This is a genomic window from Pseudolactococcus chungangensis CAU 28 = DSM 22330 (assembly GCF_002441885.1).
Classification (GTDB): domain Bacteria; phylum Bacillota; class Bacilli; order Lactobacillales; family Streptococcaceae; genus Pseudolactococcus; species Pseudolactococcus chungangensis.
On the sequence record NZ_JXJT01000020.1, the window covers coordinates 1 to 41310 of the forward strand.

Genomic DNA, 41310 nt, shown 5'->3' on the forward strand with positions numbered 1-41310 from the left:
TTAATTGGTAGTTATTAGAGGTGCCCTAAAGTCTATCAGTAAGAAAAAACTGGTAGACTTTATTTTGTATTCAATATATTACTACGTGCATTCTTAATAAATTTAGTGCAGAAACAATTTCATAATCTAAACGTCTCTTTGTTTGAATGTTCCCCCTTAGACGATGTTCATTCAATAAATTTAATGGTATCGGACTAGAAAACTCCGAGATTAGCTTTAACTTCAACCAAGGGGCAGTAAATCTATTATTCCCGATTGAATAACTGTTTACATCAATATCAAAACCATATTCATTTTTACTAACAACTTCAGTTTTCATAATTATACCTTTTGTAGGTTTGGACTCATAAATAATAGCAATGTCTCCTATATTAATAGATACAACTCTTCCTTGTTGCTAATGGACAGTATTTAAATCTCTAAATGCATTACGAGTATCAAATAAATCAGGTTCGACAGGGAAAATCCAATATTCCATAAAAAAAACTTCCGTACTTTTAGTTTCTATTTTTTATTATAGTATAGCATTTTATTTTTCAAAAAGATGTAGATATATTTTTGGGTTTTCTTTTATTTAATATTTGTTGAAACTAAGAAAGCAACCAAAAAGCAGTAGTTAAATACAAAATAATGTTGTTAAATTCATCAATTAGAATACCAGCTAAATGATAAGAAGATTTTAGTTATTTATGATTTTCAGGTAATTTGTAATTGGCTTAAATCATAAAGTGTTTTGAAATATTGATATGAAAGAGACACTAACGCTATAAAAATCTCTTTTTGGAAAACTATAAATATTCAATACTTATAAATTCTTTTAGATTGAGATTTTACAAGATGAAACTTCTACGAAAATAAACCAAATCTCATAAATTGGGATAAACTAGACACTAGTTAACATCATAAAATAGATTAGTCAACCACCTTTACTCGAAGATAGTTTTATTTCGATGTTATTGTGGAGAATAGCATCTTTAATTCATAAATATCACTAAATCTTTGATTTAATTGAGGATTAGTTCCTTTTTCCATAAATTGTTCTAAATTACTATAGTTAAATTTATTAAAATTTCTATATCTCCCTGTTAGAACAAAGTACAGTAGCTTAGATAAAGCGAAACCTTCAAATCTAAAATCATAATTACTAAATCCTATGCGTTGTAGTCCCGAAATATCATTGAATGAACCTCTAACTTCTGTATTGATAGAAGTTAGCAAATTATCACTTAATTTTACATTCCCAAAATCAGCAATTTTGACAATTTTTGTATCTTCATATTCTTTAATCAAAATGTTATTAGGTGCAATATCTCTATGTAATATCCCCTTTTCGGTTAGATATTCAAATCCTCTAATAATCTGATAGCATAGCGATTTTCTTTCCTCGAAAGTCAGTTTTTGATTTTGAGCTGTGATATATGTTAGAAGTGTCATATCTGCATATTCCATAACATATTCGTTTTTTGATTTGTCAATAGAATATACTTCCAGTAAATAAGGAGAACTTAATTTTTTCATCGTTTCAAATTCTAAATAAAAACGCTTTAAATCTTTTTGGGAAATATTGTCTTTGGCACGTTTTACAGCAAAAGTTTTATTATAACTGCTATCTAAATAGCTATAGACTGAAGCATAGGAACCACTACCAATTGGTTTCAATTGAAAGTTATATGATGATTTGTTTGGTAATTGGATTGTATCTGTGACTTCAAAAATTGGAAGGACGTAATATATATCAACTTCTTTCATATCCCTTGGGACTGTGCTTCCACCAGACATCGACAAAAAATCTCTACATTCTTTCATCACTTTGTTATAGTATTCAGCAATCACCACATTTTCTCCTGAATTTTTAAGATTACTGATAAATCTATTTGATAATGAAATTGCTTTTATCAAATCTCTACTGGGATTAGCCCAGTAGTGACCGCCTCCATTTATACTACTGTTTAATATTATTAAATTCTCTATTAACTGATGATGCAAACTGGAACATAATCGAGACAATCTAGTATCAAACTGTTTCTTATACAGATGTTCATAGTCAATAGCAAATTCATTTCCAAAATAATCTTGATAGTCTCTCTCAATGCTGACTATACCATTTAATAGCTTTGTATTATTATTTACAGAAATCAAATTTTGTTAGCTCCATTCTTTGAAAAATCAAAATAATTAATGTTAAGTGTATTTATCAAGCTAATTTTTTCAAATGAGAACTTGACAAAAGTGAATTTTCTTTATTCATATAAATAATCTAGCTATTGATAAGGAGTCATACCAAACTTATCAGATATAATATCGTTAAATTCATCAACGATAACACCATCAAGATGATATGGCAGGTTCAAGCTATCAATTATTTGTTGATAGTTCGTATCTGGAGTGAAGTCGTATTTTTCATCTAGCATTCTCATGACTTTGCTTATCATGTATTTATTTGCTTCAAACTCTAAATTATCATTTTGGAAATGATTAGTGATATATTTTTTACAATCTCCATTTAGGAAATGTGCTGTTTCATGCAATAAAGTAAGTGATGTTTCTATTTCGTCTAAACTTTCATTTATAAAGATAATGGCGGTGTTATTTTCGATACCAAAATATCCATTACCACTAAAATCCATATATTGAATTTCTATTCCAATTTCTTTTATTAGTCGCTTAATCTTTGATAGCATATATTAGTTATCTTTGAGTCTATCTTCCATTCTTTTGCGTAAAAATTCACGTATTTTTTCACGGTCATCATCATACATTGGTTTTCCGTCAAATGATTTAAATGTGTCTAGGGATTTTTCTAAATCTTCGTCAAACTGATTTTGATTTTTTATGTCAGTATTTCCTAAAAGATAATCTGTGGATACATTAAAAAAATTTGCTAATAAGATAGCTCTTTCTGTTGACGGAGTCTGTCCCTTTTTGTAGTTAGCTAATGTATTTCTAGATAGCTTCAGATTTTTTTCAACTTGATTTAAAGATAAATTTTTTTCTAAAGCTAGTGATTTCAAGCGTTCGTAGAACATTTTTTTCTCCTTGAAAAATAAATAAATTTTTTTAAGATATCCCTTGACTTATTGTAGTCAATAGATTACAATAATAATGTAGTTAATAAATTACACAACTCTTGAAACAAAAGGCTACTTATTATAATATAAATAGCCGAATACTTCAAGAACACTATTCAAAGTTAACTTGCGGGTCTTGATTAATTATCCTAATAGGAATCAAAACATAAATCAAGTCATACAAAAAAGAAAATTTTGAATAATTGAACTTTGAAAAGTAAATCAGATCGTTAAGACAATGACTTACAAATCATTTTAAATAATTGTTCGCACTTTTATTATAACTGATTGTAAAGCCATTGTCAAAATGATAATGGCGGTGGATCCGTAAAAAGCCCATAGGGGATTGTAGAGTCCTCAGAACATTGCATAGATTTAGTGAGCGATGACCTTTTAATAAGTGAGCCACAATCAAATCTCGGTCTATGTAGTGAACCTGTCTAACAAAGGAACGCATGGCGCTCGAAAAATGACTAAAAGTTTTTCGTATGGGTAAGATGTTAGTTGACTTATGAAAATATTTCAACCTTGTTTTATACAAGTACAACTGGTGGTAGGTTCAATTTTTCTATGTCTTGAAAATGAAAGACTAGAGATTATAATGATTATAAATGTAACACAATATATACAGTATCAGTTTAATCTGATACTTTTTAATTTTCCGATAGAAAGCATTTGCTGAATATCATACTAGATGAATATGCTTGTTTCTATTAAGTCAGGAAAACAATTATCAATGAGTGCCAACTTCGGTATGTTTGTTTCTTTAGCAATAAAGAAAATAATTGTCAATGAGTATCAACTTAGATATGCTTGTTCCCTGTGAAAATGACAATAGACAATGTTTGTCTGTTGTAAACTGCTTATAAGTATTTTACCAACTTTCCTTATAAGTAGTTTAGAACAGATGAATTTAAAAACAAATAAACACGTTTACTCACAAAAAGCACTCATTTGTGATATAATAGTGTTAATTAAGGAGGGTATATCATGACTACGATACAAATTTCTACAAGAGTTGACGACCAAATAAAAGATATGGCTCAAAAAGTTTTCGAACGTCAAGGTCTGGATATTTCAACTGCTCTCAAAATGTTTATTACTAAAACAGCTTACGAACAAGAAGTACCACTATCTCTTAAAAATAGTGAAACAACTACTCCTTATCCTAGTGATTGGTTTAATGACGAAAGGATAAGTAATAGAAAAAAGATTACTGATCTGGCTTTCAAAAATTCTCAAGTTCAAAAACTAGACTTATCCAAAAAAGAAGATATAAAGGAGTTTTTCAATGACTAGAGATGTCAGAGAGCATAGCATTATGATTGCTAATTTAGCATATGACGAGGGCAGGGAATTTGGTTCAAAAACCAGACCTGCTTTTGTTTTGAAATACGATAACGAGATTATTAGTTATTACAATATTACAAGTCAATTTAGTTCAAAGTCTGATTACTATCAATCTAAGTATTTTGAGATAAAAGATTGGGCTTATTCTGGCTTGAATAAACCGTCTTGGATTGATACATTTAAAATTAGGCAAGTTGAGGAAGAATATGTTGTGATAAATTTTGTAGGCTACCTATCTTCACAAGATGAAGCAAGGTTTATAGATTTTTTGGCAGGTATTGAATAAGCTGTTTTGACTAGAGAAATCTAGTCTTTTTTTGTTTGACCTGAGCAAGTCTTAAAACTGTATTAACTTATGGAGGTATAGAAAATGTCAAACTGTTTTGGTTGGTTACAAAATATTATTTTTTCGATTTTGACCTGAACATGTCATAAACTGTTTAGCCATATATAGACGAGATTAATGACTGAATATATCAGTCAAGACTAGGACAGGGTCTTATGTACTGTCTGATAATTGAATTAACTGAGATTGAAAACAAGGTATTGAATGTCTTGTTTTTTTAGTGGCTTTTCTTAATGGTAAGACTATGCGTTTAAAATATCTAGTGTGTTTTTGGTTCAACGTGTAACAGGTTCAATCCCTGAAAGCTACATAAAATAAAAAATATAAGGAATAGTGGTATAGAAAAATGGTTGCTGATGAAGAATAAAAAAATTGAAAACATGACTAGAAAAGAGATTGAAGCACTTAGTGTTGAGGAACTAAAAGACGGTATGAGGTCTGTTTTTCGTGAAGCTGAGAAAAAAAGACGCTGGCAAGAAATAGATAATTTGGTTAAAAAAATAAATGGCTTTAAACCTGAGCCTATCAAAGAAGATGAGTTTTCATTTATATTCAATCATATTTTTAGTTCTTGGGTAAAACAATGGGAGGACGAGAATAAGTAAAATTTTGACGATATTGACCTAAGCAAGTCATTAAACTGCGTGTCGTGAAGTTAAACTAATCAAAATGCTGTACTTCCAGCTCTTTAATTTTTGATTACAATGATTTTTTAGGAGAAAAATATGTCTGCATTAAAAACACTTTCAGTAAAACTGGAAGAAATTATCGAGGATAAAAAAATTTGGGTCAATCCTAACCCGACTAAAGTCAAAAAAACTATGACACAACCTGACTTGTTAGTTTACAGTGCTAGTGGTTTAAATGAGCCTAATTTCCGTGTGGTTGTACCTGCTAATAAAGGTTTTGTGCCTAACAGTCGAGTACAGGTAAAAATCATTAAGCCTAAACTTGGTGGCTTTATGTTTGATGAGGGTATTGCTGGTTTGAAAGATTCCGCTGTGATTTTTGCGGATAGTGTAGAGGAGATGAAATAATGGCAAAAGCAAAGAAAAAATATGGTCTTGATACCTTTAATAAAGGGTATTCTGTTGATGTTAAAGAAACTTATGGCGATTTGATTTATCTTGATACGATTGCTTCTGAACGGTTTAATTATGAAGATACTGAAACAGGTGCAATCTATGACAGTCAAGCCGAACTGGATAAAGAACAACCTGATAAAAACTTACAAAAAGTTGAAAACACACATGAAATTGAACATTTGTATGTGCAGGTTTATTCAGAAGTCCAAAAAGACAATATGGATATTCGTGTACCAGTAGACTTTGACGACAGTAAATTCAATATTAATGATAATGTACGTCTGACTGGTAAAGTTGTTGCTCGATTACAAACTGGCACAAAACGTGTTGATGTAACTACCGCAAATGGTCGAACTCGCCAAGAAACAGTAGCTGACTACTTTTTCACGGTTTCAGCTGAGGGGTTAGAAAAAGTATCTAATCAGTCTGCTACTCCTGCACCACAACCACCACAACCAAAAGAAGAAAATCAAAAGAAATAAGTTTTGATTTTTAGAAAGTGGTGTTAAATGAAGTTGTTAAAACAGATTTTCTACTTTAGAGGTATAAAAATAGGTAAAAAAGAAAAAATAGTATCAAGAATGACAGTTACTATTTTACTTTTGCCTTTTTTACTTTTATTTGGTCTTTTGACTTATCTTTTATTTTCACAACTGAGTTCAAATTTATATTTCTTACTTGTTTACTTTCTTTTTGTAGTTCTGGTAAGTTCTATCGGTATTTTTATTTTGTATCGGTTGCTTCATATCAAATTTTGGTTTTTTAAAAAACTAGGAAATAGAAGATTATTATATCGTCATTTGTTAGAAAATAAAATTTATTATCCTATAAAACGTAAAGATAAACCCGATAAAATCAAACTACCTAATGTTTACCTCAAACAAAATAAGTACACCATTGTGGTCACTTTTCAGTTAGAGGGTCGACAATTTCAGGATAAGTTTTTAAACATTGGCGGTGCTTTAGAAGTGATGTACTCTGCAGATATGATGGGTAGAATAGATGAAAAAGGCTATATTAGCTATGTTTATTCTGCGGACACTATCTTAGGTCGCATCTCAGCTAAAGATGTACGTGTGGTTGACAAAGGACTTATCCTTATGGAAGATGTCTTTTGGGACTTTGTGCATAACCCTCATCTGTTAATTGCTGGTGGTACTGGTGGTGGTAAAACGGTTCTCTTACGCTCTATTTTAAATGGACTGCTTAGAGAGGGTCTTGTCGAGATACTAGACCCTAAACAAGCTGATTTTGTTTCTTTAGCTGAATTACCAGTCCTACAGGATAGGGTGGTTTTTGAAGTAGCTGATATGATTAATAAAATTATTGAGTTTAAAGAAAACATGGAAATTCGTTATGCGACAATGCGTCAACTTCAAAAAGAAAAAAATCAAAAAGAGCTAGGCAATTTTCAAGAATATGAATTGAAACCTGCTTTTTTGATCATTGATGAGTTTCCCTCTTTACGTGCTATGATGTCGGAAGATAGAGAAATGATGTTAGAAGCTGAGCGGGCTATGGGAGCTTTAAAACAGATTATCTTGAAAGGTCGTCAAGCGGGCTTCTTTGCGATTATCGCAACTCAGAATGTAAAAGCTGATGATTTACCGTCCACCTTTAAAGATAATATCATGACACGTATTTCAGTTGGTCGTTTGTCTCAATTCTCATATGAGGTTATTTTTGGGGAAGAAAACAAAAATAAATACTTTAAGTATATTGAACAAATTAATGGCGAACGTGTTTATGGTCGTGGTTATTATGGTGTATTTGGTAGTCCTGCTAGAGAGTTTTTCTCTCCTGAATTGCCTGATGTTAAAGAATTTTCATTTTATGATGAGTTTGAAACTTTAGAAAGGCTTGATTTAGAATTTGATAAACAAGATGTTGTGATTAAAACTTATACGGCTAAAGAACTATCAGATGAATTGAAACTTGATTATCGAGTTTTCAAAAAGTATAAGTCTGAGTTTGAAACGGCTGGTCAAGAATTTGATAAAACATTTAGTATGTCTGATTTAATTATGTTTGAAAGGGCAATTAGCTATAAGTCGAGTGGTAAAACTTACCAAGTAGCTATTAGTGAAGCTATATTATGAGGAAAGAATCAAAAACAAAAACCTTTGAGCGGTGGACTTGTCTGTGGAACGAGACCGTAAAAGACGTGGCGAAAAGCGGAGCCGTAAGGCGGAAGNTTGAGTGCGGTTTTTACGGTCTTGTTACGCAGTTACAAGACCTTTGCCTATGCCCGCAAGGGCATAGGCAAAACAGCTTACACCCCGAATTGTAATACGGGGTGTAACATCGCAACCAACTAACTAAACTCAATTATATCAAGGTTTAGGACATTCAGTATAGGTTGCTTGAACATACAGAAAAGAGACTAAGATATGAAATATTATGCGGTTGTTGTAAAAGGCGAGATGAGTGTTTTTGATGAAGCATACGTGATTAGCGCTAATAGCTTAATGGAAGTCGAAAGTGATATTAGTACACACTATTGTGGTAATAATTTTTCTTTAGCACACTATCAGATAAAAGAAATTACAGAACAGGAATATTGGAAACATGACGATAGACGAAAATTTTGATTTAAAAGGTATCATGAAAAACTACCTTTTATCTCAAAAAGACGTTGGTAAAATCGTTGGTGTTTCTCGTCAATTCATAGGTAGTGTTTTATCTGGTAAAAAATCATTAAGTCCTGACAAAAAGAAAGTTCTACTTGACTACCTGAGTTATAACTCAAAATATGAACTAGAAACAAGTGTTGACTATCTGAGAATTAGACTTAAAACTTTAAAATGGTTTGAAGTGATTGAAGATTTACTCCTCATGGATAGTAACTTATTCAATATTGATGTATCAAGTATGCACAACTACAACATGAGCATGTCTTACGGTAGTATACGTATTTTACGACATAGTGAAAATATTGATATGGGTACACTTGTTGAATTCAATGGTGGCGGTTGTCGTGAGTTTGAACAGGAACTCAAAGACCAAAATAGAACATGGAAACAGTTTTTTCAAGATTGTTTCCATTTTTCTATGAATCAAAAAAAGGTAACCAATTTTGAAGATTTAGATGATTACTTAAAATTCACTCGTCTTGATTTAGCGACTGATGAAATGTACTCTAAAAAAGGTAACTATGACTTACGTAAACTTTATGACAAAATGTTGGCAGGTCAAATTCAAACACCTTTCAGGCAGTTTTCTTCAAATGAAAGTTTCTTATATCAAGACGGCGAGTTTATCTCTACTGGCTTATCGTTATATTTTGGTTCACGTAAAAGTAAATCAATCTATATCAATTTCTATGAAAAAGATAAAGAACAATCTATGGCTCGAAATCTATTTGTTGATGAAATTCATGAGCTGTACGGTTATAAAAATCGTTATGAAATTAGGTTATTTGGCGATAAAGCGACACAAGTCATTTTTGATTTCTGGTATAACGATATTCCACTACAAAATTTAGCAGGTCAAATTATCTCTCATTACTTGGATATTAAGGATGATACAGGTAATTGGGATATTGAATGGTTAGATGTTTTTGGTTCGGATAAAAGTTATGGCTTTGTCAATAAACCTAGGGAAGTCAGTTATGACCGAACACTAAAATGGCTTGATTCATCTGTTTTTGCTTCTTTGAAAAGAAACATGGAGATTGATAGATTAACTGGTTCACGGAAAACAATGGAGCTGTTTGATGAAAAAGAACTTGATGAAAAAAATCAACATTTAGTAGATTCTATTGTTAAACAGAAAAAGGAAAGGGCATTTTATGACAACTTCCATGAAATGATAGAACTTGAATATGACTGATTTAACATTATCTGATATTGAAAAAATCAATGAAGCACGTGAAAGACGATTGATTGAAGCTGCTTTAAAAAGCAGCACTCAAAAATTTCGTGGCACTTATGAAGCAAAAAGAAAAATCATGTTAAAGAATATTGATAGTGAAGCGTGTCAAATCATGCGTATCAAAATTGATATTCTATGTGATTATAACTATTTGCGACATGACAGAAGAAAATTTGATTACAGACATCTCTATTATGGTTGGACTAATGCGCAAAAACTGCAAGAACTCAAAAGGTTAAACATTGAATATGACAAATTACTCTATCGGGAGTAAGTGATTAAAATAATGATTGGGCGGGTATTGAACTTTTAAAAAAAACTAACTTTTAAGAAAATGAAGGAGGTATAACCTATGGCAAATGCAACACAAGAATATCCAAAAATTGACCCTAAAAAAACTAAACAGTTGATTAGTACTTTAGGGGAGCTGGTAGAAAAACACAATTTTGATGAAGCGTGGACGATTGCAGGACAGCTAAATAGTATTTTGAAAGAACAAGCTGAGAATTTAAATGGGGCTGAATACAGCGTTTTGGAGGGTGTTATCAAGTCCTATTATTCTCTTAATGAACAACACAAAAAATTCAGTCAACGTACCTATGCTTTTGCACGTAAGGCAAATGATGTAGCGAGTTAATCTGAATGTGGGTGGTATTATTTTAATCAATAGAAAGAGGACAAAATGCAAATTAATGTTTATGAAATGATTGAAGATGATAAATTCTTCATCGGTAGTTATCCTGACAATTTTTCAAAAGGTCGGTGGTTTACTGTTGAGGAGCTTATTTATTCTAGTTATGAAAAAATTGAGGATGAGTATTTAGATAAATACAATCCTAACGGACAGCCTGAGTTAGACCTTGGTGTATTTGATATAGAGAATGTTTCTGGTCTATGGAGTGGGGAGTATGATGTTTCATCTTTAATTGATAAATTACGTGAAATTGAGTCAACTGGATATTATGAAATTGACTTAGAGATTTACGAATTTACAGAAGAATTTTTTGAAGAAACTGGTATGTCAATTTATGATGTCGCACGTGCAGTTTATTTTGGTAATATCAAAGGCTGGAATGATGATTATATCGGTTTCAATGGTTACGGTAACTTTGAGACTTATTCTGAAACAGATTACCAGTCACAAATTGATATGTATGTAAAAGACTTAGGTCTTTTTTAAATTAAGGGGCGCAAATGTCAAAGTTCGCGTTCTTATAATAGCAAAACAGAAAGGTTTGTTATGAGTATTTTTTCCGAACGATTAAGAGAATTACGTAAAGAAAAAGGTTTGACACAAAAAGAGTTAGCTAATAAGGTTAACATTTACTTAAATCTTTAAATGTTATCATGTTTAGATTATAACAAAAATTATTATTTAAGCTAAACCACAACTAGTTATGTGTGTGCAAATGGGGTGCGAAGCCCATTAGAAAAGGAGTGAAAAATTTGAGTGAACAAGAAGAACTCTATTATGAATTAAGTGATATTGCGCATGAAATGAAAATCAGAGTAAGTGATTTAATTATAGTTGCTAAAGAGTTAGAGTTTGGCGAGGTCAAACCTGATGATTTATTTACTTTATCAGAAGCTAAACAACTCATTGCACGGTATGATGAAAAACAAAACGAGCCTGAAAAAGTGCCTGAGAAAAAAGACAAAGGTTTACTGAAAAAACTCAGAACTAAGAAAGATGAATTGTTTGCGCCTAAAGATGATAAGAAAAACAAGAAAACTGTTACTTTCATCAATAAGCCCAAGAAAAAATTCACACTTAAAGGTTCTGGTACTTTCAAAAGTAAAGTCCTTGTCTATGGCACAATTGGCTTATTATTGAGCTTGTCAGTTGGCGCAACAACTTTATCCATTCTGTCACGGTCAAAAGCATTGTCTAAACCAACTGTCTCAGTTGTTGCTGATAAGCGCTTGTTAAGCGAAACAGACAATAAAGTCAATGTCTATATGACTAGCTTTATTAATAGTTATTTTAACTACTCGTCACAAAATACTGGCGATTATTCAAAAAAATTAACTGAGTATTTTGGCGATAATGTCAATATGACTTATCTACCTGAAAATAAAAGTGATATGAAATTAGTATCAAGTACTTTACTTAAAATTGAAAACAATTTAGCTACATATGTTGTCAATTATCAAGTAAAAGAAAAACCAACTGATAAAAATAGTAAATGGCTTGATAAATCAGTAGAATTTAATATTCCGTTTGCTAGTAAAGCTGACAGATTTTATGTGTCAGATACACCTTTTGTGACTGCCCTAAGCGAGTTACAGGGTAATAATGTTAAAAAACAAGGTCTGACAAAACAAACACAAGACTATACAGAAAGTGAAGTTAAAAAGTTTGGCACGTTCTTAGAAGCCTTTTTCACGGCTTATACAACTGATGATAAAACACTTGCCACTATGAGTGCTGATATTGTCGGTATTAAAGGCTATAAGTTTGATAAGTTACTTTACACTTATTATGCTAAAGGTGCTTCTGGTACAACAACTGCTGTTGTGACAGTCTCTTTCAAAGACAGTCTCAATTCAATTCATAAAGAAAATTTTGAGTTGTCAATTAAGAAAAATGGGGATACTTGGTTTGTCAAAACATTAAATCACGGTGTCTCACAAGATTATTTTAAAGAAGAAAAGGAAAAATAAAATGACAAATATTTTAAACGCTGTCGCATTACTTATTCTAATCGGTGCTGGTATCGGTGCTTTGAAAGCCTTTGCGAAAGGCGATAAGACAAACGCATTAATGACTGGCTTAATAGGCCTTACGGTATCTAGTATTCTAAGTCCAACAACATTTGAAGCATGGAAAGTAGTGATTAGTTCTGTGATTTCTGGAGTTGGTAAAGTAATTAACGGTATTTCTGGTTCTTTGTAATATGGAAGATAAAGAGAGATACCCTGATAGGGATACATTTTCATACCAATTATCATTAGAAGCACCTTCATATTTACCACCAATACCTTTGGTTGGCGAAAAGAAATTATCATGGGCTTTCTATTTGATTTTAGAGTTTACTTTATCAATGCTATTCTTTTGGAAAGTATTATTTTTCTTTTCAGTGTATTGGGCATTTATATTTTCGGCTTTAATTGCTTGGAACTTTGCTGACCCTGTGGCTGATTTAAAGATTGACGGTAAATTCTTTCATAGATATTTGTTTGATAAAATCATGTATTGGTTGATTTACGGTAGAAGAAAAAACACACATTACCTATCACAAGGTAATCTTATAAAGAAAATAAGGAGTTAGAAATTTGAATAAAAGAAATGGGATTGTTGCTTTTCACGGTAATTTGATGTTACGGTCAAATCTTGATGTCTATGCAATGTACGAAATTCCTGAAACGATTGTTAATACAGTAGATATTACACTGAAAAATGAATTTAAGGAATTGGTATCTGATACTTTATCTGATCTAGAAATTTTCGGTGGCTTTGAAGTCTCAACGATTCCATTTTCTACAGAAGCAACACATAATTATAAGTTTTTGGAGCAGGACTTAGCAGAAGATACTAAACCAGTTGGCTTGTATCTTATGAAAAGGCAAGCTGAGGAGCTTAAAAAACAAATTAGCGAAACTTCTCAGGATAGATTCTTTTTAACTATACCGCTTAGAAATAATCATGTGTCACTTGATTTTAAAGACGGACTTAAAACAGCTATTACTGATTTTTCAAATAGAGTAATGGCAACAATTGGTTCTGATGTTACTTTTGATGAAGATTGGTATGAACGATTTGAAGCACTCAATCATGAAATTTATCAAACACTGTTACCACTTAATGGCTATATGCTAACGAAAGACCAAACAATTTTTGTCAATACTGTTCAATACTCACGTGGTATGTCGGTTGACAAACAACTTGAAGTAATTCAAGTTGAAAATAACATTGATAATTTTGGCAGTGCTGGTGTTAGTTTTGAAAATTATGGCATCTTAACTTTAAGTGACGGTGCGCAAACAACTTACTTAGCTATATTGCCGATTGCCATACCACCGTCAAACTTATCTTATAATCACTTTATCGAAAGACGGCGATTACTAGGTTTTGATACAGAGGTACAAACAAAGGCTATCTTTGCTAAGAAGAATGGCTTTAATTCAATGCAACAACGTGCCAATCGTGCTAAGCAAAAACATAAAAAAACAAATGAAGATATTGCTATGAGAAATGGCATTGTTCGTGATGAAATCGGACAAGCAGAAGCCCTTTCAGAAGATTTAGTAAAAAAATCAAATCGTGGCGAAACAATTATCTCTTATCTTCAATCACTGTTTGTCTATGATGATGATTATGACCGCTTACAAGAAAAAATAAAAATTGTCATGCGGAATTTCAAAAAAGCTAACATTGAGTTAGCACGTGCTAAAGATGACCAAATTTATCTCTTTTATAAACATAGATTGACTGAGCCTTTATTTGAGAATGAACGCAGATACTTACAAACAACCACAATGGCAGGCTTTGCGGAAAGTCTGTTTTTTACTGGTCAAAAAGTAGGTTCTGATGTTGGCTTGTATATGGGTAGAGTAGATTCAAGATATGACCGTTGGTCTGGTGGTTATAAAGAAGCACTTCAAAATTCGAGAAATCTTGTCTATTATAATCTGTTACAAGCTAATAAGTTAGATGTTGAGGGTAAAATTAGCTTTGACGGTCTTGTAAAAGTAACAGGTCAAATGGGCATGGGTAAGTCATTTTTTGTTAAGCAAACGTTCGTCATGAATAGTATTTTGAAAACAAAATTGCTTTACTTTGATCCCAAAGCAGAAGTTAGAAAACAATTCATGAAAGTTTTACATGAGTATGAAAGTCAAGGTATCTATCCTGAAATTTGTGACTATATCAAACAGATTAATTTTGTGACCATTGACGCTAGAAATTCTGAAAATCATGGTGTCCTTGATCCATTAGTATTCTTGACAGGTCAAGAAGCTAAAAATTTGATTATATCTATGATTGGCGAGTTTTACGATTTGAAACAAAATGAACAATTTGAAAAAGAATTGTTACAAATGATTGAAAAATATCTTGTCTTGCGTGAAAATGGCGAAAAAGTCGGTACTAAAAATATCATGGAAGCCCTCACTAAGAGTGAAACGGATAGAGTGAGAATTACGGCGGAGTTACTACTTGAAAAAATGAGTAACTCTACTTTATCTCTTTGTTTCTCTAATGGTCAAAATAAAGCCATTAGTATGTCAAAACGTATTTCAATTATTGAAGTAACTGGTCTTGAATTACCGACAAGTGAAACAAGTATTACTGAAAATCAAAGACAGTCTCTAGTCGCTCTTTATGCCCTAGGTCAATTCTGTTACAAATTTGGTTCTGAAAGCAAGAAAGAATCAATTACTTTCATTGATGAAGCATGGTTCTTTAATATTACTGATGTGGGTAGAGAAATTATTATGAAAATCAGACGAACTGGTCGGTCGTTTAATAATTTCTTGGTATTCGTTTCTCAATCTCACAAAGATTCTAATTCAGAATTAGATGATACTGGTTTTGGTACATTGTTTAGTTTTAACTCTCCGACTGAGACAGATTTAATCTTAGATACTCATGGTATTGTGAAATCAGAAGAAACACGTAAATGGGTGTCTAGTATGTCTATGGGACAATGTCTCTTTACTGACCCGTTTGGGCGTACTGAACGTATTACAATTGACGGTATTGTTTCTGAAATCAATCCATTGTGTGACACAATCGAAACAGAATTAGTCGCTGTATAAAGACTTGAAAGGAAAATATCAATGAAAAACAAAAAATCACTTGTAGATATGGTATTAGGTGTTGTCATATTCCTTGTATTCTTATTAATGATGTTGAAAATGACTGGTCTTTATGAACCGTTCATCAAGACAATTAGATACTTACCAGATTTTCTGAAAGATATTGGTAATTCTTGGAAAGCGGGGCTTAAATGAAAAAGATTTTAGTTGCGCTAACCTTTTTAAGTCTGTTGTTTTGTGGTAGTCAAGCCTACGCTTTAGACACAGGTAATGCAGTTGTCACTAATGATACTATCGGTTCTAATAGTGGTATTAAAGCACCTGAGTTTGTAACAAATGCCCAAGGCGATATTGTTAATACTCCAGAGTATAAAGCAGTTCTAACAATTATTAATGAGATTAAAAATCTAAGTAATCAAACACAAGGTAATAATGCGATTACGATTACAGAAGAAACTTATCAAAAATATAATCTACTCTATCAAGGGGCTATTTCAAAATTATCAAATGCGGGATATGATAAAACAAAAACTGCTTCTGCTATTACAACATTAAATAATGCTTATAATAGTGCTATCTTAACAAAAGCAGGTACAATTGATAGTTCAAATGATTATCAAGAAGCACTAGCTAAAGAAGCAGGTGCTATTAATGCAAAAGATATGTCAGCCTTATCAGCTTATACAAGTTATATGTATATTGAGGATAAAGGTTTTTTTGGTGCTAAAGAGGCTTTCCCTAAAATCATTAATTGGGTAGTACAGTTGATTTTTGCAGGTTCAAAATTGATGTTTCTATTAGATTCATTGATTTTATCGGCAGTATCTAATATTGATATTTTTCAGTATTTAGATGATTTTGTATCTAAAATGCAGGCTATTCTGCAAGCACTACTCTTACCTGTTATCTTTCCAATGGCTATGGTCTTTGTGGGTATTAGTGCTTTCAAAGATTTGTCAGAAGGTAAACCGTTTGGTAAGAAAATTCTAGGTGTTATACTTCGTATAGTTGTAGCTGGTGTTTTTTTCTTACCAGTTTCAAGCGGAAGTGGTGCTTATAAAGGGACACATGTTATTACTCGCATTGTTTATGTGACTAAAAGTTTTACAGATACTTTTACAAGTTCTTTGATTAATAACTTATCAAAGGTAACAATCGCAAATGATACGACTGAAAAAACTTCTACAACCAATTTCACGGCTAATGTTTCAACGACAAATGATAAGGTGTCTGATAGTACAATTAATGCTTTGAAAACACAATTATTTAATGTCATTGTAAAAGAACCCTTTAAGGAAATGAACTTTGATACAAGTAAGTTACCTGAAAATTCGGTACAAAGTGAACAAACGGCTTTGCTTGCGACAAAAGGCGATACTGATTCGGTTAGTAAATATGCTAAGAAGAATAAAGAAGCTGGCTTCACAAAATTAGGGTTTTCAAGTATAGCCGATAAATTTATGGTTGCTTTAGCTTCCCTGTTTAAAGGTTTTGTTTTAACTGTGATTACAGTTGGTACATTAATGTACACGTGGATGTTACAGTTAATTGTTGTTTTTGCGATATTTGTAGCACCTATTATATTAGTCTTGTCTATCTTACCTCAGTTTGAACATATGGCAAGTAATTTAGCAAAAAGAATCGTCGTATTTACGGCTTTATCAGTATCTGGTCTATTAGGTGTGCAAATGGGGCTTATCTTTAATAGCTTTGTGGAAATGGCATTTAGAAATGTGTCACATTCATATTATATTTCAATTTTCATACAGTTCGCTTTGTATTTCCTTTTGTGGAAACAAAGAGATAAGTTGACTTCTCTATTTGATACAGCTAAGAAAAGTGTTTCTGAATTGGCAAAAGGTAGTCTTGATTCTGTCAAGTCATTACCAAGTCTGTCTAATGCCAAAAATCCATTTAACTTTAACAAAACACCTGCTCTCTCAACTTCTAGTGGTAGTCTATCAAGTAATGGTCTATCTACTCATAATCAAATGTCGAAAAGCAAAGTTGACGGTCTGAAAAAAACAGGTACTGTTGGCAAAACGCTCACTAAAAAAGGTGTCAAAGGTGCTGTTAAAACAAGTGACAACCTGCGTTTCGGTCAAGATGAAAAAGCTAAACAACTTGCCATAGCTAAACGAAAAGAGACAATGAGCAACTTAAAAGGTAAGTGGGAAAATACAAAAGGTGCTTTTTCAGATACTAAACAAGCTCTGACTGATTCTAAAGATAAATTGAAAACTAAATTTTCAAGTTCTGTTGGTTTAATGCCTAAAAATGAAGCTGAAAAGAAACTCGCAAAATTTGATAGTAATAAACTACAACGTTCTGAAAATAAGGTTTTGAGAGATAAAACATCACAAGCTATCAATTACCAAAAACGAAAAGATGAACTCAAAGGTAAGTTCTCAGACGGCATTAAAAATGACCTTTCAAGTAGAAAGGCTAGAAATAAGGGGCAGGTTGAACGTTTGCGTAAAGAATTATTGACTGAAACACCAGTTTTACCAACTTCTGATAATCACCAAAGACGAGATATTAAAATCAAGGCAGCTAACGCAAAACGTGGTATTTTCGATAGCGGTATTATTGAGAGGAAAGGAAAATAATTATGAAAATCATCAAAACTATTTTTGTAGGGATAATCGCTATCCCTGTCTGGTTTGTGGCTAGTTTATTTAAGAAAAAGTGAGGTAGCAACATACCTAGAAAGAAAATCAAATGAAAAAGAAAAAACATTTATTTCTGATAGGTATGTTTATACCTATTTTTTTTATATTTCTACTTATGATTGTGGCAGGTGGTACTTCTGGAAATGCGGATAGTTTCTCAAGCAGTGCAGGTGGCTTGACAATCACACCAAAAGAATTAGCAAGTAAAGCTAACATTTCAGAAGAAAAAGCTAAAAATGTCATTGATATAGCAAGCTATCTCATGAGTAAAGAACGCTTTAGCATTCAAGGTGCAAGTGGTGCTTTAGCAGTAGCTGAAAGGGAGTCAGGCTTTGACCCTAAAGCCGAAAATATCGGCGGTGGTGTGGCAGGTATCTTTCAATGGTCTGGTTGGTCTAATACGGTCAATGGCAATCGTTGGTCTAAGGCTGAAAGTAGAACACTGTCAATGGACGTTGAGTTGAAACTTGTGTCTACTGAACTAAACGGTGCATACAAGAGAACAAAAGACTTTGTGAGCGTCTCTACTGACCCTAAGCAAGCGAGTTTAGACTGGTCACAATATTATGAGGGTGTCGCTTTAAGTGACGGTCAAACAAAGGCTGACAAGCTCCAAGATGATGCCCAAAAGTGGTATGACTTACTCAAAGATCATGTAGGCTTTAGTAGCGAAAATGGGCAGTCTGTCAATGGTGTGATGTCAACTGATGTGCCAAGTGGTTGGTCTATTGACACATCATTTAGCGGTCAAGCCTATAATGGCTCTGGTTCATATCCACAAGGACAATGTACGTGGTACGTCTATAACAGGGCTTATCAGTTAGGCATTAAGTTTGATAGTTTCATGGGCAATGGTGGCGATTGGGCAAGTAAGGCAGGTTATTCTGTCTCTCATGACCCTAAACTCCATACTGCTCTAAGTTTTGTACAAGGTCAAGCCGGTTCTGACCCAACATACGGTCATGTGGCATTTGTAGAACAAGTCAAAGATGATGGCTCTATTTTAATTTCAGAAATGAATGTGACAGGTCTGCCACCACTTACGGTATCTTATCGTACATTTTCAGCTGATGAAGCTAAGCAATTTTGGTATGTGGAGGGGAAATAATCAATGAATTTAACAGAATTTAGAATGCGAGCGATGAATGATGAAGTCCAGATGATAGAGGACTTCAATTTTTTTGAGCAAAAAGTCGCAAGTTTTAAAAAAGACTTGTATCTATCGCCTTATGCCAAAATCAATGAAATTTTAGCATGGTGTGAGTTGCTCATCAAGTATGAAAAACAAATTGATTTATTGTGTCTTGAAGCAAAACAAGCAATACAAGATAAGTTGAACAAACTCAAACCAGAAACAATCGAAAATCACGCAAACGTTGACGACAAAACAATTAGTGTCTGGTCTGATTACGTATTAGAATTACTAGAATTAGATAGGCGCTATCAAGATGTTGTTTATAGTTTCTGTGTCTCTATTGATAATTGTGTTAGATACTTAGTGTCTTATACAGATGAATTAGCAAAGTACGGTTTCAGCTTGCCACAAATTATGGTTAAAGTTCGAGACCTTGGTACATTTCACTGGTTGAACAAGCAGTCAAAAGCTCAACTATTGGGCTGTATTTAACAAGTCTTAAAAGACTTTAGGATTTAAGGAGATGAAAGATGACTTATGATTTAGCTTGGAAAGTTGTATTACGTGAAGCAAAAATTTTTTTAATCAGATATTTGAAAATTGATGTTGAAAAAGAAGATTATGAAACACGTGTTAGAGAAGAACTTGAAATTGTAGAATTTGACAATGACACTATTTTTCTTGAAGATAACTATGGCAGAATTATTGAACATAATTATAATGCGGAAGAATGGCAAGTTGACGGAATGTGGGTTTACTAATTTCTAACAGGCGTACCTTTAGTTTAATTGTAGAACACTCCGATGTGGGCGGTGCATATTCGTTATATGCAGGGTATATAAAATATGAATGAAAGGATTATCAATTATGCAAGTTATTCTCCCAGATGAACAGGTACACGAAATTCAGCTTTTATTATCAAATTTGATTAAACAAGAAATTGAACAGATACTAAATAATAGTAATATCGAAAGTCCTTTTCTTAACAAAAAACAAGCATGTCAATACCTTGGAATTGCTAATAACACGCTTGATAATTGGATTGATAAAGGATTGCCAAAGATAAAAATCGGTAAGACAATTCGATTTAATAAATTCGAAGTCAATCGTTGGCTTGAAAGTCAGTAGCAATTTTACCATAGTTTGATTATAATTGAAGCATAGTATTTTTCTAGCTCAATTCAAAATAAGAGGAATACAATATGACAATAACAAAAACAAAAAACGGAACGTATCGTTTACGAATTTATATTCCAGAGGAAGCCAGATCATCACTTGGAACGGGTAAAAAAGTAATCGAAAAGCGTTTTAAATTAAGGAGTGAAGCCAAAAAATATGAACTAGATATGCTAAACAAAATTGATAAAATTTTGAGTGGAGAAAGACTTTCGGAATTTGAAACAAATGGCGATATTCTCTTTTCAGATTTTTTCTATCACGTTTGGTGGAAATCTTACAAAGCAGGGCAGACAACCAGTACAATTAAACCGCCTACAAAAGTTACAGTAGAAAATACTACTTTAGTATTCAAGAAACATATTTTACCTATGCTTGGCAATTACTCGATTAACTTTCTCAATCAAAATAAGCAAGTCATTTTAAATCTAATGACTGCTAAAGCTGATGAGTATGCCAACTTCAAAGTTATAAGAAGTTATGTTAATTCTATCTTTGATTGGGCGGAAGAATTGGAATACATTGAATCTAATAAGATTTCTAAAACTTTAAAACGCATTAAATCAACGAAGAAAATCAGGTTACGTGAAGCCAGACGTGATGAAGACTTGTATCTCTCTCAGAATGAACTCAGGGATTGGTTGAAAGCAATTGCTGATGATTTAGAAAATGGAGATTTAAAATTAAAAGATTATGTTCTATTCTTTACAACATTTTTTCTTTCTGATCGAAAATCGGAAACTTATGCTCTTGAATGGCAACACATTGATTTCAAAAAATCTGAAATTCATCTAATTCAAGCATTAGATAAATACGGTAATATCAAGTCAACAAAAAGTAATAAAAAGACTATTTTTTCAATTCCTAAAGAATTAATTATTATGCTTCAAGATTGGAAAGTTCAACAAAAGAATGAGCTTGCAAAATTTAATATCATTCAAACAAATAAACAATTTGTATTTACGTACATTGATACTAAAGGGAACGTAAACAAACCATTACATCCTGATTATCTCAATTATCGAATGAATGCTATTAGAAAGAGACATGCTAACCTCGCACCCGCTACACCTCACAAATTAAGACATACTGGAGCAACTCTAGCCAAACAAGCTGGTACTTCTTTAGAAGCAATCTCAGAAGCCTTGACACATAGTGGAATAGATATAACTCAAACTTATGTCAATACCTCAAATGTTGTTCCTATGGCTGTCGGAGAAATTGCTTATCGTCATCTTTAAAAATCAATGGTGTGAATATGGTGTGAATTTTGGTGTGAACTTTTCAAAAAACGAACAAAAAAACACCCAATGGTGTGAACCAAAAGGTGTCTTGAAACGTTGATATGAAAGAGATATTAACGTTTTGAAAATTGACTTGCTTTACGGGCTTTTTTGAGACCTGCTTTTTTACGTTCAACCATACGAGCATCACGTGTCAACAAACCAGCGCGTTTCAATGACGCACGGAAGTCAGGGTCTACGTTCAAAAGCGCACGTGAAATCCCGTGACGGATTGCGCCAGCTTGACCAGCGTAACCACCACCATTAACGTTAACAAGAACGTCGTAAGCACCAACTGTTTCAGTTGCGCCAAATGGTTGGTTGATGACCAAACGCAAGTCTGCGTGTGGGATGTATTCTTCAACATCTTTGTTGTTTACTGTGATTTTACCAGTGCCGGGTACCAAACGTACACGAGCTACTGAATTTTTACGGCGTCCAGTGCCGAGGTATTGTACTTGTGCCAATGTCTAGTCCTCCTTAGATTAATCCTGTAATGTCAAGCACTTCTGGGTTTTGAGCTTGATGTGTGTGCTCAGCGCCAACAAATACTTTAAGTTTCATGCCTTGTGCACGACCAAGCGTGTTATGTGGCAACATACCTTTTACAGAAGTTTCGATAAGACGAACTGCATTTTTATCACGCAACTCACCAGCAGTGATTGATTTCAATCCACCTGGGTACATTGAGTGTTTGTAGTAGATCTTGTCAGATGCTTTTTTACCAGTCAATTTCACTTTTTCAGCGTTGACAACGATCACGAAATCACCAGTGTCAGTGTGTTGTGTGTATTGTGGTTTGTTTTTACCGCGAAGGATGCTCGCAACAACTGCTGACAAACGTCCCAAAGGAATATCTGTCGCATCAACAACGTGCCATTTACGTTCAACTTCGCCTGGTTTAGCGAAATATGTAGTTTTGTTCATGATTTCTCCAATTTTTTATCTGTAGTTTACATAGGTGTAGCTGAATCGTTCCTTATTCATCTACGGTATTTTCAAGTTTCCGGGACCTAAAAATGGGGTAAACAATACCGTTTTATATAATATCACATTTTAACACGTTTTGTCAAGTTTTTTTTGCTATAATAGTACTTATGAACATTGTTTTGAAAATGTCTGCAGCTGACATTACCCGCCTTGTTGAAAATTTTCAAGCCTGGGCTCAGCCCTCAGCCAATCCATATATCCAGTTTTTAGCTAAACCACAGGGCTGCGTGATTACAGTCTATACTTCGGGCAAGGTCATGTTTCAAGGTGAGCAAGCCGAGACCTATGCCGCAAAATTTGGCTACCAAGAAACAAGCTCTGTGCCAGTCCAGCAAACTAATATTATTGGTACTGATGAAGTCGGTAATGGCTCTTATTTCGGTGGCTTAGCAGTCGTCGCAACTTATCTAAGTGAGGCTGATCTACCACTCATCAAGAAATTGGGCGTTGACGACTCTAAAAAATTGACTGATGTCAAAATTCAACGGATTGCGCCTATTCTAAAAGAAAAAATTCAACACCAAGCATTGCTACTCTCCCCCAGCAAGTATAATGAAGTCATTAACTCTGGTTACAATGCTGTTTCTGTTAAGGTCGCCTTACACAATCAAGCGATTTTTCTATTAGAACAAGCTTTATCTACTGCACCAGATTATATCATCATCGATGCCTTCACGACTGAGAAAAATTATACTAAGTATCTCAAAAAAGAAAAGAACCAAATCAAAGGTCAGGTGACATTGCGCCAAAAGGCAGAAAGCCAATTTTTTGCAGTCGCTGTGTCATCTGTCATCGCGCGAGATTTATTTCTCACCAACTTAGACGACCTATCTCGCGATGTTCGTCTCACGCTACCAAGTGGCGCTGGCCACAAATCAGATATGGTTGCTGCTCAAATCATCCAACAGTATGGCGAAGGGGCATTAAGCCAAGTCGCTAAACTGCACTTCGCAAATACAGAAAAAGCAAGGAAATTAGCCAAATGAAATTATTAAAAGAATGGGGTCCATTTGCCCTTTTTATCATCGTCATGCTCTTATTACGTGTCTATGTGTGGCAGCCGGTCATTGTGGAGGGTCACTCAATGGACCCGACTTTAGCTGACAAGGAGCGTCTGGTGATTATTAGAACGGCAAGTATCAAGCGTCAGGATATCGTCGTTGCTAAGGAACTGAATAAGGAGACTAACGAGACTAAAAATATCGTGAAACGTGTGATTGGTTTGCCTGGTGATACAATTAGCTTTAAAAATGATGTCCTTATGGTCAATGATAAAGTTGTGAAAGAGCCTTATCTAGCCGACTATCAAAAAGCTTTCGCCTCAGACCACCTGCAAAAAACTTATCAGGGCAATGCTTTTTTCCAAAGCTTAGCTCAGAATGCCAAGACTTTTACACTATCAGCCGCAAGTCAGACAGAATTTTCAGTTAAAGTTCCTGAGGGACAATACTTCCTAATGGGTGACAACCGATTAGTTTCACAAGATTCCCGTCAAGTTGGTACTTTCAAAAAAAGCGATATTGTTGGCGAGGCGAAACTTCGTATCTGGCCGTTGAAAAAAATTGGTCTGCTTTAATAAAAGTATCCTAATTCTAAACATATAAAAACATCTGATAGACCAGTTTAGTCACGGGATTCAGATGTTTTTTTGCTATCTAATAGGTCTCAATCTCAGGTCGATCATGGACATTGGACTGCTTGCCATTCCGTTCGTCTAAAACTGCCTGAACGTCAGCAGGTGTCACGCCAGTTTCTGCTAACATGACAGCGATATGGTAGAAAATATCTGCTGTTTCATTGGCAATTTCTGCTTTGTCCGCATTTTTCGCCGCAATGACGACTTCTGTCGCTTCTTCGCCTACTTTTTTAAGAATTTTATCCAAGCCTTTGTCAAAAAGATAATTGGTATAAGAACCTGCTTTAGGCTCTTTTTGACGTGCCACAGCTTGCTTGTATAATTCATCAATCATGCTTTATCTCCCTCTACTTCTAAAATGTCATTAAAGAAACAAGACTTAGCACCAGTATGACAGGCTGGGCCAATCTGTTCGACCTCAATCAACAGCGTATCCAAATCACAGTCTGCTGTGATTTTTTTGACGTGTTGATAATGACCAGATGTCTCGCCCTTGTGCCACAGTTCTTGACGGGAACGGGACCAATACCAAGTTTCACGCGTTTTCAAGGTCAGCTTGTAGCTTTCCTCGTTCATATACGCCAACATGAGCACCTGCCCGTTTGCCACATCCGTGACAATCACAGGCAGTATACCATCAGGACTTTTCTTGAAATCTAATTCAAAAGTATCTGTTTTCATGATAAGCGCACCTCGATTTGATTTTCTTTCATTTTGACTTTCACATCGTGAATGTCGATTTCACCGTAGTGAAAGACACTGGCAGCCAAAGCCGCTGTGACTGGCGTTTTTTCAAAGACTTCGACAATATCGTCAGCCGTCCCTGCACCACCACTGGCAATCACTGGTACATTGACCACAGTGGCAATGGCTTGATTGAGCGCCAAATCATAGCCAGACTTGGTGCCGTCCTTATCCATAGAGGTCAAGAGAATCTCGCCTGCGCCCAAGGCAACTGCCTTTTTCGCCCATTCAATGGCATCCAGTCCAGTGTCCTTACGACCACCATTGACATAGACATGAAAACTACCGTCGTCCTGTCTTTTAGCGTCAATGGCGACCACGATACATTGGTTGCCAAACTTCTCGGCACCCTGCCGAATCAAATCGGGATTAGCGACCGCACTCGAATTAATACCGACCTTATCGGCGCCTGCCTTGAGCATCTTGTGCATATCCTCAACCGAGCGAATGCCACCACCGACTGTAAACGGAATAAAAACCTGATCCGCCACCTTGCGCACAACATCAACCATGGTATCACGCGCCTCATGCGTCGCCGTAATATCCAGAAAAACCAGCTCGTCACAGCCCTGTTCATAGTAAATCTTCGCCGTCTCAGCGGGATCGCCAACATCCGTCAGATTGACGAAATTGACCCCCTTAACCACGCGCCCATCCTTAACATCCAAGCACGGTATGATGCGTTTTGCTAACATATCAGAACTCCCTCAACTCATCTAGACTCACATTACCATTATAGTAAGCCTTGCCGACAATGGTGCCAGCAACGCCGATTTCAGCTAATTTTGTCAGGTCGGAAAGCTGAGCAATCCCACCACTTGCAATGACCGTAGCACTTGTAAGCGCAGCCTGCAACTTCTCGTAATGCTCAAAGTTCGGACCAGTCAAGGTACCATCACGGTCAACATCGGTATAGACAAACAGTCTAACCCCGATTTTTTCCATTTCAAGCGCCAGGCTAATAAAATCAAGATCAGATGTTTCTAGCCAGCCTTCTGTTGCGACCAAGCCATTTTTAGCATCAATCCCAACAACAATCTTATCCGCTCCGAATTGGTCAAGTGCAGCTTTCACAAAATCAGGACTTTTAACCGCCATACTCCCGATGATGACACGATCAACACCTTTTGCCAAGTAGTCAGAAATCTGCTCTAAGGTTCTAATTCCGCCCCCGACTTCAATTTTTAACCCTGTTTTGGCGACAATTTCTTCGATAATCGGTGCCGAAGTTGCCCGACCATCTAGCGCACCGTCTAAATCAACAACGTGCAGATAAGTGATGCCTGCTACCGCAAAAATTTCAGCTTGCGCCAATGGACTAGCATTGACTACTGTTTCTTGGGCGAAATCACCTTTAAATAATCGCACAGCACGACCATTCTTAATATCAATTGCTGGTAGAATCTGCATAGACAACCTCCTTAAATTCTTCTAAGATACCAAGTCCAACGTCTCCTGATTTTTCAGGGTGAAATTGCGCCCCGTAGACATTGCCCCGTGAAATCATAGCGGGGACTTTAATACCATAATCAGCCGTTACATCCAAAAATTCCGTCGGTACATCAGTGAAGTAGGAATGGACGAAATAGACATATTTATCCTGAAGTTCTGGTGTCAAAGCCGTGTTTTGGTGGACGTCCAGCGCATTCCAGCCCATGTGTGGGACGGGGAAATTTGCCTTAGTCGGAATTTCCCGACAGGTGCCCGGAATCAAGCCGAGGCCCCTGGTCATCCCGTGTTCTTCTGATGCCTCCAGCAAAAGTTGCATCCCCAGACAAATGCCCAGGAGTGGTGTACCACTTGCGACAGTTGACTTGATCACACCCACCAAATCACGTTTTTCAAGCTCTGCCATAGCCGTTGGAAAAGCACCGACACCCGGTAAGATTAACCCATCCGCTGATCGGATGGTAGCTTGGTCTGCCGTCAACACAGCATCAACACCGATTTTATTTAAAGCACGTAAGACATTTGCTGTATTACCTGCATCATAATCAATCACTGCAATCGTCATCTTACAGTACTCCCTTAGTCGAATTCACGCCATGAATCTCTGGATTCAAAGTCACCGCTTCACGTAAAGCACGCCCGGTTGCCTTAAAAAGAGATTCTGATTTATGATGATTATTTTTACCATGTAAAATTTTCAGGTGCAAGTTCATTTGCACATTGAAGGCCAAGGCTTGGAAAAATTCTTCGACCAATTCAGTATCGAAATTCCCCAAAGTCGGGTTTGTGAACTCAGCATCAAAAACGAGATATGAGCGACCTGACAAATCAAGGCTTGCCATGCCTAATGTCTCATCCATCGGCACAAAAGAGGTGCCGTAGCGGTTGATACCCGCCTTATCGCCTAATGCCTCACGTAGCGCAACCCCAAGGGCAATACCGACATCTTCAACCGTATGGTGACTATCCACGTGCAAATCACCATTAGCCTTAACGACTAAGCTCATACGACCGTGACTTGCGAAAAGGGTTAACATATGGTCGAAGAAACCAACGCCAGTTTGAATATCAACAGGCGTTTGGGCATCTAAATTAACCGCTAATGTAATCTGTGTTTCTGCTGTGTTGCGTGTGATTTCTGCTTGTCTCATAATTCACCTTTCACTTCTTTAATGATATCTAGGACTAACGCTAAATTAGGCGTGTTGATTTGATAAGGTGCTTGTTCACGGACGACTGGCTTAGCATTGAAAGCAATTCCAATGCCACTCGCCAAAATCATTGGGAGATCGTTGGCACCGTCACCCATAGCGACCGTCTGTGATAACTCAAGACCTACTTCGGCTGCCCATTTTTTTAGGCTAGCTAACTTCACTTCTTTTGTGACAATGTCACCCGTCGTTTTACCGGTGAGCTGTCCGTCTACAATTTCTAGGTGATTCGCACGGACATAATCAAGCCCAAGTTCACGGGCTAAATCATCAACTGTTTCGTGAAAACCACCCGACACCACGCCAACCTTCCAGCCATTGGCCTGCAAGGCCTCAACTAAGTCACGCGCCCCTTCAGTAAAATGAATTTGCTTGCGCACCTCAGCAAAAACGGTCTCAGGTAGTCCTTCGAGTAGTGCCACCCGCGCCTCTAGCGCTTCAGCGAAATCTAATTCCCCGTTCATTGCGCGGCTGGTGATGTCTGCAATTTCAGCACCGCTCCCCACAATCTCACCTAGTAAATCTATCCCTTCTTCCTGAATTAGTGTACTGTCCACATCCATGATTAGAAGTCCTTTAGCTTTTGTCATCTCATCTCCAGTTTCTATTTTAATTTAAATCTTTTTGGTGCTTTTAGTTTAACTATGATTAAGCCAAGACTGACATAAACCACAATGATAATTGAAATGGTCAAAACGTACGTTGTTGTTTCATCAAAGCGATTGGCTAATTGATAATTCTGAATACAGAAATAATAAAATATCCCATTAATAACGGTAAAAATTGGATTTTTCATACCACCTTCTCTATCAAAAGGTTGCAAAATATAATAGAGAAATAATTCATGAAATGAAAACAAAAGATTTACAGCAACCCCATAAAAAACAATCAGGCCATAAAAGCTCAAAGGTATCGCTTTACCGAATAAAAGTATCCCTAGAAATACATTAATAAAGAGTGCGACAACGATGGGTGTATTGAGTATAAAAGATTGTTTCAAACGCCCAATGAAACTCTGCAAAATGGTTTGCTCAGTTCGATAAAAAGGATAATTCAACATCGCTTGGTCACACTTCGTATAGTAAATGGCAACAACCTCTTTCGATATACTCGCCAAATACATGATGAAAAAGATACTAGGTAGAATGTTACCTACCTGATTAAACGTCAAATAGTTTGTTTTTCCAAATCGAATAACTAAATAGGCATAAACACCCAGTATAATCAAGAAAGCAAGTCCCAAGCCCCCTAAACGGTAGAACAATTTTTTCTTGAAAATCTTCCGATAACGCTTAAAAAGTAAACGATTCAGGAGTTGAATACCAGAAAATTTATCAAATAATTCTTGCTCATCAGTCACTTCAATTTTTTGACTTGATTTCTGTGCAGCTTTCAAGCCTGTATTTGATTGATTTGATCTTGCCTCCGTCACTATTTGCTCATGATATGCGAGATTTCTAAAAATACTTTGGATAAACCTTTGTGATAATTTCTTTTTCTGACTTAGTAAAAAACTAACACTAGCTAATATCAAGATAATCCAAGCTGAAAGAGCTGTCCACTCTAACGTATGAACTAATGTCAGATAGAAGAGACCAAATACCCCTCCCCCAAAAACGACGAGATTATAACTATATTTGAAAATCTTTTTTTGATAGCTATCCAAAATGTCTACCCACCAATTTTTAGATACTAAAAATAAAGCAAAATTTAACGTCAATAAGCGAAAACTAGACGGTAAGACGATAGCAACAAAAGACTGGTGATAGATTAATCCTAAAATACCCAAGGGAAAAATATAGGCGAGTAAACTCATCACAAGATTTATCCGATTTAGCTTTTTTAAGGTATCTCCATAGGAAAGTCGAAACATCTTAGCAAATGCAATTCCTCTAAATAAACTACCACTTGAAGCCTTTACAAAACTCAACTGCTCAAAAATACAAAAAAGGAGAAATATTGTTAATGTCCAATGAAAAATCTCAGGATAATCTATTCTAAAAGTATCCCACAACACACTTTCCTTTTGTAAAGAAAGATTTTTAACCCCAAAAGCCACCAGCCAAGCTATGAAAACCAAAAAACTTTTTCTAAGTACCGTTAGTGGCAAACTCAACCATTTAAAAACCACTAAAATAACAGTCTTTAAATCTCTCATACCATAAAACTTTGGCGAGATGGATTTACCAATTAAAGGTATGCGACGTAACCAAAACCACAAGCCATTCAGAAATTCGGTCATTTGAATTTGCAAGTAGTTTTTATAAAAATTAAGATAAGGCATCATTGTCATGTTCCTCACTCAAAATCGTCACAATCTCCTTTTCAAAATCTTGAGACTGAAGTTTATCATTCCCTAACACCTCTAATTTTTGGTCATGCAATAAAACAATTTCATCACATAACTCCTTGGCAAGTTCCAAAATATGCGTGGAGAAAATGACAATCGCTCGTGATTTCAACTCGCGAATCCGCTCCTTGACCTCGTAAGCCGCAACCGGGTCAAAGCTAGTCAATGGCTCATCTAATAAATAAATCGGTGCGTTTGTCACCTCAGTTACTAACATTTGTACCTTATTTTTCATCCCGTGAGAATAATCCCGAAGGAGCTTATTTTGGTCACTGACTTTGATACCATATCTCGTCAAATTATCACTAGCCGAAAGGGTTGTCGTCAAACGTTCCCGATTTAAATCCATAACAAATCGAACAAATTCTAACCCCGTCATAAAATCAGGTAAATGCGTCGTCGTTGTGACAAATCCAATCTCAGTGTTCTCATAATTTGTCATTTTCTGCCCCTCATCATCGATGATAGCAATACTGCCACTATCCACTGATAAATTCCGAGCAATACAATTAAACAAAGTCGTTTTCCCTGACCCATTTCGACCAAGCAAACCATAAATTTTACCCGTCTCAAATTTAAAAGTCACGTCATTAAAAAGTTGTTTATCATCAAATGCCTTATCGATATTTTCTAAAACAAGTTGCATCTTCCCCCCTAACTCTACTGAGCCTATTTTTTACTATCACTTATCAATTTCCCCACGAATCTCAATCGCACGCGCATGTGCCTGCAACCCCTCAGAGTAAGCCAAAGTCGTGATATCTTTTGTTGCTGCCACAACAGCATCTTGGCTGTAATAAGTAAACTGACTTCTCTTGACAAAATCATAAACGCCTAGTGCACTGTAAAAACGTGCCGTGCCAGACGTTGGTAGCACGTGATTTGTTCCCGCATAGTAGTCGCCAATCGGCTCACTTGTGAAATGCCCCAAGAAGATACTCCCCGCGTGCTTAATCTTAGGCAAATAAGTCATAGCATCATCCAAAGCGATTTCCAAATGTTCAGGCGCCACCTCATTCATCAAATCAAACATCTCATCAACCGAATTAGCAATAATCGTTCGACCGTTGTTTTCAATAGATGCCCGTGCAATAGTTTCACGTGGTAAAGTTTGTAGTTGTTTTTCTAATTCAAGATCAACCGCATCAGCCAACTCGATTGAATCAGTCACTAGCACCGCTCGCGCCAACTTGTCATGCTCAGCTTGCGACAACAAATCTGCCGCAACATAAGCCGCATTAGCAGAGCTGTCCGCAATCACACCGATTTCAGACGGCCCTGCAATCATATCAATACCAACTTGACCAAAGACTTGTTTTTTCGCCGTTGCCACAAAGACATTGCCCGGTCCTGTGATTTTATCCACCTTAGGGATTGACTCAGTACCATAGGCTAAAGCTGCGATGGCTTGTGCGCCACCGACTTGAAAAATCTTCGTCACACCCGCTAATTGTGCTGCGACCAAAATGGCTGGATTAAACTGAGTTTGCGGTGGTGTCACCATATAAATCTCTGGCACGCCCGCAATTTTCGCTGGCAGAACATTCATCAGCACACTTGACGGATAAGCTGCCGTTCCGCCTGGTACGTAGACACCAACTTTCTCAATTGGTAAAACAAGCTGCCCTCGAATGACACCTGATGCCTGCGCATCGACAAATCCAGTCTCGACTTGATGTTTGTGATAAGACTGGATATTTTCTTTCGCATTTTGCAAAGCTAATAAAACATCTGGGTCAATGGCATCAAAAGCCTGTTGGATTGTTTCACGTGAAACTTCAAACTCTGAAATCGCCACCCCATCAAATTCTTCCGAGTACGCCCGCAATGCCGTATCCCCATTATTACGAACATTCGCAATAATAGTTGCGACAATCTCATCAAAATTATCTTGAGATTTAGCATAAGCCGCATATTCTGCGTCCAAAATCTTAGAAATTTCCTTAGCACTTCCTGTCAAACGTTTCATTTTAACCATTAAAAGCTACCTCTTCATTTCCGACAACCGCCTGCAAGCGGTCAATCAATGTCATAATTTCCGAATTTTTCTTGATACTCGCGCTATTAGCAATCAAACGCGACGACACGCGCACAATATCCTCAAAGACGACCAAACCATTTGCAACTAACGTGTTACCTGTTTCAACAATATCGACAATGGCATCCGTCAAGCCGATAACCGGTGCAATCTCTACAGAGCCTTGAATGGATACTATCTCTACATCTTCATCCTTGCTATTAAAGAAATCAGTGGCAATCTTAGGATACTTGGTCGCAATCTTCTTACGCTTGTGATCTGTCGGATCATAGCTTGGAATACTCGCCACCGCAAATTTGCAAAGCCCGATATTCAAGTCCAACATCTCCAAATAATTTCCAGGATGCTCATAGAGAACATCCGAACCAACAACACCTAAATCAGCAATCCCATGCTCGACATAAGTCGCCACATCAGGCGCCTTGACCAATAAAAATCGCAAATCCTGTTGTTCATCAATGAAAATCAGATTCCGCCCCTTATCCGCCATAAACCGCATATCAAAGCCAGCTTGCTCTAAAATTTTGACCGTGTCCTTTTCAATCCGCCCTTTCGTCAATGCTATCGTAATCATGCGTCACCTCCATCAAATACAATATCTTGACGTATTTCTTCATAAACCGCATCAACATCTAGCGCCCAGCCCACGGCACTGACAGCCCCCGCATCAAAACGCTCAAATAATTTATCATAGCGGCCACCACTCAGAAAAGCATAAGGCACCTTATCACTAAAGACCCGAAACATCACGCCAGTATAATAATCTTTTTTAGCTAGCATCCCGAGGTCAACTGTAGATAGTGCAAAATCATGACTCAAATTTTCAATTTCTGCTAAACCAGCTAAAATCTCAGGATTTGTCACTAATTTCTTAGCCTCAGCCAGTACTTTATCAGCCGGTCCAAACAAGCGTGGTAATTGTCTCAAAAAAGCATCGAACTCACTCGGGTTCTGCTTAACAAACTCCGTCAACCCAGTGATTGACTTGTGCTTAATCCGACTTGCTAATCGCTCAGCTTGCGCCGTATCAAATGCTGCAAAAATCGTATGCAAAATCCCTGCATGACTCAGTTCAATCCGATAATCCTTCACCCCTGCCAAATGCAAACTCGACTTGGCCAAGTCCAAAGCCTCCGTAATCGCAACAGCCGCATCGAAACCAATGATTTCAATCCCAGCCTGCATCCGTTCATTCTGCAAGCCCTTTAGCTCATCATGATTTCTAAAGACCTTCCCACTATAAGAAAATTTAATCGGCAAAGTTACCTTAGTCGTCGCCACCACACGCGCAATCGACTGCGTCACATCAGGCCGAATCACAAGCAAATCACCATGCTTATCAAACAAATGATAGTTATGATTATCTAGCTCATCCTCAAAAACCCCAGCGTACTCAATCATCGGTGTATCAATCCGATTAAACCCACTCGCCATCAGAAAATTCGACACCTTGGTTTCAATCTGATAAACACTGTGCGCCCGCTTGAACAGCTTATCATGCATGCCCGGCGCTAATTGCTTATTTTTCATTCAAACAAATCTCCTATCACTTGTATCACCTTACTCATTTCATCCTGCGTCCCGATTGAAATTCTCAGGTAATCCGACAACCGCGCCTTATCGCCAAAATAGCGCACATAAATCTTCTTGGCTTGCAAAAACTCAAAGACTTCTCTTGCGGAAATGCTAGCAGGCTTAGTCAAAACGAAGTTAGTTTTAGACGGGAGCACCTCAAAGCCCAGCGCTCGTAATTCAGCAGAAAACCAATCTCGTGTCACTGAAATTTCAGCATTGACCTGTGCATAGTAAGCTGAATCTACAACTGCCGCAGTCGCTAATGCCTCAGCGATCAAATCAACCGAATAAGGATTATAGGAATTTTTCACCGCATTAATCACCGAAATCAATTTCGGTGAGCCGATTCCATAACCGACCCGCAAACCAGCCAAAGCCGCATCTTTAGAGAAAGTCCGAGTGATAAAAATATTGTCATATTGTTCTAGCAAAGGCAAGGCAGATTCACCACCAAAAGCAATATAAGCCTCATCAATGATCACCACCACATCTTGATTTGCCGCAACAATCGCCTCAACCTCAGACAAGTCTTTGAAAATACCCGTTGGTGCATTCGGATTAGCAATCACAATCCCACCATTAACGCTATTAACATAGTCAGTTGTCACAATCTCAAATTCATCTGAAAGTGGCACCTCCTCGAAAGGTATTCGAAATAAATCCGCCCAAACCTTGTAAAAACCATAAGTCGTATCAGGAAAAAGAATCGGATCAGTCGAATTGAAAAAACTCAAGAAAGCCAAAGCTAAAATATCATCTGAGCCATTTCCTACAATAATTTGATCTTGATGAACAGCCAAATTATCTGCTAAAACACCACGTAAATCATTATTTTCCAAGGATGAATACTTCCTTAGCTCTCTGCCATCAAAATCTGCCAAAGCTTTTAAAACACCTGAACTCGGTGGAAACGCATTCTCATTGGTATTGATTTTAATCATCTTTTTATCTTGCGGCTGTGCTCCAGCCACGTACGGTTTTATTTGACGCAAACCCTTCATATTAATCTCCTTATTTGAACTTCAAGCTAATTTGCTCCCGCGGTTACTCGTCGCAGTAGGTCTTTTAGTGGCGAGTAATCGCAGCAACAAAGCGTTCTACGAAAATTTTCGGCTACGCCACATCGCTTTCAGTATCATGATTTTACCATTAGATCATCTCTTAATTGAGCAAAAAAAGCCCAAGTGAAATAACTTCACAAGGACGTTTTAACGTGGTACCACCTTTATTCTAACAAATGTCGCCATCTGCTACTCAGCAAGTCAAGACCTGCACCCTTAACGCGGAAAACGTGACACACTACTTTATTTCGTATGCCCTCTCAAGAATGTGTAACCTCTGATTTTACACGCTTTCCCAGCACCAAGCGCTCTCTTTAGAATTGACAGAGGTATCTTTCTCTCACAGATTTTTCTATTTACTACATTTTACAAGAAAATTCAGAAAATAGCAAGCATTTTTTGAGCGTGTTTGCCAGATACTCAAACAAAAGAAATGAGATTTCTACCACGGCTCGGAAAATTTTCTTGATAGTTAATCGCCTCTTTGATCTCATGATAGTAAAATTCACGGTCAATAGGTAGAATAATGTCACCATTTTTCAACAATTCAAGTAACTTAGCATATTCTCCAGGAAATATCCCCTCACTAATAAATCGAACTCCTAAAATATTTTGCTGAGCAATACTTATGATATCAACTCCTCGTTCAATGTAAGATTTTAGTAATATTTCTTGTCCTGCAATATCAACTACTAAAGTTGCTTCCAATTTCAAATTTTCATCTCCAGAATAAACAGGTAACTGATAGTCTTTACACCGTTTTTGAAAATAGTTCGCTGATTTCTCTCTGATAAGTGGCACAATAGTTTTATCAGAAGATTTCAAAAGTTGTAGCAAAGCTAAACCTATCACGGAATTTGCACCTGTGATAACAATAATTTGATGACTACTTTTTATAATTTTCTTATACAAGACAAAAGCTGTATCCAAACCACCGACAACACTTACCGCTTGAGAATCAGTGACAGCATCAGGAATCGAAATTGTCAAGGGTGGTATATGAGAAGTAATCCTCTCTTTAAATGTACCACTCGGATTAAGTACCAAAACACGTTGATTTATAAGTTTTTCCGAGCGAAATTTGCCTACCTTTTCTACTCTACCAACTGCACCATAACCTAGTACATGCGGTAAAGTTACTGGAATCTTGCCATTTAACTTCATAACATCATAGGGTAAAAGTGGTACCATACTTGTCTTAATTAAAATAGAAGTTGGAAGAAATTTCTCTACCTCAATTTCCCCAAAATCAAGTGCCTTAATACCATTGGTATCTCTTTGAATAACGGCTTTCATGCAACCTCCTCAAGTTCACAAAGATGTTTTAAGACTTGTAAATTTCCTGCAAAAGCATTCTGAACTACTGAACTAATAACCTTAGCAAGTGATGTCAACACACTTTTTTCAAGATAAAGCGTCTGGCTTAAACTTGTTTGAGTAGCATTGACTTCATCGATCGTCCAAACAACACGATACTCTACTTTACCCATAGTTGAGACATAGCTAACTTCATTTCTCCCTACTTCAACTTTGATAATTTCTTGTTGATTTAAAGCGCCGTGTTTACGATAAAGTTTGAACTTATGGGCACCAATTGGTGTCACCTCAACAATTTCATAATCCCATTTTAAAATGTTTTGAACATTTTCTAATAATGTTTCGACTGTTTGAGTACCGCTATTAACCATGATAGTATTTGTAAATAACTTAGTTTCCATAATTTAGCTCCATTTCTAGATTGGGATTATATCCCATTAAAAATGCAAGTGCCTCCACCTTACGTTCGAGTATCTACTTGATTTTTTTTTGAATTTGACCAATTTGCGTTAATATTTCTACCATATCATCTAAACGATTGACTATATTGTAAGCTTTAGCAAGAGATAGCAGATATCTGATATTATCTGGATTATTTTCGACAGTTTGCTCTAAACAGCTCATAAACTGAGTATTATCATCAATGAAATTAAAATAATTTCCCTCAATATATGGAAGTTCGGGATTATTATCATCGTGTGACTTTGTTTGTCCAAGTAAAAACTTAACACGTTTCATTCTGGTTTTGAAGCACATTTTTATAACCCATTATTTGTTGCAATGCGCTCCCTCAGCACGCGCCATTTCAATCAATCTGAAAGTTTTTTCCTAGGTACTTAGAGAAAACTCCAAAAGCATTCTATTACCAATAGACAAAACACGTTCATGATATTCAGATGAAGTCTGATGACTCAAACAATGGTTTCGTAAGCCACCACTATTTAGCTTAGTCATCATCTCCAACATCTCTTGTTTAGTATCAAATTCACCCATTCGCTTATCACTTAGCTGTTCACTGGCAAGATTAGCGATAATTTTCATACAGGGTAAATCACAACAGTAGCTTTTTCCTTTTACAATTTATTTTTTAAAAGTTTCATTGCTGAAGTCGCATCCTCTTTTCTATTGACTGATACACAATTCAAATACTTAGGCCACCAATTTGAAAATATTTTATCAAAAGCCTCTCGTTTTGTAATAAAATATTTTTTAATTAGAGTTGATATCATGTAAAATTTTCGTTAAACCGCAATGATCAAGATAGCTACTATGATTAGCAATGATCATTTTAGAACCCTCAAACATCAAGTTTTTCTTGCACGATACGTCTCCCATTCAAACCAATCTACCAGTTTAGTCGTTGAAGTGAATAATAGCTTATTTGTAAACGATATGTTGCGCTACTATATCCTCTCTAGCATTATTTTGTCAATAATCTGTCGGTTGCTCAATAGTAATCAAAGGTAACTCATAATAATCAGCAAACTTTTCAAGGTAATCTAAACGATCGGGTAATAAAATCTCACAAAATGCACCAACCGCTCTCATTAACAAGAAGGGAATGTGTTCTAGACGAACAAAATCAGTTTCATATGCTTTAAGTCAATATTTTTTGTATGGTATCTGAACGGTCAAAGTCAGAGGTGTCAGTTGTAACACCAGTAATCTCTGATGTTCCATCAATTGAGAAAGTAAACTTCGTCCCATGCGACTCTGTGTTACTTTCGACCATTTGTATTAAATTAAGTTGATCTAAAATTTCTCTTGAAACAGGCACACATCACAGACCATATGCTTGTGTAATCATAAAATTAACATTTTCTGGTATCATTTTTGTTCCGAGATGAATTAAATCTCCCTCACTTTCGTGATTGTTATCATCTAAAACAACTGTCAGTCCACCATTTTTCATGTGGAGAATAGTTTCTTCAATTGTTGCTTTCATAAGTAAATCTCTCTTTTCTAGTAGCAAGAATTTTTTATATTTTTTCATATCTTCCTTGCAAAATAAGTATAACAAATTTTATTGATGATTAGTTCGCTTAAAACAAGACAAAGCGTCAAGTAAAACAGAGAACAAAATACCTTAAAATCTCAATTTTTAGTCTTTAAACTCTAATATCATCCTGACAAGTTGTCAAGTTTTATATTTCAAATTTCAAATAAAAAAACGTCCATCAGACGTTTCTGTATATTTTATTTTTCAAATAGTAATTCATAAGTTGAGGTTTTGATGAGATAATCAAATTTTTTCTGGAAAAGTGAGGCAGGCTCAGGTCTATCATTTGTCAACCAATTTGAAATAATCGCAATGATTTGTCGCACGATAAGGCTACAAATAAAATCATTAGCTAGGGGTGACTGGTTACCTGTCTTTTTAATATAAAGTTCGATATAGGGTGTATAAACCTTATGAGCATAGTCAGCCCAGGAAGAATCCAGTACTTTACTATAGAGTATTTTTAACCAATCGCGTTTTTCATATAAAAGCGGTAAAATTTCCTGCTCAAAAAACTTAAAAAAATCGTCGTTATAATCACGATAGCCATCAGAGAAGAATTTTTGCATTCTGACTTCACATTCTTCACTGACAAGCGCATGGATTTTATCAATAATTTCTCCAATATTACTAAAATGTTTGTCATAAATACTTTGCCTACTAATCCCCGCTCTCTTGGCAATCATGTCCATAGTTATTTTTTTAGGTTCGCTTGCTTCTTCTACAACAAGAAAAAAAGCATCAATAATTTGTCTTTGTCTATCTGATATGAGAATCAATATTTTCCTCTTTTCGTAAAAGTAATAGCTATAACAGCTAAAATTTTAGATATCATTTCTAAATAAATATCTTTCCTTTCGTTTTACTAGAAAATTCAGAAAATATCAAACATTTAGATATCATCAATTAAAATTATATCAAAATACCATCTAAAGATACAAACTTATTTTTTAAAGATAGTTATATTCGGAGATCTCAGATATATGAATTTAATTTCCATGCTACGCTAACTTCTCAATCATCACCAAAAAAGGCGGTTGATTAATTTGATTGATACCACCATAACGCATCACCTGATAAGTCTTTTGTGGCAAGGTAGAAACAACTGATAAAACAGCATCCCGTTCCTCATGACCACCCTCATGACCATAATAAATCATCAAAGCAATCCGACCACCAGTAACCAATAACTCCAGCATTTTCGTCAGTGCAGGTAGCGTCGTTTCAGCCTGCGTGATCACTTTTTTATCTGATTTTGGCAAATAACCCAAATTAAAAATAGCAGCTTTAATCGGCTTATCCACATACTTATCCACATTTTCATGCCCATCCAAAATCAGTTTAGCTTGTCGCTTATTTTCCGCCAAACGTTTCTCAGTCATTTCCAAAGCTAAATCCTGCACATCAAAGGCAACAACAGCGTCAGACAGACCAGCCAAGAAAACTGTATCAAACCCCTGTCCCATGGTCGCGTCAACAACAACATCATCCTTAACGATAATCTCCGCCAACAAATGGTGCGCTAATTCAAGCGGTCTTAACATGCCTTATCTCCCTGAAAAACATTGCGACGTTCTAACTCTGCATCAATCGCATTCAGTACTTCCCACTTCTTCAGACTCCACATTGGACCAATCAACATCTCACGCGGTGCATCTCCTGTCAGACGATGAATTGAAATTTCTTTTGGAATAATCTCTAGCTGGTCACAAATCACATTAACATAATCATCAAAAGCCATCAACTGCAAAGCTCCCTGATGAAAATCACGCTGCATTCGTGTGCCAGTCATCAAATGCAACAAATGAAGTTTGATACCCTGAATATCTGAATCTGCCACAACACGACGCACATTTTCAACCATCATTTCTTGAGTTTCTCCCGGCAAACCATTAATCAAATGCACACAAACCAAAATGCCACGAGCCCGCAATTTAACCACAGCATCCAAGTAAGTCTGATAATCATGTGCACGATTAATCAAATCACTCGTTTCTTGGTAGGTCGTCTGTAAACCAAGCTCAACCCAAACTGTCATCCGCTCATTAAGTTCAGACAGATAATCAAGCACATCATCAGGCAAACAATCCGGACGCGTCCCAATATTAATGCCGACAATATCTGGTCTATCCACTGCTTGTTCAAAACGCTCACGCAGCACTTCTACCGGTCCATGTGTATTGGTAAAGTTTTGAAAATAAGCAATATACTTCTTAACACCCGGCCATTTTTGATGTAAAAATTCAATCTCTTTTTCAACCTGAACTGGAATCGGTTCCTCAGGCGCAACAATCATATCACCTGACCCAGAAACAGAACAGAACGTACAACCACCGTGCGCCACAGTACCATCACGATTCGGACAATCAAACCCTGCATCAATCGGCACTTTAAAAACCTTCTCACCAAAATTATCACGCAGATAATCATTCCACGTCGTATATCGCTTATTCACTTTTGAACTCCCTTAAAACGCCACTTAAAGCGCAATTCGTCATATATCGGGTACGTCATCAATAACATACTACCACTCACCAACCAAGCACCCAAAATATCAGTAGGATAATGTACCCCCAGATAAATGCGAGACATACCGATCAGCACAATGAACATGCCAACTAACACACGAACTAACCACTTCATTTGACGATTGCGCAGCCTTTGGCATATCAGCACCATCAGACACGCATAAAACATCAAACTCGTACTAGCATGCCCTGAAGGGAAACTCAACCCATTCTCTACCACAAGGTGCTGTAAGGATGGACGCGTCCGACCATAAATATGTTTCAGTAAAGAGATTAAAATAGGGACAATAGAAACATTTAAACTGATAAAAATTGCTTCACTATACCATTTTTTCAGCACTAAAAAAACAAGTACAATACTTAAAAGAATAGGAACATAAACTGTCCCACCAAAATTAGTCACAAATTTATAAAAAGAAGTCAGACCATCTGACATATTATGCCTAACAATTAACTGTATTTGACGGTCAATCCCCGTTAAAGTACTCGGGAAAAATTTCACTAAATACCCTAGCATAACGAAAAATACCAATCCAAAACTTGCATATAATTGATACGATTTTTTTAGTTTCATTATTATATTATAACAAAAAAGTCCATCTATTGAAACATAGATGGACTTACAATATCTGACTCCGCTTGCAAGACTCGAACTTGCGACATC

Annotated in this window: 52 protein-coding genes, 1 pseudogene and 1 other annotated feature; of the genes and pseudogenes, 25 read left to right on the forward strand and 28 right to left on the reverse strand. The window is 36.0% G+C overall.

Going from position 1 to position 41310, the window contains the following annotated elements:
* Positions 1 to 70: 70 nt before the first annotated feature.
* From RR45_RS08305 to RR45_RS08320, 4 genes are all read right to left on the reverse strand, one after another.
* Positions 71 to 319, reverse strand: coding sequence for a hypothetical protein (locus RR45_RS08305; protein ID WP_031367062.1), 249 nt, complete (start codon positions 317 to 319; stop codon positions 71 to 73).
* Between the two features lie 623 nt (positions 320 to 942).
* Positions 943 to 2139: a protein kinase family protein gene (locus tag RR45_RS08310; RefSeq protein ID WP_031367061.1), complete on the reverse strand. Its 1197-nt coding sequence runs from the start codon at positions 2137 to 2139 to the stop codon at positions 943 to 945.
* 122 nt (positions 2140 to 2261) lie between these two features.
* Complete coding sequence (locus tag RR45_RS08315) at positions 2262 to 2681, reverse strand: ImmA/IrrE family metallo-endopeptidase (protein ID WP_031367060.1); 420 nt, start codon at positions 2679 to 2681, stop codon at positions 2262 to 2264.
* A 3-nt stretch (positions 2682 to 2684) separates the two neighbouring features.
* Positions 2685 to 3026, reverse strand: a complete 342-nt coding sequence (locus RR45_RS08320) for a helix-turn-helix domain-containing protein (RefSeq protein ID WP_031367059.1) — start codon at positions 3024 to 3026, stop codon at positions 2685 to 2687.
* Between the two features lie 1032 nt (positions 3027 to 4058).
* Here RR45_RS08320 and RR45_RS08325 point away from each other — a divergent pair.
* From RR45_RS08325 to RR45_RS08425, 23 genes are all read left to right on the forward strand, one after another.
* Positions 4059 to 4367: a type II toxin-antitoxin system RelB/DinJ family antitoxin gene (locus RR45_RS08325; protein ID WP_031367058.1), complete on the forward strand. Its 309-nt coding sequence runs from the start codon at positions 4059 to 4061 to the stop codon at positions 4365 to 4367.
* Positions 4360 to 4704, forward strand: a complete 345-nt coding sequence (locus tag RR45_RS08330; protein ID WP_031367057.1) for a type II toxin-antitoxin system PemK/MazF family toxin — start codon at positions 4360 to 4362, stop codon at positions 4702 to 4704. The genes RR45_RS08325 and RR45_RS08330 overlap by 8 nt, the downstream gene beginning before the upstream one ends.
* A 416-nt stretch (positions 4705 to 5120) precedes the next feature.
* A complete protein-coding gene (locus tag RR45_RS08335; protein ID WP_031367056.1) occupies positions 5121 to 5369 on the forward strand; it encodes a hypothetical protein in 249 nt (82 codons plus the stop codon).
* Positions 5370 to 5489: 120 nt separating this feature from the next.
* The gene (locus RR45_RS08340) at positions 5490 to 5801 is read left to right on the forward strand and encodes a hypothetical protein (protein ID WP_031367055.1); all 312 of its coding nucleotides are present in this window, start codon (positions 5490 to 5492) and stop codon (positions 5799 to 5801) included.
* Positions 5801 to 6331: a DUF961 family protein gene (locus tag RR45_RS08345; protein ID WP_031367054.1), complete on the forward strand. Its 531-nt coding sequence runs from the start codon at positions 5801 to 5803 to the stop codon at positions 6329 to 6331. Before RR45_RS08340 ends, RR45_RS08345 begins: the two co-directional genes overlap by 1 nt.
* A 27-nt stretch (positions 6332 to 6358) precedes the next feature.
* The gene (locus RR45_RS11050; protein WP_031367053.1) at positions 6359 to 7948 is read left to right on the forward strand and encodes an FtsK/SpoIIIE domain-containing protein; all 1590 of its coding nucleotides are present in this window, start codon (positions 6359 to 6361) and stop codon (positions 7946 to 7948) included.
* 291 nt (positions 7949 to 8239) lie between these two features.
* Positions 8240 to 8440: a hypothetical protein gene (locus tag RR45_RS08355; protein ID WP_031367052.1), complete on the forward strand. Its 201-nt coding sequence runs from the start codon at positions 8240 to 8242 to the stop codon at positions 8438 to 8440.
* Entirely contained in the window at positions 8418 to 9680 is a 1263-nt protein-coding gene (locus RR45_RS08360) for a replication initiation factor domain-containing protein (protein WP_072353659.1), read from the forward strand. Before RR45_RS08355 ends, RR45_RS08360 begins: the two co-directional genes overlap by 23 nt.
* Positions 9673 to 9996: a hypothetical protein gene (locus RR45_RS08365; protein ID WP_031367050.1), complete on the forward strand. Its 324-nt coding sequence runs from the start codon at positions 9673 to 9675 to the stop codon at positions 9994 to 9996. Before RR45_RS08360 ends, RR45_RS08365 begins: the two co-directional genes overlap by 8 nt.
* 78 nt (positions 9997 to 10074) lie before the next feature.
* On the forward strand, positions 10075 to 10359 hold the full coding sequence (locus RR45_RS08370) for a hypothetical protein (RefSeq protein ID WP_072353657.1): 285 nt from the start codon (positions 10075 to 10077) through the stop codon (positions 10357 to 10359).
* 45 nt (positions 10360 to 10404) lie between these two features.
* Complete coding sequence (locus tag RR45_RS08375; protein ID WP_031367048.1) at positions 10405 to 10902, forward strand: hypothetical protein; 498 nt, start codon at positions 10405 to 10407, stop codon at positions 10900 to 10902.
* 60 nt (positions 10903 to 10962) lie between these two features.
* Positions 10963 to 11061, forward strand: coding sequence for a helix-turn-helix domain-containing protein (locus RR45_RS11655; protein WP_143188758.1), 99 nt, complete (start codon positions 10963 to 10965; stop codon positions 11059 to 11061).
* Between the two features lie 107 nt (positions 11062 to 11168).
* Positions 11169 to 12386 (forward strand): conjugal transfer protein, encoded by a 1218-nt coding sequence (locus RR45_RS08380; protein ID WP_031367047.1) that lies wholly within the window; start codon positions 11169 to 11171, stop codon positions 12384 to 12386.
* Between the two features lies 1 nt (position 12387).
* The gene (locus tag RR45_RS08385) at positions 12388 to 12618 is read left to right on the forward strand and encodes a hypothetical protein (RefSeq protein ID WP_031367046.1); all 231 of its coding nucleotides are present in this window, start codon (positions 12388 to 12390) and stop codon (positions 12616 to 12618) included.
* 1 nt (position 12619) lies between these two features.
* Complete coding sequence (locus RR45_RS08390) at positions 12620 to 12994, forward strand: hypothetical protein (RefSeq protein ID WP_031367045.1); 375 nt, start codon at positions 12620 to 12622, stop codon at positions 12992 to 12994.
* 4 nt (positions 12995 to 12998) lie between these two features.
* The gene (locus tag RR45_RS08395; RefSeq protein WP_031367044.1) at positions 12999 to 15482 is read left to right on the forward strand and encodes an ATP-binding protein; all 2484 of its coding nucleotides are present in this window, start codon (positions 12999 to 13001) and stop codon (positions 15480 to 15482) included.
* A gap of 21 nt (positions 15483 to 15503) precedes the next feature.
* Complete coding sequence (locus RR45_RS11260; protein WP_167362605.1) at positions 15504 to 15677, forward strand: hypothetical protein; 174 nt, start codon at positions 15504 to 15506, stop codon at positions 15675 to 15677.
* On the forward strand, positions 15674 to 18091 hold the full coding sequence (locus RR45_RS08400; protein ID WP_031367043.1) for a hypothetical protein: 2418 nt from the start codon (positions 15674 to 15676) through the stop codon (positions 18089 to 18091). Before RR45_RS11260 ends, RR45_RS08400 begins: the two co-directional genes overlap by 4 nt.
* Before the next feature lie 112 nt (positions 18092 to 18203).
* The gene (locus tag RR45_RS08405; protein WP_031367042.1) at positions 18204 to 19262 is read left to right on the forward strand and encodes a phage tail tip lysozyme; all 1059 of its coding nucleotides are present in this window, start codon (positions 18204 to 18206) and stop codon (positions 19260 to 19262) included.
* Between the two features lie 3 nt (positions 19263 to 19265).
* Positions 19266 to 19781 carry a hypothetical protein gene (locus RR45_RS08410; protein ID WP_031367041.1) on the forward strand — a complete coding sequence of 172 codons (516 nt, stop codon included), beginning with the start codon at positions 19266 to 19268 and terminating at the stop codon, positions 19779 to 19781.
* 38 nt (positions 19782 to 19819) lie between these two features.
* Positions 19820 to 20050 (forward strand): hypothetical protein, encoded by a 231-nt coding sequence (locus RR45_RS08415; RefSeq protein WP_031367040.1) that lies wholly within the window; start codon positions 19820 to 19822, stop codon positions 20048 to 20050.
* Between the two features lie 106 nt (positions 20051 to 20156).
* Entirely contained in the window at positions 20157 to 20417 is a 261-nt protein-coding gene (locus tag RR45_RS08420) for a helix-turn-helix domain-containing protein (RefSeq protein ID WP_003137379.1), read from the forward strand.
* Positions 20418 to 20491: 74 nt separating this feature from the next.
* On the forward strand, positions 20492 to 21706 hold the full coding sequence (locus tag RR45_RS08425) for a tyrosine-type recombinase/integrase (RefSeq protein WP_031367039.1): 1215 nt from the start codon (positions 20492 to 20494) through the stop codon (positions 21704 to 21706).
* Positions 21707 to 21822: 116 nt separating this feature from the next.
* Here RR45_RS08425 and rpsI read toward each other — a convergent pair whose 3' ends face one another.
* On the reverse strand, positions 21823 to 22215 hold the full coding sequence (gene rpsI, locus RR45_RS08430) for a 30S ribosomal protein S9 (RefSeq protein WP_003137384.1): 393 nt from the start codon (positions 22213 to 22215) through the stop codon (positions 21823 to 21825).
* A 13-nt stretch (positions 22216 to 22228) separates the two neighbouring features.
* The gene (rplM, locus tag RR45_RS08435; protein ID WP_031367038.1) at positions 22229 to 22675 is read right to left on the reverse strand and encodes a 50S ribosomal protein L13; all 447 of its coding nucleotides are present in this window, start codon (positions 22673 to 22675) and stop codon (positions 22229 to 22231) included.
* Positions 22676 to 22845: 170 nt separating this feature from the next.
* On the opposite strand from rplM, the gene rnhC reads away from it, so the two are divergent.
* Positions 22846 to 23724: a ribonuclease HIII gene (gene rnhC, locus RR45_RS08440; RefSeq protein ID WP_031367037.1), complete on the forward strand. Its 879-nt coding sequence runs from the start codon at positions 22846 to 22848 to the stop codon at positions 23722 to 23724.
* Positions 23721 to 24314, forward strand: coding sequence for a signal peptidase I (lepB, locus tag RR45_RS08445; RefSeq protein WP_031367036.1), 594 nt, complete (start codon positions 23721 to 23723; stop codon positions 24312 to 24314). The genes rnhC and lepB overlap by 4 nt, the downstream gene beginning before the upstream one ends.
* 79 nt (positions 24315 to 24393) lie before the next feature.
* On the opposite strand, the gene hisE is transcribed toward lepB, so the two are convergent.
* The 22 genes and pseudogenes from hisE to RR45_RS08560 all read right to left on the reverse strand — a co-directional run bounded on the left by hisE (position 24394) and on the right by RR45_RS08560 (position 41220).
* On the reverse strand, positions 24394 to 24708 hold the full coding sequence (gene hisE, locus RR45_RS08450; RefSeq protein WP_031367035.1) for a phosphoribosyl-ATP diphosphatase: 315 nt from the start codon (positions 24706 to 24708) through the stop codon (positions 24394 to 24396).
* A complete protein-coding gene (gene hisI / locus RR45_RS08455) occupies positions 24705 to 25055 on the reverse strand; it encodes a phosphoribosyl-AMP cyclohydrolase (protein ID WP_031367034.1) in 351 nt (116 codons plus the stop codon). The genes hisE and hisI overlap by 4 nt, the downstream gene beginning before the upstream one ends.
* Complete coding sequence (gene hisF, locus RR45_RS08460) at positions 25052 to 25813, reverse strand: imidazole glycerol phosphate synthase subunit HisF (RefSeq protein ID WP_031367033.1); 762 nt, start codon at positions 25811 to 25813, stop codon at positions 25052 to 25054. Before hisF ends, hisI begins: the two co-directional genes overlap by 4 nt.
* A gap of 1 nt (position 25814) precedes the next feature.
* Complete coding sequence (gene hisA / locus RR45_RS08465) at positions 25815 to 26528, reverse strand: 1-(5-phosphoribosyl)-5-[(5-phosphoribosylamino)methylideneamino]imidazole-4-carboxamide isomerase (protein WP_031367032.1); 714 nt, start codon at positions 26526 to 26528, stop codon at positions 25815 to 25817.
* Positions 26506 to 27132, reverse strand: coding sequence for an imidazole glycerol phosphate synthase subunit HisH (gene hisH / locus RR45_RS08470; RefSeq protein WP_031367031.1), 627 nt, complete (start codon positions 27130 to 27132; stop codon positions 26506 to 26508). Before hisH ends, hisA begins: the two co-directional genes overlap by 23 nt.
* Position 27133: 1 nt before the next feature.
* Positions 27134 to 27718 (reverse strand): imidazoleglycerol-phosphate dehydratase HisB, encoded by a 585-nt coding sequence (hisB, locus tag RR45_RS08475; RefSeq protein WP_031367030.1) that lies wholly within the window; start codon positions 27716 to 27718, stop codon positions 27134 to 27136.
* A complete protein-coding gene (gene serB, locus RR45_RS08480) occupies positions 27715 to 28368 on the reverse strand; it encodes a phosphoserine phosphatase SerB (RefSeq protein ID WP_031367029.1) in 654 nt (217 codons plus the stop codon). Before serB ends, hisB begins: the two co-directional genes overlap by 4 nt.
* Positions 28369 to 28382: 14 nt before the next feature.
* Positions 28383 to 30065: a hypothetical protein gene (locus RR45_RS08485; protein ID WP_143188757.1), complete on the reverse strand. Its 1683-nt coding sequence runs from the start codon at positions 30063 to 30065 to the stop codon at positions 28383 to 28385.
* Positions 30049 to 30774: an ABC transporter ATP-binding protein gene (locus tag RR45_RS08490; RefSeq protein ID WP_031367027.1), complete on the reverse strand. Its 726-nt coding sequence runs from the start codon at positions 30772 to 30774 to the stop codon at positions 30049 to 30051. Before RR45_RS08490 ends, RR45_RS08485 begins: the two co-directional genes overlap by 17 nt.
* A 36-nt stretch (positions 30775 to 30810) precedes the next feature.
* The gene (hisD, locus tag RR45_RS08495; protein ID WP_031367026.1) at positions 30811 to 32097 is read right to left on the reverse strand and encodes a histidinol dehydrogenase; all 1287 of its coding nucleotides are present in this window, start codon (positions 32095 to 32097) and stop codon (positions 30811 to 30813) included.
* A gap of 1 nt (position 32098) precedes the next feature.
* On the reverse strand, positions 32099 to 32740 hold the full coding sequence (gene hisG, locus RR45_RS08500; RefSeq protein ID WP_031367025.1) for an ATP phosphoribosyltransferase: 642 nt from the start codon (positions 32738 to 32740) through the stop codon (positions 32099 to 32101).
* Positions 32737 to 33696 carry an ATP phosphoribosyltransferase regulatory subunit gene (locus RR45_RS08505; RefSeq protein ID WP_031367024.1) on the reverse strand — a complete coding sequence of 320 codons (960 nt, stop codon included), beginning with the start codon at positions 33694 to 33696 and terminating at the stop codon, positions 32737 to 32739. The genes hisG and RR45_RS08505 overlap by 4 nt, the downstream gene beginning before the upstream one ends.
* Positions 33693 to 34748: a histidinol-phosphate transaminase gene (gene hisC / locus RR45_RS08510; protein ID WP_179295336.1), complete on the reverse strand. Its 1056-nt coding sequence runs from the start codon at positions 34746 to 34748 to the stop codon at positions 33693 to 33695. The genes RR45_RS08505 and hisC overlap by 4 nt, the downstream gene beginning before the upstream one ends.
* Positions 34749 to 34937: 189 nt before the next feature.
* Positions 34938 to 35155 (reverse strand) — a binding site (T-box leader).
* 67 nt (positions 35156 to 35222) lie between these two features.
* Positions 35223 to 36098: a zinc-binding alcohol dehydrogenase family protein gene (locus RR45_RS08515; RefSeq protein ID WP_031367022.1), complete on the reverse strand. Its 876-nt coding sequence runs from the start codon at positions 36096 to 36098 to the stop codon at positions 35223 to 35225.
* Entirely contained in the window at positions 36095 to 36520 is a 426-nt protein-coding gene (locus tag RR45_RS08520; protein WP_031367021.1) for a hypothetical protein, read from the reverse strand. The genes RR45_RS08515 and RR45_RS08520 overlap by 4 nt, the downstream gene beginning before the upstream one ends.
* Positions 36521 to 36593: 73 nt before the next feature.
* Positions 36594 to 36857 carry a tetratricopeptide repeat protein gene (locus RR45_RS08525; RefSeq protein ID WP_031367020.1) on the reverse strand — a complete coding sequence of 88 codons (264 nt, stop codon included), beginning with the start codon at positions 36855 to 36857 and terminating at the stop codon, positions 36594 to 36596.
* A gap of 90 nt (positions 36858 to 36947) precedes the next feature.
* A complete protein-coding gene (locus RR45_RS08530; protein WP_031367019.1) occupies positions 36948 to 37160 on the reverse strand; it encodes a hypothetical protein in 213 nt (70 codons plus the stop codon).
* Positions 37161 to 37716: 556 nt separating this feature from the next.
* Positions 37717 to 38112 (reverse strand): annotated as a pseudogene (locus tag RR45_RS11430) (3,4-dihydroxy-2-butanone-4-phosphate synthase).
* Positions 38113 to 38315: 203 nt separating this feature from the next.
* The gene (locus RR45_RS08545; protein WP_031367017.1) at positions 38316 to 38897 is read right to left on the reverse strand and encodes a TetR/AcrR family transcriptional regulator; all 582 of its coding nucleotides are present in this window, start codon (positions 38895 to 38897) and stop codon (positions 38316 to 38318) included.
* 222 nt (positions 38898 to 39119) lie between these two features.
* On the reverse strand, positions 39120 to 39662 hold the full coding sequence (gene mnmM, locus RR45_RS08550) for a tRNA 5-(aminomethyl)-2-thiouridylate-methyltransferase MnmM (RefSeq protein WP_031367016.1): 543 nt from the start codon (positions 39660 to 39662) through the stop codon (positions 39120 to 39122).
* Positions 39656 to 40573 (reverse strand): tRNA modification radical SAM protein MnmL/YtqA, encoded by a 918-nt coding sequence (mnmL, locus tag RR45_RS08555; RefSeq protein ID WP_031367015.1) that lies wholly within the window; start codon positions 40571 to 40573, stop codon positions 39656 to 39658. Before mnmL ends, mnmM begins: the two co-directional genes overlap by 7 nt.
* Positions 40570 to 41220: a phosphatase PAP2 family protein gene (locus RR45_RS08560; RefSeq protein WP_031367014.1), complete on the reverse strand. Its 651-nt coding sequence runs from the start codon at positions 41218 to 41220 to the stop codon at positions 40570 to 40572. The genes mnmL and RR45_RS08560 overlap by 4 nt, the downstream gene beginning before the upstream one ends.
* Positions 41221 to 41310: the final 90 nt, after the last annotated feature.

Bases quoted from the DNA above. Each gene is read 5' to 3' on its own strand.
- RR45_RS08305 (WP_031367062.1), bottom strand. From the start codon at position 319: ATGAAAACTGAAGTTGTTAGTAAAAATGAATATGGTTTTGATATTGAT.
- RR45_RS08315 (WP_031367060.1), bottom strand. From the start codon at position 2,681: ATGCTATCAAAGATTAAGCGACTAATAAAAGAAATTGGAATAGAAATT.
- RR45_RS08320 (WP_031367059.1), bottom strand. From the start codon at position 3,026: ATGTTCTACGAACGCTTGAAATCACTAGCTTTAGAAAAAAATTTATCT.
- RR45_RS08325 (WP_031367058.1), top strand. From the start codon at position 4,059: ATGACTACGATACAAATTTCTACAAGAGTTGACGACCAAATAAAAGAT.
- RR45_RS08330 (WP_031367057.1), top strand. From the start codon at position 4,360: ATGACTAGAGATGTCAGAGAGCATAGCATTATGATTGCTAATTTAGCA.
- RR45_RS08335 (WP_031367056.1), top strand. From the start codon at position 5,121: ATGAAGAATAAAAAAATTGAAAACATGACTAGAAAAGAGATTGAAGCA.
- RR45_RS08340 (WP_031367055.1), top strand. From the start codon at position 5,490: ATGTCTGCATTAAAAACACTTTCAGTAAAACTGGAAGAAATTATCGAG.
- RR45_RS08345 (WP_031367054.1), top strand. From the start codon at position 5,801: ATGGCAAAAGCAAAGAAAAAATATGGTCTTGATACCTTTAATAAAGGG.
- RR45_RS11050 (WP_031367053.1), top strand. From the start codon at position 6,359: ATGAAGTTGTTAAAACAGATTTTCTACTTTAGAGGTATAAAAATAGGT.
- RR45_RS08355 (WP_031367052.1), top strand. From the start codon at position 8,240: ATGAAATATTATGCGGTTGTTGTAAAAGGCGAGATGAGTGTTTTTGAT.
- RR45_RS08360 (WP_072353659.1), top strand. From the start codon at position 8,418: ATGACGATAGACGAAAATTTTGATTTAAAAGGTATCATGAAAAACTAC.
- RR45_RS08365 (WP_031367050.1), top strand. From the start codon at position 9,673: ATGACTGATTTAACATTATCTGATATTGAAAAAATCAATGAAGCACGT.
- RR45_RS08370 (WP_072353657.1), top strand. From the start codon at position 10,075: ATGGCAAATGCAACACAAGAATATCCAAAAATTGACCCTAAAAAAACT.
- RR45_RS08375 (WP_031367048.1), top strand. From the start codon at position 10,405: ATGCAAATTAATGTTTATGAAATGATTGAAGATGATAAATTCTTCATC.
- RR45_RS11655 (WP_143188758.1), top strand. From the start codon at position 10,963: ATGAGTATTTTTTCCGAACGATTAAGAGAATTACGTAAAGAAAAAGGT.
- RR45_RS08385 (WP_031367046.1), top strand. From the start codon at position 12,388: ATGACAAATATTTTAAACGCTGTCGCATTACTTATTCTAATCGGTGCT.
- RR45_RS08390 (WP_031367045.1), top strand. From the start codon at position 12,620: ATGGAAGATAAAGAGAGATACCCTGATAGGGATACATTTTCATACCAA.
- RR45_RS11260 (WP_167362605.1), top strand. From the start codon at position 15,504: ATGAAAAACAAAAAATCACTTGTAGATATGGTATTAGGTGTTGTCATA.
- RR45_RS08400 (WP_031367043.1), top strand. From the start codon at position 15,674: ATGAAAAAGATTTTAGTTGCGCTAACCTTTTTAAGTCTGTTGTTTTGT.
- RR45_RS08405 (WP_031367042.1), top strand. From the start codon at position 18,204: ATGAAAAAGAAAAAACATTTATTTCTGATAGGTATGTTTATACCTATT.
- RR45_RS08410 (WP_031367041.1), top strand. From the start codon at position 19,266: ATGAATTTAACAGAATTTAGAATGCGAGCGATGAATGATGAAGTCCAG.
- RR45_RS08415 (WP_031367040.1), top strand. From the start codon at position 19,820: ATGACTTATGATTTAGCTTGGAAAGTTGTATTACGTGAAGCAAAAATT.
- RR45_RS08420 (WP_003137379.1), top strand. From the start codon at position 20,157: ATGCAAGTTATTCTCCCAGATGAACAGGTACACGAAATTCAGCTTTTA.
- RR45_RS08425 (WP_031367039.1), top strand. From the start codon at position 20,492: ATGACAATAACAAAAACAAAAAACGGAACGTATCGTTTACGAATTTAT.
- rplM (WP_031367038.1), bottom strand. From the start codon at position 22,675: ATGAACAAAACTACATATTTCGCTAAACCAGGCGAAGTTGAACGTAAA.
- rnhC (WP_031367037.1), top strand. From the start codon at position 22,846: ATGAACATTGTTTTGAAAATGTCTGCAGCTGACATTACCCGCCTTGTT.
- lepB (WP_031367036.1), top strand. From the start codon at position 23,721: ATGAAATTATTAAAAGAATGGGGTCCATTTGCCCTTTTTATCATCGTC.
- hisE (WP_031367035.1), bottom strand. From the start codon at position 24,708: ATGATTGATGAATTATACAAGCAAGCTGTGGCACGTCAAAAAGAGCCT.
- hisI (WP_031367034.1), bottom strand. From the start codon at position 25,055: ATGAAAACAGATACTTTTGAATTAGATTTCAAGAAAAGTCCTGATGGT.
- hisF (WP_031367033.1), bottom strand. From the start codon at position 25,813: ATGTTAGCAAAACGCATCATACCGTGCTTGGATGTTAAGGATGGGCGC.
- hisA (WP_031367032.1), bottom strand. From the start codon at position 26,528: ATGCAGATTCTACCAGCAATTGATATTAAGAATGGTCGTGCTGTGCGA.
- hisH (WP_031367031.1), bottom strand. From the start codon at position 27,132: ATGACGATTGCAGTGATTGATTATGATGCAGGTAATACAGCAAATGTC.
- hisB (WP_031367030.1), bottom strand. From the start codon at position 27,718: ATGAGACAAGCAGAAATCACACGCAACACAGCAGAAACACAGATTACA.
- serB (WP_031367029.1), bottom strand. From the start codon at position 28,368: ATGACAAAAGCTAAAGGACTTCTAATCATGGATGTGGACAGTACACTA.
- RR45_RS08485 (WP_143188757.1), bottom strand. From the start codon at position 30,065: ATGATGCCTTATCTTAATTTTTATAAAAACTACTTGCAAATTCAAATG.
- RR45_RS08490 (WP_031367027.1), bottom strand. From the start codon at position 30,774: ATGCAACTTGTTTTAGAAAATATCGATAAGGCATTTGATGATAAACAA.
- hisD (WP_031367026.1), bottom strand. From the start codon at position 32,097: ATGAAACGTTTGACAGGAAGTGCTAAGGAAATTTCTAAGATTTTGGAC.
- hisG (WP_031367025.1), bottom strand. From the start codon at position 32,740: ATGATTACGATAGCATTGACGAAAGGGCGGATTGAAAAGGACACGGTC.
- RR45_RS08505 (WP_031367024.1), bottom strand. From the start codon at position 33,696: ATGAAAAATAAGCAATTAGCGCCGGGCATGCATGATAAGCTGTTCAAG.
- RR45_RS08515 (WP_031367022.1), bottom strand. From the start codon at position 36,098: ATGAAAGCCGTTATTCAAAGAGATACCAATGGTATTAAGGCACTTGAT.
- RR45_RS08520 (WP_031367021.1), bottom strand. From the start codon at position 36,520: ATGGAAACTAAGTTATTTACAAATACTATCATGGTTAATAGCGGTACT.
- RR45_RS08525 (WP_031367020.1), bottom strand. From the start codon at position 36,857: ATGAAACGTGTTAAGTTTTTACTTGGACAAACAAAGTCACACGATGAT.
- RR45_RS08530 (WP_031367019.1), bottom strand. From the start codon at position 37,160: ATGAAAATTATCGCTAATCTTGCCAGTGAACAGCTAAGTGATAAGCGA.
- mnmM (WP_031367016.1), bottom strand. From the start codon at position 39,662: ATGTTAAGACCGCTTGAATTAGCGCACCATTTGTTGGCGGAGATTATC.
- RR45_RS08560 (WP_031367014.1), bottom strand. From the start codon at position 41,220: ATGAAACTAAAAAAATCGTATCAATTATATGCAAGTTTTGGATTGGTA.